We start from the raw sequence: 56,687 nt of genomic DNA, 5'->3' as shown, positions 1-56,687 counted from the left end.
TACGCGGCCACCCCCAAGGTCATCGGCGGCCTGACCCCTGCCTGCACCGAATCCGCCGCGGCCTTCTACGGCCGGTTGAGTGACAAGGTCGTACGGGCCCGCGGCCCCCGCGAGGCCGAAATGACCAAACTGCTCGAAACCAACTACCGGCACGTCAATGTTGCCCTGGTCAACGAGATGGCCGTGCTCTGCCACGAGCTCGGCGTCGACCTCTGGGACGTCATCCGCTGTGCCGAGACGAAGCCCTTCGGCTTCCAGGCCTTCAGACCGGGCCCCGGTGTCGGCGGCCACGGCGTGCCCGTCGACACCGCCGGCCCCCCGCACACCGTCCGCCCACTGCGCATGGTCGAACTCGCCCAGCAGGTCAACGACCGGATGCCGCAGTACGTCATCCAGCGCTGCGCCACCCTCCTCAACGAGCACGGCAAATCGGCGCGCGGGGCCCGCGTCCTGCTCCTCGGCGTCACCTACAAGCCCGATCTCGCCGACCGGCAGAACTCCCCGGCCGGCGAGATCGCCCGCCGGCTGATGGACCTGGGCGCGTCGGTGAGCTACCACGATCCGTACGTCCCGGACTGGCGCATCCGCGACGTCCCCGTCCCCCGCGCGGACTCGCTGTACGAGGCAGCGGCGGGCGCCGACCTGACGGTGCTGCTCCAGAACCACCGTACGTACGACCTGCAAGGCCTCGCGGTGAAGGCCCAGCTCCTCCTGGACACCAGGGGAGCCACGCCGGTGGGAGGGGCCGCACAGCGAATGTGACCGAGGGGCAGTGAACCCGCCGGTGAGCACGGGCCGCGTACCGGCCGCGGCCGTCCTCCGCGGCACGGACCGCGCTCACAGCCGTCCGCCCGATGTGAATGTCATGTGTGGATGTCGGTGCGGGCTGCTAGCGTGCGGCGTTCGTCAGTCGCACAACCGTACGCATCCGTCCCAGGGGGGACCCGCCATGACCCAGCCCGCGCCACCGCCCCAGTCACCGGACCCGTCCGCGCACCAGCCGCCGGATTTCGGCTACCCGATGGCGCCACAGGCTCCCCCGGCGAAGGTCAACATCGCGGGCGGCATCGTCGTCGCCGTGCTCACCGCCCTCGCGGTCGGGGCCGCCTACGGCGGCATCCTCGGCGCCACCAAGCACGAGTTCGCGTACGCGGCGATCGCCGTCGGCTTCATCATCGGCTTCGCCACCGGCAAGGCGGGCGGTGATCATGTGGGGCTGGCGGCCGCAGGCGCCGTCCTGTCGCTGGCGTCCGTCTACTTCGGGCAGCTGCTCGGCGAGGCGATCATCGCGGCCAAACAGCTCCCCGTCTCCGTGTCCGAGCTGTTCTTCCAGCACTTCGGCGGACTCAACGACGCCTGGCGGGCCGACGCGGACTTCCTCAGCTACGTCTTCATCGCCATCGCCGTGGCCGCGTCGTTCGCGGGCATGAAGCGAGCCCTCTGACGACACCGGCCGCACCGACCGCGGCTGCTGCTGCTGTGGCGGTGGCGGTGGCGGTACGGCTAAGCGCCGCACAGCACGAAGGCCCGGACCGCAGCAGCGGTCCGGGCCTGTGAGCCTGTGCGCAGCGGTGGCTGCTGCCGCAGCAGCACCACTGCCGTCGCCTCAGCGCTTGTGCTGGGCGTCCGCCACCGTCACCTCGACGCGCTGGAACTCCTTCAGCTCGCTGTACCCCGTGGTCGCCATCGACCGGCGCAGCGCACCGAAGAAGTTCATCGAACCGTCCGGGATGTGCGAAGGCCCGGCGAGGACCTCCTCGGTCGTACCGACGATGCCAAGATCCACGAGCTTGCCGCGCGGCACGTCCTCGTGGACCGCCTCCATGCCCCAGTGGTGACCCTTGCCGGGGGCGTCCGACGCCCGGGCCAGCGGCGAACCGATCATGACCGAGTCCGCACCGCAGGCGATGGCCTTCGGCAGGTCGCCCGACCAGCCCACGCCGCCGTCCGCGATGACGTGGACATAGCGGCCACCGGACTCGTCCATGTAGTCGCGGCGGGCCGCGGCCACATCGGCGACCGCGGTCGCCATCGGGACCTGGATGCCCAGCACGTTGCGCGTGGTGTGCGCGGCGCCGCCGCCGAAGCCGACGAGCACACCGGCCGCCCCCGTACGCATCAGGTGCAGCGCGGCGGTGTACGTCGCGCAGCCGCCGACGATGACCGGAACGTCCAGCTCGTAGATGAACTGCTTCAGGTTCAGCGGCTCGGCGGCGCCCGACACGTGCTCGGCCGAGACCGTCGTACCGCGGATCACGAAGATGTCGACACCCGCGTCCACGACCGCCTTGGAGAACTGGGCGGTGCGCTGTGGGGAGAGCGCGGCGGCGGTGACCACACCCGAGTCGCGCACCTCCTTGATCCGCAGACCGATGAGGTCCTCCTGGATCGGGGCGGCGTAGATCTCCTGGAGGCGCCGCGTCGCGGTCTCCTCGTCGAGCTCCGCGATCTCGTCGAGCAGCGGCTGCGGGTCCTCGTACCGCGTCCACAGACCTTCGAGGTTCAGGACTCCGAGGCCGCCCATCTCACCGATGCGGATGGCGGTCTGCGGGGACACGACCGAGTCCATCGGAGCGGCCAGGAACGGCAGCTCGAACCGGTAGGCATCGATCTGCCAGGCGATCGACACCTCCTTCGGGTCCCGGGTGCGCCGGCTCGGCACGATGGCGATGTCGTCGAACGCGTACGCCCTGCGGCCGCGCTTGCCGCGCCCGATCTCGATCTCAGTCACGATGTGTGGCCTTTCCCTCTACGTCTGCCGTTCCAGTATCCCCGACGCGCACGCGGAAGCCCGCGGGCCGTCCGGCCCGCGGGCTTCCGCGGTGGTGCGTACGCCTCAGCGGCGTGCGTAGTTCGGTGCTTCGACGGTCATCTGGATGTCGTGCGGGTGGCTCTCCTTGAGCCCCGCCGAAGTGATCCGGACGAACCGGCCCTTGCTCTCCATCTCGTCGACGGTCGCAGCGCCCACATAGCCCATCGTCTGGCGGAGACCGCCGACGAGCTGGTGCAGCACGTTGCCCAGCGGGCCCCGGTAGGGCACCTGCCCCTCGATGCCCTCGGGCACGAGCTTGTCGTCGGACGACACGTCGGCCTGGAAGTAGCGGTCCTTGGAGTACGAACGGGCCTGGCCACGCGTCTGCATCGCGCCGAGCGAACCCATGCCGCGGTACGACTTGAACTGCTTGCCGTTGATGAAGAGCAGCTCACCCGGCGACTCCTCGCACCCGGCGAGCAGGCTGCCCAGCATCACGCTGTCGGCGCCGGCGGCCAGCGCCTTGCCGATGTCGCCCGAGTACTGGAGGCCGCCGTCGCCGATCACCGGGACACCCGCGGCGCGCGCGGCGAGCGCGGCCTCGTAGATCGCCGTGACCTGCGGGACCCCGATACCGGCGACCACACGCGTGGTGCAGATCGAACCGGGCCCGACACCGACCTTGACGCCGTCCACACCCGCGTCGACGAGCGCCTGGGCGCCGTCGCGAGTGGCGACGTTCCCGCCGATGACGTCCACCGAGACGCTCGACTTGATCTTCGCCATCCAGTTGAGGGCGTTGCTGTTGTGGCCGTGCGAGGTGTCCACGATCAGGAAGTCGGCTCCGGCCTCGGCCAGCGCCTGGGCGCGGTCGAGCGCCTCGGGGCTCGCCCCCACGGCAGCGCCGACGAGCAGCCTGCCCTCGGCGTCCTTCGCAGCGTTCGGGTACTTCTCGGCCTTCACGAAGTCCTTGACCGTGATCAGACCCTTGAGGATGCCCGCGTCGTTGACCAGCGGAAGCTTCTCGATCTTGTGCCGGCGCAGCAGCTGCATGGCGTCGGCGCCGGAGATCCCGACCTTGCCGGTCACCAGCGGCATCGGCGTCATGACCTCGCGCACCTGGCGGTTGCGGTCGGACTCGAAGGCCATGTCGCGGTTGGTGACGATGCCGAGCAGCTTGCCCGCCGGGTCGGTCACCGGGACACCGCTGATGCGGAACTTGGCGCACAGCTCGTCGGCCTCGCGCAGCGTCGCGTCCGGGTGCACCGTGATCGGGTCGGTGACCATGCCGGACTCGGAGCGCTTGACCAGGTCGACCTGGTTGGCCTGGTCCTCGATCGAGAGATTGCGGTGCAGCACACCGACGCCGCCCTGCCGGGCCATCGCGATGGCCATCCGGGCCTCGGTGACCTTGTCCATGGCGGCGGACAGCAGCGGGATGTTCACGGTGACGTTCCGCGAGATCCTGGACGAGGTGTCGACGGCGTTCGGGAGCACTTCAGATGCGCCCGGCAGCAGCAGCACGTCGTCGTATGTCAGCCCGAGCGTCGCGAATTTCTCGGGCACTCCGTCGACGTTTGCAGTCATGACACCTTCCCCAAATGGCCTTGATCGGTGCGGATGTCCATGCTAACGGGCTGAAGAGGCCTCTCATTCCACGAACGGCCCGATCCGGAATCCTTGGAGGTTTCTACCGCCGCACCGCTCCGCGGCCCCCACCGCACGGGCACCGCGCACGTCGCCGGGGCGGTCGCCGGTGACTGTGACGAATGTCCTGGCACGGGTCCGGTGCCGGGACGGGCTGATGGCGGGGAGGGGATGGCGGCGCGACCTGACGGACGGGAGGGGCTGACGGCGGCCGGCCGGACCGGCAGAGCTGCGCCGGTACCGCTGCCGGTACCGCAGAGGCAGTGCCGGAGCCCGCCTACTGCTCGGCCAGGGCCCGCAGTCGGCTCAGGGCCCGGTGCTGGGCTACGCGTACGGCTCCCGGCGACATCCCCAGCATCTGCCCTGTCTCCTCGGCGGTGAGCCCGACGGCGACCCGCAGCACGAGTAGCTCGCGCTGGTTCTCCGGGAGGTTGGCCAGCAGTTTCCTGGCCCAGGCGGCTTCGCTGCTGAGCAGCGCCCGCTCCTCGGGGCCGAGCGAATCGTCGGGCCGCTCGGGCATCTCGTCCGACGGAACGGCGGTGGACCCGGGGTGGCGCATGGCCGCACGCTGAAGATCGGCGACCTTGTGGGTCGCGATGGCGAAAACGAAGGCCTCGAAGGGCCGGCCCGTGTCCTTGTAGCGCGGCAGCGCCATCAGTACGGCGACACAGACCTCCTGGGCGAGGTCCTCCACGAAGTGGCGTGCATCGCCGGGCAGCCTGTTCAGCCGCGTACGGCAGTAGCGCAGGGCCAGCGGATGGACGTGCGCCAGCAGGTCATGTGTGGCCTGCTGGTCTCCGTCGACAGCGAGATGGACGAGAGCGCCGATGGCCCCATGGGCGTTCGCAGCCTCGTCGTCACGCATCGGTCCATGGTGCCTGGGCACCGGACCTTCCGCTTCACCGCGCTCGTAGTTGTGCACCGAAGCGTTATGAGCAGGTGCGCCGGAACTCATCCCCTGCGCCCTCCCCTCCCGCTCGAACGACTCGTCCCCGAGGAACTCCACACCTCAAGGATGCGGCATCGCGCGGGAAACAGAGTTGGGGCGTCCGCCACCCCGTCCGCCACCGAGCGGACGGGGGTACTGCCGGTCATCCTCTAACGAACCAGGCCCCACCGGAAACCGAGTGCCACCGCATGGGCACGGTCCGAGGCGCCGAGCTTCTTGAAGAGCCGCCTGGCGTGCGTCTTCACCGTGTCCTCGGAGAGGAAGAGCTCGCGGCCGATCTCCGCGTTCGACCGTCCGTGACTCATCCCTTCGAGCACCTGGATCTCACGGGCAGTGAGCGTGGGAGCCGCGCCCATCTCGGCCGAACGGAGCCGCCGGGGGGCGAGCCGCCAGGTCGGATCGGCGAGTGCCTGCGTCACCGTGGCACGCAGTTCGGCGCGCGAGGCGTCCTTGTGCAGATAGCCGCGGGCACCGGCGGCGACCGCCAGGGCCACACCGTCCAGGTCCTCGGCGACCGTCAGCATGATGATCCGGGCACCGGGGTCGGCGGAGAGCAGCCGGCGCACCGTCTCCACACCACCCAGGCCGGGCATGCGTACGTCCATCAGAATCAGGTCCGAACGGTCAGCTCCCCAGCGGCGGAGGACTTCCTCACCGTTGGCTGCCGTCGTCACCCGCTCGACGCCGGGCACCGTCGCGACTGCGCGACGGAGCGCTTCTCGGGCAAGCGGGGAATCGTCGCAGACGAGGACGGATGTCATGACCGCCCTCCGCAGCTGATGCGCGTCACCTTGAGCCTCCAGGCTGGGTACAAATCGTCACCTGTGCGGTCGACGCCTCTCGGACATGTGCCCGAGCGCTTCTTCTTTCAACCGCCCACGCACCCTTAACGATGGTCACTCGAAAGAGTTACGGGCCGGACGGCCGCCTTCGACACTCTACGTGAGGGGTCGGTCGCGGAGCAGAGTCCCACGCCTCACTTGTCCAGTTTGAAGGGTAATGACCCGTTCAGCTGCTTTTCTTCCATTTTGCTGGTGTCTATGACTAGATTCGTAATGAGTCATATTTACATCTACTTACATCGTGGATGGACGGTCGCGGGCACGGTCGACATCACCGCCCCCGCCTCAGCAACGGCTTCAAGGGGACAAGCAATGGCAGATTTCTCCCGCCTTCCCGGACCCAATGCCGACCTATGGGACTGGCAGCTCCTCGCGGCCTGCCGCGGGGTGGACAGCTCGCTCTTCTTCCACCCGGAGGGGGAACGCGGCGCTGCACGCAGCGCGCGCGAGACTTCCGCGAAAGAGGTCTGCATGCGTTGTCCTGTCCGTGCCGAGTGCGCGGCGCACGCACTCGCCGTACGCGAGCCCTACGGGGTGTGGGGCGGCCTGACGGAGGACGAACGCGAGGAACTGATGGGCCGCGCCCGCAACCGGCTGATCACGGCAGCGTCTCCGAACGGGTCCGGGCCCGCTTAGCGCTCCAACGGCCGAACCCGACGGGGAAACGTTCCTGCACAGGCCCTAGCGTCACAGGCCCTAGCGTCACAGGCCCTTGCGTCACAGGCTCCTGCGGCACAGGCCCTTGCGTCACAGGCTTGAGCAGCCGCACAGCCTCTTACGCGGCGCAGGCTCTTCCGGCACGCCCGCGTTCAGGACACACCGACGCCCCCAGGGCGCTCGCCGCGTTCATCCGCGCGCTGTCCGCGCGCGCCGCTCACCCACGCCGCTCACCCGCGTTCCCGTTCAGCGTGCGGCAGCCCGGGCGAGGTGGTCGAGGGTGGCCGCGACAGCGGGGACCTGGGCCAGGTCGGTCAGCGTCAGAGCGACGATCTCGCGCTGGACCGCCGGCTCCACCGCCACGGTCCGGGCGCCCTTGGACCGTACGGACTCGATCGCCAGCTCCGGCAGGACCGCGACGCCCAGGCCCGCGCCGACCAGGCCGATCACCGCCGGGTAGTCGTCCGTCGCGAAGTCGATCCGGGGAGTGAAGCCCGCACTCTCGCAGACCTCGACCAGTTGGCGGCGGCACCGCGGGCAGCCCGCGATCCACGACTCCCCTGCCAGATCGCCGACGGTGATGGAGCCCGCACCGGCCAGCCGGTGCCCGTCGGGGACAAGTCCGACCATGCGATCGGTGAGCAGCGGCCGTACGACTAGGTCGTCCCACTCGTCCGTGGCGGGACCGTAGCGGAAGGCGAGCGCCACGTCGCAGTCCCCGTCGCGCACCATCTCGACGGAGCGCGGCGGCTCCCCCTCGACCAGTGAGACCCGGGTGCCCGGGTGGGCGGCCCGCAGCGCGGCCAGTGCCGTGGGGACCAGCGTCGAACTGCCACTGGGGAACGACACCAGCCGGACCCGGCCCGCTCGCAGCCCGGCGATGGCGGCGACTTCCTCCTCGGCTGCGGTGAGTCCGGCGAGGATGCCGCCCGCGTGGCGGACCAGGGCCTCCCCTGCCTGCGTGAGCCGCATCTCGCGGCCCGTACGGATCAGCAGCGTCGTGCCCGATGACGCCTCCAGAGCCTTCATCTGCTGGCTGACCGCGGGCTGGGTACAGCCCAGCTCGCGGGCGGCCGCGGAGAAGGATCCGGTGCCGGCGACGGCTCGGAGAACTCGGAGATGACGCGCCTCGATCATAGAGCGAGCATAAGCGTTTCTTGGGGCCGATGCGGATTTCCACGTACCGGCTATGAAGAAGGCTGGGTCCCGGAGCGCGGACATCCCGGTCCCGGTGAACCTCTAGCCTCACTCCATGAGACTTCTGTCAGTGAATGTGGGGCGGGCCAGAGCCGCCGCGTACACGGACGCCGAAAGCGGGCGGACCGGTGTCGACAAGCGGCCCGTCGACGGGCCCGTACGGGTCTTCTCGCCGGGCCCCAAGGGGGTGGGCGCCGGCGGGGTCGAGGGTGACTCGGTCTGTGACCTGCGCTTCCACGGCGGCGACGACCGCGCGGTGTACGCCTTCGCGCGCGAGGACCTCGACGCCTGGGAGGAGGAGCTCGGCCGTCCGCTCGCCGACGGCTCGTTCGCCGAGAACCTCACCACCAGCGGTGTCGATGTGAGCGGCGCACTCATCGGCGAGCGGTGGCGGATCGGCCCCGACGTCGTACTGGAGGTCACCGGCGGCCGCATCCCCTGCCGTACGTTCCAGGGGCACCTGGGCGAGCCGGGGTGGGTCAGACGCTTCACCCTGGCCGGGGCTCCCGGGGCGCTGCTGCGCGTGATCGAGCCTGGCGCTTTCCGCGCGGGCGACGCGGTCGAGGTCGTACGCCGCCCGGAGCACGACATCACGGTGGCGCTGCTCTTCCGTGCGGTGACCGTCGAGCGTCGGCTCCTGCCGCGGACGCTGGTGGCGGCGGAGTGGATGGAGTCGGGGCTGCTCGGCGTGGCACGTGACTACACGGAGAAGCACGGAAGTACGGGCTGACGGACGCCGAGGAGGATCGGCTGAGGCGGAACGGGGGTTCACCCGTATTCGGCCCGGTTCCGCCGTGGCACACCGGGGGGTTCGGCCGTATTCGGCCCGGTGCGGCCGGGGCACGGCAGGGGTTCAGCGGTGTTCGGCCGGGCGCGGCGGGGCACTAACGTTCCGCCCATGACGACAGCACTGATCACGGGCGCGACAGCGGGAATCGGGGCCGCCTTCGCGCGGCGGCTGGCCACGGACGGACACAACCTCGTTCTGGTGGCACGCAATACCGCACGGTTGCAGGAGCAGGCGACCGAACTGCACGACCGGCACGGTATCGAGGCCGAGGTGCTGACAGCGGATCTCGGCACCGAGGACGGCATCGCCCTCGTGGAGAAGCGCCTCGCGGACTCCCGGCACTCGATCGATCTGCTGGTCAACAACGCCGGGTTCGGGAACAAGGGCCAGTTCCTCGACGTTCCGATGGCCGACGAACTGATGATGCTCAAGGTGCACTGCGAGGCGGTGTTGCGGCTGACCTCGGCCGCGGTGCCGGGGATGCGGGAGCGGGGACGCGGTGGCGTCGTCAACGTGGCGTCAGTGGCGGCTTTCCTGCCGCGCGGTACGTACGGCGCTTCGAAGGCCTGGGTCGTGCAGTTCACCCAGGGTGCCGCCCGGGATCTGAGCGGCTCGGGGGTGCGGCTGATGGCGCTGTGCCCTGGCTTCGTGCGTACGGAGTTCCATGAGCGGGCGGGCATGGGGACGGACAACATCCCTGGGTGGATGTGGCTGGACGCCGACAAACTGGTGACGGCGGCACTCGCCGATCTCGCTCGCGGGAAGTCCCTGTCGATTCCGGACCCGCGGTACAAGGCGCTGATGGGCGCGGTGAAGCTGGCGCCGCGCGGCCTGCTCGGAGGGGTCGCCTCCAAGACAGGCCGCAAGTACGGTCCTCAGTGAGCTGATCCGGTCTGCCGGGCGATCAGCGCTGTGGCGTGCCTCGGTGACCAGCGCTGACGTGTGCCTCTGTGAGCCAGCGCTGACGTGTGCCTCTGTGAGCCAGCGCTGGCGCGTGCTTCTGTGGCGTGCTTCTGCGAGTTGCTCCACCGGCGTGCGCTTGCGAGTCGCTCCGCCGGTGTACCTCTGTGAGCCGCTCCACCGGCGTATTTCTGGTTGCTCCTCCGGCGTACCTCTGTGAGCTGACCGGGCACCTGCCCGGTGACCGTGGCAGCGGGGCGCAGGTCAGCGCCTGGTGCCCGGACCCGCGTAGGCACCGATGTCGGGGGCGCCCGGCTTCAGCTTGTTGCCGAAGTAGTCCCTGCCGCCGTTGTCGGGGACGGCTGTTCCCGCGCCGATGGCGGGTGAGCCCTTCGCCAGGCGGAAGTCGTCGCCCAGCAGCGGGTCCGCCGTGATGCCGCCCGGGTCGGGGCGGGTCATGTCGATCCCGTAGAAGGCGTTGTGGTCGAACGTGAGGCCCGCCGTCGGGTTGGAGAAGCCGTAGCCGCCGGTCCCCCCGCTCACGAAGATGTTGTTGCGGATGTGCTGCTCGTGCTGGGTGGTGGCAGGGCTGCTGTTGTCGTCCTGGACCAGATACCCGGGGATCGTCTCCTTGTTGGCGAAGGAGTTGTTGTAGATCTGGGTGTTGATGATGGGGCCCGCGCAGTTCTGGAGCAGCCGGGTGCCGTCGTCACGGCTCACGTTGTACCGGGCGACGGTGTCGACCGTCTTCGCTCCGCTGTACGGGCAGACCAGCAGGAAGCCGCCCTTGTTGTCGTGGCTGTAGTTGTACTGGAAGACCGTGTGGCGGGAGGCCCCGTCCGCGTCGAACGACATGCCGTCGTGGCTGTTGCCCCCGCCGGAGACCTCGTTGTGCTGGATCAGGGTGTCGTCGGTGTTGAACGTCCAGATTCCTGCGTTGGCCGAGGGCGAACGCAACTGGAACCCGTCGACCCTGTTGCGCTCCACGACCGCGCCGCTGGTGGTGTCCAGCTTCATCCCGTCACCGCCGATGGATTTCAGCGTGTTGTCGTGGACGCGGACACCGGTGGACGGGGTCCAGGCGCCGGGGTAGACGTTCGGGTCCTGCTGGCTGCCGACCAGATCGCGCTTGGAGAACGTCGACTTGAAGTAGATGCCCTCGCGGTCGACGTTCTCGATGCGGTTGTGGTGAATGTCCAGCCCGTCGTAACTGCTGGCCTTCGCCGTGCCCTCGACGTCGATGTGGATGGCGCTGGAACCGGTGAGGGTCTTGGCATCGCCGCCACGTACGTCGTGGATGTAGAGATGGTCGATCTCGAAGCCGTGGGCGGTGCCGTAATCGGTGAGGCGTAGCCGGACGGCGTTGCGTTCGCTGCCGGGGTTCTCGGCGTTGGTGATCTCCAGTCCGGACAGGTGGACGTACTGGGTGTTGGAGAGCAGTACGGCGTCATGGGCGCCCCCGCCGTCTATCCGGGCCCGGTCGCCGGCCGGACCGTAGCCGGCGATGGTGAAGGGCGCGCGGGACGAGCCGGATCCCTTCGGGGCGAGGGAACCGGTGCACGTCGTGCCTCGTTCGAAGAGGAGACGGTCGCCGGGGCCGTAGATGTGGTCGTTGGCCTGGTCGAGCGTGGTCCAGGGATGGCGCGCCGAGCCGTCGCTCCCGGCCGTCGCGCCGGCTGCGGCCGAGCAGTCGACGTGGAAGGTGGCTCCGGGATGGGGAGCCGGCCGGGCGTGGGCCGATCGGCTGCGGGGCGACTGGCTGTGGGCCGACTGGGCGAAGGGGGCCTGGGAGGTGGCCGGTTGTGCAGCGGTGTCATGCGCCGGGGCGGCGGCCCCGGCGGGACTGACCGTCCGGGCAGCGACGGCGGCTTGGGCCGGGGAGGCAAGTCCCGTCACCGCGAGGGCGGTGAGGGACGCGGCGGTCAGAGCGGTGTGCGCAAGGCGCGGACTCATCATTCCTCCGGGAGTTCCGGGAGTCGCAGGACGGCGGTGGTGCCGTCCCACCACGTCACGTGGATCGTGCGGGGATCGCTGACATGGATGTCCGCCAGTGCTGCGGCGGGGGCGGGATCGGGCTCGGCGGTGAGCGAGGCGAGGCTGACGAAGAGCGACTCGGGCGCGGTGGTGACACCGTCGAGCGCGAGGACCCGCGAAATCGGGCCGAACAGGGTGGGTCCCGCCGCGCGTCGGTATGGACCTGCTTCGTAGCCGTGGACAGGGTGGAGCTGGCCGGTGAGGCGGGAGCCCGTGAGAGGGAGGGCCATGGCGGGTGCGCTCGTCGACACGACGGCCCAGCCCGTCTGGCGTACGCGGGCGCCCACGCCGGCCCCGACGACCAGATGCGCACGGAGCTCCGCACGGCCGTGGGCCAGAGTGGCTGAGACGATTCGCACGCCGGGGGCCGGCACGCTCACGGACGCCACCCAGCCGGGTCCGGAGGCCAGCGGGGTGGCTGGGCCGCGAGGGGTGGACACGCCCTCGACGACCAGCGCGAAGTGGTTGTCGCACGGGGTGTCGAGAGGGGCTGGAGAAGATGCAGAAGAAGGGGCAGGAACAGCGGCAGCGGCAGTACCGGTAGAGGCAGCGGCGGGAGGTTGCGCTGGTGTGGTGGTATCGGCCGTGGCTCCGGGAGGCGTTCCGACGGCGGTCGTGAATCCGGTGCGGGTGGAGTACGCGTAGCGGGAGTACCCGGGGTCGTCGCCCTCGCCGACATGATTGCTGCCGTGGTTGTGCAGACGTACAAGTCCGTCAGCCGCGGTGGACTGGATCAGCAGGGCGGGCGGGCCCAGCACGGTCACGGCGTCCGACGTCTCGACCGGCAGTGGCTCCTCCCGCGCCGTCCAGACCGGGTGGTCGGCGGGCATCAGCAGCCCGAGGAATCCCTTGGACGCCCAGTAGGGCGATGCGGGCCCCGAGTACGGCTGGATGATCGGTTCGTACGGGCCGTGCCAGCCCAGCGTGAGCAGTCCGCGTTCATCGGTCGCGCGACGGCGCGGTGCACGGGTGCGGACGGCCGGAGCCGTACGGTCCTGCCGGTCCGCCTCGGCCACCGTGGCCACCTCGGCCACTTCGGCCGGGGAAGGCTGCGGGCCTTCGTCCCCTTCCATGAAGTACCGCAGGGTCCCCGAGGCCAGCCGGCGGGTGGCGCCGGGCGACAGCGGCGTGTGACCGGTCATGGCGCCGAGCCAGGGAGCGGCTGCGGCCGCAAAACGGTAGGTGAGCGAGCGGCCGTACGGCATGGGGGCGCCGTCCGCGCCGAACATCCGCGTGTACGCGTCGAGGTGGGCGGCCAGCCGGGGCCCGTACCGGGCCAGCAGTTCCCCGTCCCCGCCGAGGTGGGCGTGGAGGACCGGGTAGAAGTGCATCGCCCAGGCGTTGTAGTGGTCGAACGAACGGTTGGGGCCGTCGCTGTACCAGCCATCGCCGAGCCACCAGTCCTCGATGCGCGACAGCGCACGGTCGATCGTCTGTCGCGCCCGGTCCGTCTCGATCCCGGCGTCCTGCAGGAAGCCTGCGACGGTGAGGCCGAAGAGCCACCAGTTGTTGTTCACGGGCGAGGGTCGGAGCGCGGGCAGCAACCAGTCGACGGCCTGCTGCTGCGTCCGGTCATCGAGGGCGTCCCACAGCCACGGCCTGGTGAGACGCAGACCGAGCGCGACGGACGCGGACTCGACGACGGCCTGTGGGACGTCGGCCGTGCTGGGCCAGCGGTCCGGGTCCTCGGTGCCCGCCCGCTCCAGGGCCGGCACCGTGCCCGCCGCGAGGCCTTCGGCGTAACGCGGCAGGAAGCCGTGCGGATCGAGACCCTTCGCGCCCGCCACCCGGAAGGCGGCAAGAAGCCAGCTGCGGGCGTAGCCTTCGAGGCCGTCGGAGCGTCGGCCCGACCAACTGGGCCGCCGGCCGGGGAGATTGATCAGACCATGACGGGGCGAGGCATAGGGCCGCACAGCCAGCAGCAGGTCATCGGCTGCCGCTTCCCAGTCGTCGCGGGTCATGCCGGTGTACGGGCTGAGGTGATCCGGGCTGAGGTGATCCGGGCTGGGCCGGTACGGCCGGCCGGGGCGCTGGGGCGGGCCGGGCCGATCCGACGGGCTGGGCCGGCCAGACGGGCTGGACGGGCTCGGCGGGTTCGGGCTCGGCATGATGCTCCCTGGAAGGCGGACTTCGGCGTCGCCCGGAATCTTCAACCCGCGGATGATCGAACGTCAATGCACGAGTGACGAATGATCGAAACTCCCATCGTTCGATCAATGTGCACTAAAGTCTGGCCGTGACGTCCGGGCCCGCCCCTGAGCCGCCCCGTAGCCCCTCGTCACAGTCGACAGCCATGGAGCCGAGCCACGGATCCGACGACCCGCACCGCCCGCCGCCGGGCCACCGGCACCCGAGCGGGAGACAACCGCACAGCAGGCCGGCCGTTCAGTCCGGCAAGCACGCATACCCACCCACCACACCGCGAGGGGGACCGCCGCCGTGCGCGAGAGTGCCGACGAACGCCATGACCGACTGCTCGAACTCGTACGTGAGCAGGGATCGGCCCGGGTCTCCGAGCTCGCGGCACGGCTCGGCGTCTCCCCCGTCACGGTCCGCCGGGACGTCGAGACGCTCGCGGAGCGCGGACTGCTCGACCGGGTGCACGGCTCGGTCTCCTGGCCCCGGTCCGCGGCTGCCGCAGGCGGAGCGCTGCCGGCCCCCGGCGGCGGCGGTCCCGTGCTCGGGCTGCTGGCCCCTTCCGCGACCTACTACTTCGCCGAAGTGATCAGGGGGGCACACGAAGCGGCAGCGCAGGCCGGCGCCCGGCTCATCCTGCGGATCTCCGACTACCGCCCCGAGGAGGACAAGGCCCGCGCGGAAGGCCTGCTGGCGGCAGGCGCCGACGGACTGCTGATCGCGCCGGGCTGGCAGGCCGCCGGCGACCAGGCCGCTTACGGCGACTGGATGTCGGAGCTGCCGGTACCCGCCGTACTCCTGGAGCGGCAGCCGGCACCCGGCAGCCCGCTCGACGACATGGACCGGGTCTGCTCCGATCACCGGCACGGGGTGCTGCTCGCCCTGCGGCATCTGATCCGTCTCGGCCACGGCGTGCCCTTGCTGGTGGCGCGCGCCGACAGCCCCACCGCACTCGCGGTACGAGCCGGTTACGACGAGGCGCTGGGCGCGCTGGGGCTGGAGCAGCCACGCCCCGTGATCGATTCGGTGCCGGCCGAGCTGGACCGCGTCCATTTCGAGGAGGCCGTACGGGCCGTGCAGGCCGCCGTGACCACGGGGGGCGTGACGGCGGCCCTGGTCCACAACGACGTGGACGCCATCCATCTGGTGCAGCGCCTGGCCGAGCTGGGTGTACGCGTACCGCAGGATCTGGCTCTGGTCGCCTACGACGACGAGGTGGCCGCCCTGGCGGACACCCCGCTCACCGCGGTGGCTCCGCCGAAACGCCAGGTCGGGCTGTACGGGACCCGGATGCTGGTCGAGCGGCTCACCGCGGGGCCGCGCAGCCGGACGGCGGAGCAGCAGGAGCAGGAGCCGGGACAGCATCTGGCGCTGCTTCCCAGGCTGCACGTACGGGTTTCCTGCGGGGCCGAAGCGGTCCGGTAGGCCCCGTCCGGGGGCAGCCCGGGGGCCGGGCATGGCAGGACGCCGGGAAGGGGGCTGCGGCGCGGGCGCACCCTGCGCCGATGGGGCACCACGGCCTCCCGGCCTCTCCGGCTTTTCGATAACGCTCTGATCTTTTTTCGATCATTCAATCTTTCGCTCTTGACTTCGGTCATTGTGAGGCCAAGGATCACGGCCAACGTCAATGTCGCCGCTAGCTCAGGAGTCTCGCTGTGAGCCGCAGTTGGAGCAGAACGACCCTTTCCATAGCCGGCGCCGCCACTGCCCTGGCCGTCCTCACGGCCTGCGGCAGCAGCGGCGACGACTCCGCGAAGGGCACCGACGGCAAGCCCGTGACCATCACGTTCTGGGGCTGGGCCAAGGGATCCAAGGAGACCGTGGACGCGTTCAACGCCTCGCACAAGAACATCCACGTGAAGTACGAGGAGATCCCGTCCGGCAACGCCGGCGGCTACGCCAAGATCTCCAACGCGGTCAAGGCGGGCAACGCCCCCGACCTGGTCTCCATCGAGTACCCCCAGCTGCCGGAGTACGTCAGCCAGGGCGCGCTCCAGGACATCAGCAAGTACATGACCGACGACGTGAAGAAGAAGTTCCTTCCGCAGGCCGTCGAGCAGACCACCCTGGGCGGCAAGAACTGGGCGGTCCCCTTCGACGCGTCGCCCCAGGCCTTCTACTACCGCAAGGACCTGTTCAGCAAGTACGGCGTCGCGGTCCCCAAGACCTGGGACGACTTCCGCAAGGCCGCGGAGAAGGTCAAGAAGGCCGACAAGAAGGCACGGATCGGGACCTTCTTCCCGGACGACCCGACGACCTTCGAGGCGATGACCTGGCAGGCCGGTGCCCAGTGGTTCAAGGCTGACGGTGACACGTGGAAGGTCAACACCACGGACGCCGCCACCAACAAGGTCGCCGACTACTGGCAGGGTCTGATCAAGGACGATCTGATCCGCTCGCAGGCCTCCTTCAGCCCGGAGTGGACCAACTCCCTGAAGAACGGCGGCACCATCGGCTACGTCGGCGCCGCCTGGGGCGCCGGGGTCCTGAAGTCCACGCTGCCCGAGCAGACCGGCAAGTGGGCCATCGCCCCCATGCCGACCTGGGACGGCAAGGCCGCGAGCGGCATGCTCGGCGGCTCCACCTGGGCCGTGACCAAGGACAGCAAGCACGCCGACGCGGCAGTCGAGTTCGCCAAGTGGATGTCGACCACACAGGACGGCATCAAGGCCCGCATCGCCTCGGGCACTTCGAGCGCCTACCCGGCGGCGACCGGACTGTTGCCCGCAGCCAAGAAGGCCTTCGACGCCTCCTACTACGGCGGTCAGGACATCTACCAGCTGTTCGGTACCGCAGCTGCCTCGATCAAGCCCGGCTGGACCTGGGGCCCGGCGACCGGCACGACGAACACCGCCATCAAGGACCAGTTCGGCAAGGTCGCCAGCGGTGACACCACGATCACCGGGGCGGTCAAGGCCGGCCATGACGCGACCGTCCAGGAACTGAAGAAGCGCGGACTGAAGGTCGAGGGCTAGACCGACATGAAGGCCCGCACCCGCGCCGCCGCGATTCTGCTGACCCCCTTCTACGTCCTGTTCACCGCTGTGATGCTGGTGCCGATCGGATACGCGGTCTGGCTCAGCCTCTTCACCGAGAAGCAGTCGGGGCTGGGGTTCGGCGGCTCCGAGTCCGTCTTCTCGGGTCTCGACAACTACGCGGCGGCGCTGGGTGACCGGGCCTTCCGCGACGGCTTCGGCGTACTCCTCGGATACTGCGTCATCTACATCCCCCTGATGGTCTGCGGAGCCCTCGCACTCGCGCTGCTGCTGGACTCCGCGCTGGCCAGGGCCAAGCGCTTCTTCCAACTGGCGCTCTTCCTGCCGCACGCCGTTCCCGGCATCATCGCGGCGCTGATCTGGGTCTACCTCTACACACCCGGCCTGAGCCCGGTCGTCTCTGCGATGCACTCGGGCGGTATCGGCTTCAACTTCTTCTCCTCCTCGGGCGCTCTCCCCTCCATCGTCAACATCGCGCTGTGGGAGTGGCTCGGCTACAACATGGTGATCTTCTACGCCGCCCTGCAGGCAATCGACCGCTCGGTTCTCGAAGCGGCCACGGTGGACGGCGCCGGAGGCTGGCGCACCGCCGTCAGCATCAAACTCCCCCTGATCCGGGCCTCCGTGGTGATGGTCGCCCTGTTCACCATCATCGGCTCGCTCCAGCTGTTCACCGAGCCGCTGATCCTCAACAGCGGCTCGGGGTCCGCCGTCTCCTCCACCTGGACACCGAACATGTACGCGTACACCGCTGCCTTCTCCCGCAACGACTACGGGCTCGCGGCGTCCGCATCCGTGCTCCTGGCTCTCACCGCCGCGCTGCTGTCGTTCCTCGTCACCCGCTTCACCGGCCGCAAGGGGAAGAACGCATGAGCCCCCGCCCCGCACCGAGGAACCGCTGGCTCTCGAAGACCGCGGTCAACGGCGCACTGGTCCTCGCCGTCGTCTACATGCTCTTCCCGCTCATCTGGCTGGTCACCGCCTCCACGAAGGACACAGGCGGGCTGCTCTCCGGCAACGCCTTCTCCTTCCAGGGCTTCGACCTCGGCCAGAACCTCTCCGACCTGGCCTCCTACGGCGGCGGCGTCTACTTCCGCTGGTACGGGAACAGCCTTCTGTACGCGGGAGTGGGCGCCGTCCTGTGCTCACTGATCTGCGTCGCGGCCGGATACGCCTTCGACAAGTACGAATTCCGGGGCAAGGAGCAGCTCTTCGGGCTCGTCCTGCTCGGCGTCCTGGTACCCACCACCGCGCTCGCCCTGCCGATGTACCTGCTGGCCAGCAAGATCGGCATCGTCAACACCTACTGGTCGGTGCTGATCCCGGTCCTGGTCAACCCCTTCGGCGTCTATCTGGCCCGGGTCTTCAGCGCCGGCTACATCCCGAACGAGGCCCTGGAGGCAGCTCGTATCGACGGGGCCGGCGAACTGCGGACCTTCTGGTCCATCGGTATGCCCATGATGATGCCGGGGTTCGTGACGATCTTCCTCTTCCAGTTCACAGCGATCTGGAACAACTTCTTCCTCCCCCTGGTCATGCTCTCGGACCGCGATCTCTTCCCCTTGAGCCTCGGCCTGTACTCGTGGAACACCAACACTCATGGCGAGCCGAGCTTTTACCCCCTCGTGGTCACCGGCTCCCTCCTCGCGGTCATCCCCCTGATCGTCGCCTTCGTCTCCCTCCAGCGGCACTGGAAGGCCGGTCTGACCGCCGGAAGCGTCAAATGACCACCGCCGAACGGCCACCGGACACCCCGGGCCCGGCCGGGGCCGCCCCACCAGCCCTGCCCCGGCCGGGGCAGGACCGGTCCGAGCCGCCCAGCCAGCCGGGCCCGACACAGACCGGGCCACGCCCGGAGCAACCGAAAAGGAGCACTGGGACCACCATGCACCACGCCACTGACAATCGGCCGGGCGTCCTGCTGGCGATGGCCCCGGGCATCATGGAGCGCCTTTTCGCCGAGCGCCACCACGTACGGCTCGCCACTCTCGCGCGTACGGACAGCCGGCTGGTCGCCCACGACCTGACGAGACCCACGGCCGAGGCGGCCGCGGCTCTCGCCGAGGCCGAAGTCCTCTTCACCTGCTGGGGTGCCACCCCGCTCACCCCCCGGATCCTGGCATCCGCACCCCGGCTGCGCGCCGTCGTCCACGCGGCCGGTTCGGTCAAGCACCACATCACCGAAGCGTGCTGGGAGCGCGGCATCACCGTCGCCTCGGCAGCGGCGGCCAACGCGCTGCCCGTGGCCGAGTACACCCTCGCCGCGATCCTGCTCGCCAACAAACGCGTCCTGCAGTCCGCCCAGCGGTACCGCGCGATGCGCGGCGAACACGACTGGCGCGACGAGCTGGACGGCGCGGGCAACTACCGCCGCACGGTCGGCGTCATCGGCGCCTCCCGGATCGGCCGCCGGGTGATCGAACTGCTGCGCCCCTTCGATCTGCGGGTACTGCTCTACGACCCGTACGTCGACGCCGCCGAGGCCGCCACGCTCGGCGTGGAGCCGGTGTCGCTGGACGAACTGTGCACCCGCAGCGACATCGTCACCGTCCATGCCCCGCAGCTTCCTGCCACCCGGCACATGATCGGCGCCCGTCAACTGGCTGCGATGCAGGACGGAGCAACGCTGATCAACACGGCCCGCGGCTCGCTGATCGACGAGCACGCGCTCGTTCCGGAACTGTCCGGCGGGCGGCTGCACGCCGTGCTCGATGTCACGGATCCCGAGACCCCGGGTGCGGATTCGCCCCTCTACGACCTGCCGAACGTTCTGCTGACGCCTCATATCGCCGGGTCACTGGGCGGCGAGCTGCACCGGATGGCGGACCAGGCCCTGGACGAACTCGAACGCTACGTGTCGGGGCAGCCGTTCGCGGACCCAGTGTTCCCGTCGGACCTGACGCACTCGGCCTGACGCATTCGGCCTGACGCACTCGGCCCGACGCATTCGGCCTGACGCATTCGGCTCGATGGGAGCGGCTTGGACAGGAGCGGCCTAACGGGAACGGCCCGACGGGAGCGGCTGCCGCGGACGTTCCGGAACCACCGAGGCCCGGTACCCCTTCGAAGTGAAGGGGTACCGGGCCTCAGACGTGCGTGGTGTCAGCCTCAGTGCGAGTGGCCGTGGCCGTGGCCCGCCTCGGGCTCCTCCTCCGCCGGCTTCTCGACGACCAGGGTCTCGGTCGTGAGCAGCAGCGAAGCGATGGACGCGGCGTTCTCCAGCGCGGAGCGGGTGACCTTGACCGGGTCGATGACGCCGGCCTTCACCAGGTCGCCGTACTCGCCGGTCGCGGCGTTGAAGCCGTTGCCCTTGTCGAGCTCGGCGACCTTCGAGGTGATGACGTAACCCTCAAGGCCGGCGTTCTCGGCGATCCAGCGCAGCGGCTCGACGGCGGCGCGGCGGACGACGGCGACACCGGTCGCCTCGTCGCCGGTCTTGCCGAGGTTGCCCTCAAGCACCTTGACGGCGTGCACCAGAGCGGAGCCACCACCGGAGACGATGCCCTCCTCGACCGCGGCGCGGGTCGCGGAGATGGCGTCCTCCAGACGGTGCTTCTTCTCCTTGAGCTCCACCTCGGTGGCAGCGCCGACGCGGATCACGCACACGCCGCCGGCCAGCTTCGCAAGGCGCTCCTGGAGCTTCTCGCGGTCCCAGTCGGAGTCCGTGGACTCGATCTCGGCCTTGATCTGGTTGACGCGGCCCTGGACCTCGTCGGACTTGCCACCGCCGTCGACGATGACGGTGTCGTCCTTGGAGATGGTCACGCGGCGGGCGGTGCCCAGCACGTCGAGACCGGCCTGGTCGAGCTTGAGGCCGACCTCCTCGGCGATGACCGTGGCACCGGTGAGGGTGGCCATGTCGCCGAGCATCGCCTTGCGGCGGTCGCCGAAGCCGGGGGCCTTGACCGCGACCGCGTTGAAGGTGCCGCGGATCTTGTTCACGACCAGGGTCGACAGGGCCTCGCCCTCGACGTCCTCGGCGATGATCAGCAGCGGCTTGGAGCCACCCGCCTGGATGACCTTCTCAAGCAGCGGCAGCAGGTCCTGGATCGAACCGATCTTGCCCTGGTGGATCAGGATGTACGGGTCGTCGAGGACGGCCTCCATACGCTCCTGGTCGGTCACCATGTACGGCGAGAGGTAACCCTTGTCGAAGGCCATGCCCTCGGTGAAGTCCAGGTCGAGGCCGAAGGTGTTGGACTCCTCGACGGTGATGACACCGTCCTTGCCGACCTTGTCCATGGCCTCGGCGATGAGCTCGCCGACCTGCTTGTCCTGCGCGGAGAGACCGGCGACAGCAGCGATGTCCGACTTGTCATCGATCGGGCGGGCGGTCGCGAGGAGCTCCTCGGACACAGCCTTGACCGCGGCGTCGATGCCCTTCTTCAGGGAGGCGGGGGAAGCGCCGGCGGCAACGTTGCGCAGGCCCTCGCGGACCAGCGCCTGGGCCAGCACAGTGGCGGTGGTGGTGCCGTCACCCGCGATGTCGTTGGTCTTGGTCGCCACCTCCTTCACCAGCTGCGCGCCGAGGTTCTCGTACGGGTCGTCGAGCTCGACCTCACGGGCGATCGTGACACCGTCGTTGGTGATGGTGGGGGCACCGAACTTCTTGTCGATGACGACGTTGCGGCCCTTGGGGCCGATCGTCACCTTGACCGTGTCGGCAAGCTTGTTGACGCCGCGCTCAAGGGCGCGACGGGCGTCCTCGTCGAACTTCAGGATCTTCGCCATGGAGCTGATTCAGTCCTCTCAAAAACGAACTGCGCCCCCGGCGCCCGCCACTCGGTGTGCGAACACAGCAGATGCGGGGCCAGGGGCACAGATCAAGAAATACGTCGGTGAATTACTTCTCGACGATCGCGAGAACGTCGCGAGCCGAGAGGACGAGGTACTCCTCGCCGTTGTACTTCACCTCGGTGCCGCCGTACTTGCTGTACAGCACGACATCGCCGGCCTTGACGTCAAGCGGAAGACGCTCGCCGTTCTCGAAGCGGCCCGGGCCCACGGCCAGGACGACGCCCTCCTGGGGCTTCTCCTTGGCGGTGTCCGGAATGACCAGGCCGGAGGCCGTGGTCTGCTCGGCGTCGAGCGGCTGGACCACAATGCGGTCCTCGAGCGGCTTAATGGCAACCTTGGAGCTGGTTGTCGACACGATCCGGTCTCCCCCTTCGGAGATCTCACGGGGTGAACTGTCTGAGTGGCGACCGGATGGATCCGTCGTCGCGGGTGCCGGACCGGCCCGTCGCCATATTTGGCACTCTCCCGTGGGGAGTGCCAGAACTGAGACTAGGACGGCAGTTAGCACTCGGTCAAGCGGAGTGCCAATGTGCCACGGCCATGTCGCTCGCCCCCGGGTCTCCTTCCGATGCCGCGGGCAGCCCCGCCGCCGCCCCTCCGGCGTCCGTGAGTGGTCCCGCTCGCCCTGCGCGCCGTGCTCACATCCCAGTGGGCCTGCTGCTGCCCCGCCCCGCGGTGAACGGATCGGCGACCGCCTCCTCCCCTCAGGGCACGCATCGCAGGGCACGCGTCGCAGGGCACGCATCGCAGGGCACGCATCGGTGACAGATCGGTGGCCACCCGCCCACGGCGGACGGATCCGGCGATCACCCACAATGGACGGGTGACCGACCTCGACGCCTTCACCGCGCTGTTCACCGATGAGGGCCTCGCCCTGCTCCGATCCCTGCGGGAGTACGACCCGGCACAGGAGCTGGCGGTCGCCACCCGGTTGCGCCGGACGCACCCCACCGAGCTCGTCTCCGCCGCACTCGCCCAGGCCCGGCTGCGGCAGCGCGCCGTGCCGAAATTCGGCGCCGAGGACGCGTACCGGATGTTCTTCACCCCCAACGGCGTGGAGCAGTCGACGCGTAAGTCCGTCGCCGAGTACCGCGCCCGGCGCTTCTCCGCGCTGGGCGTGCGCAGCGTCGCCGACCTGTGCTGCGGCATCGGCGGTGACGCGCTGGCGCTGGCACGCGCCGGGATCTCCGTACTGGCTGTCGACCGCGATCCGCTGACAGCCGAAGTCGTACGGGCCAACGCCGACGCACTCGGGCTGGGCAGCCTGATCGAGGTGCGGTGCGCGGATGTGACAGACGTCGACACCGGGCCGTACGACGCGGTCTTCGCCGACCCGGCACGGCGTGGCGGGCGCGGCCGGATCTTCAACCCCGAGGCCTACTCGCCGCCGCTGTCCTGGGCCACCGGCGCGGTGGCCGGCCGCCCGGCCCCGGGGTCGCCGGCCGGGGCACCCGGAGCCATCAAGATCGCGCCGGGCATCCCGCACGAGATGATCGCGGGCGGGGCCGAGGCCGAGTGGATCTCCGACAGCGGCGACGTCAAGGAGGCGGTGCTCTGGTTCGGCACGGAACCAGGACTGCGCCGCGCCACGCTGCTCCCCTCGGGAGCCACCCTCACGGGCCGCGGCCTTCCCGACCCCGCAGTGCGCCCACTCGGCCGGTACCTGTACGAACCGGACGGCGCCGTCATCCGCGCCCATCTCGTCGCCGAGGTCGCCGGTGAACTCGGCGGCGGCCTGATCGACGAGACCATCGCCTACATCACGGCGGACGACCTGCGGCCCACGCCGTATGCGATCGCCTACGAGATCACGGACGAGCTGCCCTTCGGTCTGAAGAAGCTGAAGGCCCTGTTGCGCGAGCGGGAAGTAGGGAACCTCACGGTCAAGAAGCGCGGCTCGGCAGTCGAACCGGAGGAGGTGCGGCGCAGGGTGAAGCCACAGGGGCCGAACGCGGCGACCGTCATCCTCACCCGGGTCGCAGGCGCCCCCGCGATGCTGATCGGACAGCCCGCGAGCACCTGACGGGCCGGGCTCCCCTCTCTCCCGAGCTCGCTTCTCGCCTCTCAGATCTCGCCTCTCGCTTCTCGCCTCTCAGATCTCGCCTCTCGCCTCTCGCCTCTCAGATCTCGGCGTCGCCCTCCAACAGCTCAGGCCAGGTCGGTCAACTCGTCGGCGTACACCTGGGACAGCGGCTGTGGCCCCACGTACTGCTGGCAGTTGCAGACCCCGGGCTCGAAGCTGAGCGGCTTCTTGTTCTCGTCCCAGGCCGTCGGCACCTCGACGGTCTCGTGGCACTTGCCCTTCCGGTCGTGCTTGGCAAGGTGATGCGTGCAGCCGCAGACCGGCTCGGGCGGCTTGTGTGCCGCCTCGATCTGCCTGCGCTCACGTTCGGCCGTCTCCAGCCGTTCCATTCTGCGCTCATGGCGCGTACGGAGCGCCGTGCGGCCGGTATCTGCTATCCAGCCGAAACCGCCGACCATGAAGAAGATGAATACCCACCAGAACCAGTCCACTTGCGACCCCTTCCCCCATGGCCCATGTGTTCCGGCTCCAAGCGTACGTCCGCGGGCTGCGGGCTGCGGGCTGCGGGCTGCGGGCTGCGGGCTGCGGGCTGCGGGCTGCGGGAACCGTAGCGCCGGACGGCAATCCGGGCGTGGCCTCAGGGTGGGGTGCCCGGTGAGGGCCCGTCCCGCCGGGCCGCTGGACTGAAGCACACTGCGCCGAATGCCGGATGGACGGATGGGCCGAGCGCCGCCCTGTCCCCCGTACGGACCGTGCGCGAGGCGGGATCCGACGGGCCGTCAGAGGATGATCAACATGACGCCTCGTAAGCCGTCGCGCCCGTCGGCGCGTTTGTCGCCCCTCACGCCCCCCTCGCCCCGTCCCGCTCCGCACCGCATGCCGCCGGGTGAGTCGCCCCGTACAGGCATGGGCGGGTTGCTCCGCAAGGCCGCCCCGGCCCCGGCCTCCGTGTCCCGTAAAACCGCAGGCCGGGCCGTCGGTTGTGCTGTCGCCACTTCCCTGCTGCTCGGCGGGCCGGCTTTCGCCGTGACGCCGCCACCCCCTGCTGTCACACCGTCAGCAGGTGCCGACGCTCCCGCGGCGCCCACGGGTCAGGACCGACCGGCCTGGACTGCCTGTCCCGCGCCTTCCCTGGCACAGGGCGGCGGCAAGGCTCCCGGCACCGGGTGGACCTGCGCCACCCTGCACGTCCCTCTCGACTACGCCAAGCCCGGAGGGAAGACGATCCCGCTGGCGCTGATCCGGCACCGTGCCACCGGGCCCGGGAAGCGCATCGGTTCGCTGGTCTACAACTTCGGTGGCCCCGGCGGCTCGGGCGTCGACACACTGCCTGCCTTCACCCCCACGTTCGCGAAGCTCAACACCCGCTATGACCTGGTGAGCTTCGATCCGCGCGGAGTCGGTAACAGCGCACCGGTCAACTGCCTCACCGACCCGGAGACCGACGCGCTCAACGCCGTCGACTCCACCCCCGACACCCCGGCCGAGGTCCGCCGGTGGATGGACGCGACCCGGAACTTCGCGGCGCAGTGCACCAAGAAGTCCGGCTCCCTCCTGCCCTACCTGACGACCACCAACGTGGCCAGGGACCTGGACCGTATTCGCCTGGCGGTGGGGGACAAGAGACTGAACTACTACGGCTTCTCGTACGGCACGGAGCTGGGCGCGACCTACGCCCACCTCTTCCCGAAGCGAGTCGGCCGTACGGTGCTCGACGGCGTGATGCACCCCGACAAGGGCTTCGAGCAGGGCGCTCTCTACCAGCTGAAGGGCTTTCAGCTGGCCCTGGACCACTTCGCGAAGTCGTGCGTGGCTGCCACGTACCTCTGTCCACTGCACCGTTCCACGCCCGAGGGCGTCGAGAAGGTACTCATCGATCTTGTGGCCGGTCTGGAGAAGCACCCCGCAGCCGCGGCGAAGGGCCGCACGCTCACTGACTCGCTCGCGCTGACAGCGATCGAGGGTGCGCTGTACTCGCCGGACGGTGGCTGGACACGGATGGCGAGTGCGGTCGCCGCCTACCTGCGCGCCCACAACCCCGCGGCGCTCCTGGCGATGGCCGACAGCATGATGGGCCGCGACGCCGCAGGGCACTACTCGAACAGCAACAACGTCTTCGCGGCGACCAGTTGTGCCGACTTCGGTGTCCCGGTGCAGCGGGCCGGGATCGAGCAGCGGCTGCCCGCCTACCGCAAGGCGTCGCCGCTGTTCGGCCCGCAGTTCGCGTGGGCGCTGAACCAGTGCACGTACTGGCCCGTCAAGGGAGCCATGAAGCACATGGAGGTCAGCGCGAAGGGGGCCCCGCCCATCCTGGTCATCGGCAACACGGGCGACCCCGCCACCCCGTACGGCGGGGCGAAGGCGATGGCAAGGCGACTCGGTAAGGGTGTGGGGGTGCTGGTCACCTGGAAGGGCGGTGAGGGGCACTGTTCGTACGGGAACGGGAGCGCGTGCATCGACGGCACGGCGAACGCGTATCTGCTGGACGGGAAGGTCCCGGCTTACGGGACCAGCTGTTCCTGAGGGCGGCCGGCTCCTGTTCCAGAGGCCTCTGGAGGCGAGGGGAGAGGCCTCGGGGGGCCTCGGGGGGCCTCGGGGGGCCTCGGGGGGGCCGGTTGGGGAGGCGGCGATCAGGTTTCCGGGGGCGGTCGCTGGCTGGCTGGCTGGCTGGCTGGACAGTCACTCCTCGAGCAGCTCCGCTGCAAGTCGTTCGACCTGGTCGGCGAGGGGACGCTGAGCGGGTTCGTGGCACGCGGCCGCGTCAGCGAGCCGTACGACGTCCGCCCGCCACCGGCCACTCGCCGAACCGCTGGCGCCGACGCGCTGCAGTCCGCGCTCCAGCAACCCAGCCGCCACATCGGGCTGCCCGCGCAACACCGCCTTGACGACCGCCACCGCATTGGCAAGTGCGCTGGCAGCGGGGGACCAATCCGGATCCCCGCCTGCCGCCGGAGAGCGCGTGCGCTCCACTCGCCCGCCGACCTCAGGCTTGGCGGACACGGCCATGACCTCCAGATCCAGTCGCCAGAACAGCGGCAGATCGCGAAAGGCGACGAACAACAGCCGGCGCTCCGATGACCGCTGCGCCTCGGGGTCGCTGCGCAGCGACGCGACCGCCGCCAGCGCCTCCAGGCAGGGGCCGACAGCAGCCACACACGCAACGAACTCCGCCTCCGGCACGGTCCAGGCAAGATCGATGTCGCTGTACGGATCCGCAGTGCCCCGGGCGAGCGAGCCACGCAAAACTGCCACCGAGCCGGGGCACTGCTCCGTGAGCGCTTGTTGCACCTGGCGGGCGAAGGCCGCTCGACGGGCAGGATCGAGGTTCATGGAGGGCGGAGTGGAGGGCATGGCGCCACACCTTAGGTCAGGACGAGGTGAGGCGGCCGGGCGAACGCAACACTCGCCACCATGACCACCGCCGAGGCAGCCAGAAGGATCGCTTCACCCGGCACGAACCGCGGGCTGTGGCCTCTGGAACGAGAGGAGTCCAGGAACGCGAGAGGTCCAGGAACGCGAGGGTCCAGGGACGAGATGTTGAGTTCCGCGTTCCGGATCTGCCCTTCGTACGAGTGAAGGCACCTTCGACACCCTGGCATTACTACGGAGAGCGAGCAACGATGAGGGTGTGACTCGCCATGGGGATGGCGAGGAACGAGGCCAATTCACGGGGGTGTGGGCCATGACCATGCAGATCAAGCAGATCAATCAGACGAACCACCTGACAGGAGTCGGCCAGGCGCCGCAGTCGATCCAGGCAGCCTGGATCGAGGCCGGCCGGTCGGGGCGCGTCACCCGAACCGCTGTGCTGGACAGACCAGAGCCACCTGCGTCGTCCTGCCCGCCCGATCCATTTGCCACGCCGGACGGACCGATCACGCCGGCCGAGACGAACCGCCCGGCTGAGCCGGCTGGAGTGAACCGGGCGTCTGGGGCGAACGGGACATCTGGACCGGCCGGGCAGTCCGGACCGACCGGGCAGTCCGAGAGTTCTCGACTCCCACCGCCTGGCGCACCTGCCCTGCCCGACCCGCCGGCTCCCTCAGGTCCCTCAGGTCCCTCAGGCGCCGCAGATCCCTCAGGTCCCTCAGATCACTCGGGCCCTCCATCTCCTCCGCCTGCCTCCGGTCTTTCGGCGCCGGCTGCTCTGCCGACTCCAACTACCCGTCGGACACCGGACGAGTGGGCCGCCCATCTACGCGAGTCAGTCCCCTCCGCTCAGACTGCTGCGCTCCTCGGAACCCTGGAGCCGAAACAGCTGTCGCCGCGCGGGCGAATCGACGCTCTGGCCGTCCTGGAGCGTCACGCTGCATGGTTCGCCGGCCGGCAGGTCCACCTGCTGGCAGACATCGCAGCGCACGCCGAGACGACCCTGCCGACCGGCGAACGCAACGTTGACGCCCACCTCCTGAACCACCCGGACTACGCAGCCGAAGAGGTGGCCTGCGCCCTGCGGATCAGTAATGCGACTGCGACCGAGCGACTCCAGATCGCGAGGGAACTGGCCGGTCGGCACACCAAGACACTCGACCTGCTCGAAGGCGGAGAGATCTGCTACATGCAGGCCAGAAACTTGGCCAACGCCTGCCGAGTCCTGGAACCGCAGGCCGCCGCACGCGTCGAGGCGGCCATGGCCACGAGGATGCCCACCCAGGCCACAGGCCAGAGCTCCCGCGCGTTGCGCCGTCAGGTGATCAAGGCAGATCCCGAGGGCTACCAGCGTCGGCTGGAGCTGCGGACGAAGGAGCGGGAGATCGTCCGCTATCCGCAGGACGACGGCATGATCACCTGGGGTGCCACGGTTCCGGCAGAGCTCGGTGCCCGCTTCGACCAGGCAGTCGACGCCCATGCCACCACCCTCGTCGTGGACGGCCGGACTCTGAGCCAGCGACGCGTAGACGCTCTTGCTGATCTCATCCTCAACCGGCCTGCCCTACAGGACGGTACGAGTGCACCCGACACTCCTGGCGGACAGAAAGCTCGCCGGAACCTCTCCGGTCGTCCCGCTGCCGCAAGCGCGCTCGTCCACGTGACGGTGCCCCTCGACGTGCTGATCGGAGCGAGCGAGTATCCGGCAGAGCTGAAGGGCTACGGTCCCATCACTGCCACTCAGGCCCGCACCATCGCCTTCGCCGAGGGGACGATCTGGCGTCGCTTGATCATCCATCCCGAAACGGGCCTGCTCATCAAAACCGACCCCACCACCTACCGCCCTACGGCAGAAGCCGAGCGGCACGTGATCGCCCGGGACCAGCAGTGCGCCTTCCCCTCCTGTCGGATGCCGGCACAGCGATGCGACCTCGACCACATCAAGGAGTTCGACCACGCCCATCCGGACTCAGGAGGGAAGACCATCCCGGAGAACCTGATCCCGATCTGCCGTCGCCATCACCTGATGAAGCACCGCGCGAACTGGACTGTCACCCGGGACTCGGTCACCGGCATCACCACCTGGGTCAGCCCGACCGGCCACGTCTACCTCAATACGCCCAGCAATTACGCTGAGTAGCAAGGGAGATGGAGCGGCAGGGCCAACAACCGCTCCCAGGGTGGTTCTACTCCACCCCAACCGATTCAAAGCGCCACCGGTGCACCGGCCGGGTGATCAACCCAGCGTCGGGTTCAGGAAGTTCGGGCAAGTCAGCGCCGTACGAAGCGTCCCACCAGGTGAGCACCAGCACTCGGTCCTGAGGGGCACGCAGAAACTCGCGGCGCAGGGGGCCCGGGCCGCCTGCGCCATCCGCAGGCTCCCTGAGAGCCTCCGTCTGCATCTGCGCCTGCCTCCGAGCCCACTCCAGCAACTGAGCGCCCTGGCCCTCGACCGCCCGTGCCTCCCACATCAGCGCGACGGTCATGAGTAGAGGTTGTCCTTGCTGACTTCGTGGACGTGGTCATGATCGTGTCCGTGAGCACCGCCACCACCGTGCCCGGCCCCCGCCTCCTGGACCCGTGCGGCCCCGGGCACATGCGGGTCCGTCACCGGCAACGACGAGTCCGCAGACAGGTCCCAATCCGATGGTGTCCTGTTCCGTGCGACCATTTCCGCACCGAGTGCCGCCACCATCGCGCCGTTGTCGGTGCACAGCCCGGGGCGCGGCACGCGCAGCCGGATACCGGCCCGTTCGCAACGCTCCTGGGCGAGTGCGCGCAGCCTGGAGTTGGCGGCGACACCACCGCCGATCATCAGGTGGTCGACGCCCTCGTCCTTGCACGCCCGGACCGCCTTGCGCGTGAGCACGTCGACGACCGCCTCCTGGAACGACGCAGCCACGTCGCGCAGCGGAAGCTCCTCGCCTGCCGCCCTCTTCGCCTCGACCCAGCGCGCCACGGATGTCTTGAGCCCCGAGAAGGAGAAGTCGTATGCCGCGTCACGCGACCCCGTCAGCCCGCGCGGGAACGCGATCGCCTTCGGATCTCCCTCCCTTGCCAGCCGGTCGATGACCGGACCGCCCGGGAAGCCGAGGTTCAACACCCGCGCGATCTTGTCGAAGGCCTCGCCGGCCGCGTCATCGATCGTCGCGCCCAGGGGCCGGACGTCCGAGGTGATGTCAGGTGCCAGCAGCAGCGACGAATGCCCGCCCGATACGAGCAGCGCCATGGTCGGCTCGGGCAGCGGCCCATGCTCCAGCTGATCCACACAGATGTGCGAGGCCAGATGGTTGACCCCGTACAAGGGCTTGCCCAGGGCGTAGGCGTACGCCTTCGCCGCCGATACGCCGACCAGCAACGCCCCCGCAAGACCGGGTCCCGCCGTCACGGCGATGCCATCGAGGTCCCGTGCGGCAATCCCGGCATCACGCAGCGCACGCTCAATGGTCGGAACCATCGCCTCCAGGTGCGCCCGCGAAGCGATCTCAGGGACGACTCCGCCGAAGCGGGCGTGCGTATCGACGCTCGATGCGACCGCGTCGGCGAGCAGCGTCGTCCCGCGCACGATGCCGACTCCTGTCTCGTCGCAGGAGGTCTCGATGCCGAGTACGAGAGGTTCGTCAGCCATGGATCTCTGTTCCTTGTGCGAGGCCCATTTCCGGGCGCAGTTCGAGGCGCATGACAAGCGCGTCCACATTGCCCGGCTGGTAGTAGCCCCGGCGGAAACCGATGGGCTCGAAGCCGAAGCGTTCGTAGAGTTTCTGGGCACGGATGTTGTCGACGCGTACTTCGAGGAGGAGCTCGGCGCACTCGAAGGCGGTGGCGTGCTTGAGGAGATCGCTCAGGAGCTCTGCGCCGAGCCCGGTGCCCCACTGGTCCCGGGCCGAGGCGATGGTCTGGACGTCGCCCATGCCGCCGACGGCCGCGAGGCCCGCGTAGCCGACGATCCGGTCGGCGGTCTCCGCGACCACATAACGGCGGGTCGCAGCCGGCCCGCGCGCGTGGGCCAGCTCGGACCAGAACATGCCCTCGGACCAGGCATCGTCAGGGAAGAGCTCATGTTCGAGCTCCAGCACGGGCGGGATGTCCCACCAGCGCATCTCGCGCAGTACGGCCGTCACTGTGGGGTGACCACCTTGTAGTTCTTGGGTACCTGGGCGTCAGGGCGTCGCAGATAGAGCGGTGTGACCGGAAGAAAGCCCTCGGCGCTGACCGTGCCCGAGCCGGGCCCGTCCGAACCGACTCCCTCCGCGCTCGACCGATCGGCGCTGTGCCCGTCCGCGCCGGTTCGGTCAGCACCGCTACGGCCCGCGCCGAGTCCCCCGGCGCTGCCTGCCCGCGCCAGCTTCTCGGCAGCCAGCGAAGCGAGAGCCCCGGCCGATACGTGCTCCGGAGCTCGCGCGTCGCGGAAGGTGTCCGGGTAGAGCAGCGCACCGGCCCCGACCGCGGGCACTCCCGCGACCTGTGCGGCAATATCCGCCGGCCGGTCCACGGCAGGCTCTCCGAGCCGGGTACGGGGCCCGTCGTACCGAGCCCAGTAGACCTCCTTGCGCCGCGCGTCCGTCGCGACGACGAAGGGCCCTTCGAGCCCGGAGGCGTAAGCCAGGCCGTCCAGCGTGCACAGCCCGTACACGGGCACGCCCAGCACCGAACCGAACGTGGCGGCCGTCACCAGCCCGACGCGCAGCCCGGTGTAAGGTCCCGGGCCGACGCCCACGACGATGCCCGTGACGGCGTCAAGTTTCAGCCCCGCTTCGGCGAGGACATGGTCGACGGCGGGCAGCAGCAGTTCCCCATGGCGGCGGGCGTCGGTCCGACTGGACTCGGCGACCACGGATGTTCCGTCGTGGAGGGCGGCTGTGACGGCGGGCGTGGCGGTATCAACGGCGAGCAGGAGCACACAAACAGCCTACGGCTCCTGCGACGGGGGCACGGCGCCCCGTCCCGTCAGTCCGCTGCTGCTAACGTCACCGAGAATTCGTAAGTACGAGAAATAGGGAGCCTCAGGTGTCAAGGAGCAGCTCGGGAATCGTGGCCGGGCTCACCGGGGCGGCCCTTGCCGTGGTCGGCTTCCTCGCCTACCAGGCGTCGGCGAACGCTCCTGCCGACCTCGCGGCCCCCAAGCCCTCGTCGTCCGCGTCCTCCCCGGCCGGCCCGTCGGGCAGCCCGACGAAGCCGTCGAAGCAGGACGGCCGCACGCTGCCACCGCACTCCGGGACGGGCTCGCGGGTCGTGTACTCGCTCAAATTGAAGCGGGTGTGGCTGGTGAGCGCAGCGGGAGCCAGCGCGCGGACCTTCGAGGTGATGCCGAGCGTGGTGAACCCGCGGCCGGGCTCCTACCAGGTGACTTCGCGCACAGGCAGCACGGTCGGCTCGGACGGTGTGCCGGTCGAGCACGTGGTGCGGTTCGCGAGCATCAACGGTGTGACGGTCGGGTTCAGCGCCGCGACGGACAACTCGATGCCCAGCCCCGACCCGCAGCAGAAGACCGGCGGGATCCGGATGAAGCGCGCGGACGGCAACGCCATGTGGCCGCTCGCGACCTACGGCACGAAGATCGTCGTCGTGCCGTAGGCGCTCCGGCTCCCCGACTCTCCGGCTCCCCGACTCCCGGTGCGACTGCCGCACGGTCCCGGATCGCCCCGGACTGTCTCGGGTTCCTGCAGCGCGGCGGTGCGTGCCTCCGCACCCGTCAACAGCGCCCGACCGAATCCCCCCGGTCCCGGACCCCGCTGTCGTGAACCCGCCCTCACCCGAAGCTGCTGTCACGAACACCCGCATGCGCACCACCGTCATGCACACCACCGTCATGCACACCATCGCCGTGCAGCCATCTGCGCATCTGCGCATCTGCGTCGCACAACGCGGGCCCACCGCACCCGGCCACCCCGACAGGCGCGTCTCACGACCACGATCATCCGCGGTCCGGCAGCCGTCGGCCAACGTGTAGCCGTACGGATCCGGCCGCCGCGTAACCCGTACGGATTACGCGGCGTCGCGCTCTTCCTCAGGCTCCCCGGTGACAGCGGCGGGCTCCGGCTCGGGCGCGCGCGGTGGTGTGGATACGGCGTTCGCCGCCTCGCAAGAGGCGAGCAGGTCGCGCATCGACATGGGGGACGGCGACTGCGCTTCGGTCTCCGATGCGGACAAAGTTGCCTCCTCGGTCAGGCATGGTTAGGTAGACCTAACCAGGTCTTGGTATCCATGTGACCACGCCCGGTGGGATCTGTGCAACACCTTGCCGACGGCTTGTCGGAAAGTACGGGGGTGAATTGCGGAAGCGCACCCTGAGCCCGAGCCGGCGCGCGCACCTCTCACCCCGCTGAGGCCTCCCCACAATCCCTTCAGCTCTCCCCAGCGCCCCTGCTCTCCCCGCTGTCTCCGCTGTCCCCGCTGCTCCGGCTGTCCCCGGCCTCCCCGGCCGAACGCAATCCGCCGAGCCCCGGAGAATCGTCGAGCCCCCCGGTCCCAAGCCCTTCGGGCCTCCCAGCCCCTTCAAAACCTTCATCCGCTTCAAAACCATCGAGCCCGCGCCCCGGCCGCAGCCCCTCCCCCGCCCAGCGCGCCCCGACTCCGCTGACCGTCACCACCCGGCGGTCGTCGTCCGTGTCGCCGACACCTCGCTCGATGACCACCCTGAGCCGGTCGTCCGACAGGTCCTCGACCTTCCCGTCCCCCCACTCGACCACGATCACCGAGTCGGGCAGTGAGACGTCCAGATCGAGGTCCTCCATCTCGTCCAGCCCGCCGCCCAGGCGGTACGCGTCCACATGCACCAGCGCAGGACCGGCGCCGAGCGGCGGATGGACACGGGCGATGACGAAGGTCGGGGACGTGACCGCCCCGCGGACACCGAGACCCTCGCCCAGGCCGCGGGTGAGGGTGGTCTTGCCCGCGCCCAGTTCACCGGTGAGCATCACCAGGTCGCCGGGGCGCAGCAGCGCGGCGAGGCTGCGGCCCAACTCCTTCATGCGGTCGGGGGAGTCGATGGTCAGTCGGGTGGCGAATGCGGCGGACGTGTCAGCTGCCGGGCTGTGCGGGGCTTCCATACAGCCCAACGTTAGCGGCTGCCCGTAGCGCACCCACCCTCACCAGCAGCTCCGCCAGCCGCCCGGTCACGGCCTCCGGGTGTTCGAGCATGACCAGGTGCCCGGCGTCGGGAACGATGACCAGTTCGGCCGCGGGCAGCAGATCGGCGATGATCTGGCTGTGGGCGCTCGGTGTCACCAGGTCGTTCTCCCCGGCCAGGACGAGCGCGGGCACCTCGGCGAAGACCGTGGCCAGTGCGTCGGCCTTGTCGTGGTCGGTGAAAGCCGGGTAGAACTCCGCGACCACGTCGATGGGTGTCCCCTCGATCAGTCGCTCCGCGAACCGGGCCACCCCCGGGTCGACGTCCTTCGAGCCGAACGAGTACCGCTTGACGAGCCCGGCGAAGAGGTCGGCCGTGGCGCGCCGGCCGCGCTCCACCAGCTCCGTCTGGGACCCGAGGGCCTTCAGTACGCCGGGCAGCACCCGTCGCACCGCGTTCACACCCGCCACCGGCAGCCCGAAACTGACCTCGCCGAGCTTCCCGCAGGAGGTGCCGACGAACGCCGCGCCGACCACACGGTCTCTGACCAGATCGGGGAACTGGTCGCCCAGCGCCATCATCGTCATCCCGCCCATCGAGTGCCCCACCAGCACCAGCGGCCCCTCCGGCGCCGCGGCGTCGATGACCGCCTTCAGGTCGCGGCCCAGCTGGTCGATGGTGAGCGGCGCGCCCTCGGCCTGGGCTCTGCCGCGCTCGGACCGGCCGTGGCTGCGCTGGTCCCAGTGGACGGTACGGACGACGCCGCGCAGGGCCGCGCGCTGGAAGTGCCATGAATCCTGGCTGAGGCAGTAGCCGTGCGAGAAGACGGCCGTGACCGGCTGGACCGCCCCGCGCCCCCGCCCGGAGTCCCGTCCGGAGTCCCCTCCAGGCCTCCTGCCGCCGCCCCGTGCCCCCTTGGACCGCGGTGTACCGGAGCCGGCCTCGTGGGACTCGTCTGCTTCGGCCCCGTCGACCCCGTAAGCGCCGGCCGCCTCGCCGCCCTCGCCGCCCTCATCGATCTCGTAGTGGATCCCGGTGCCGTCGTCGGCGGTCGCCCGGCCCGGCGTGCCGCGCAGTGAGCCGTACGGCCCCGATGCGTCGAGGGCGAGCCGCGCCTTCTTGCGCATGCCGCGGCCGACCGTGAGCCGCTCGACCGCCACACCCGCCGCCGCACCGGCAGCGAGCACACCGATCGCGGCGCCGGCGAAGCCACTGGCCCTGCGCCAGTTGGCGCCCGCCGCGGCGGCCTGGGCCACATTCGCGCTGGTGCTCTCGCTCACCGTGCCGCTCTCCTACTGCTCGTCCGGTCCCTCGTTCACGTACACACGGTCCACTCGCGCCCCGATGCGGGTGACGATCTCGTACGCGATCGTGTCCGCGGCCCGGGCCCAGTCCTCCGCTGTCGGCTCGCCCCGGTCACCAGGACCGAACAGCACCGCCTCCGCACCCGGAGGGAGTTCGTCCCCTTCCAGGTCCACGACGAACTGGTCCATGGCGATCCGTCCTGCGACCCGCCGCCATCTGCCGCCGACCAGCACAGGACCCTTACCCGAGGCGTGGCGCGGGACACCGTCCGCGTACCCGAGGGGGACCAGGCCGAGAGTGGTCTCGGACGGGGTGACGTAGTGGTGGCCGTAGCTGACGCCGTGACCCGCCGGTACGTGCTTGACCAGGCCCAGGCGGGCGCTGAGCGTCATGACGGGGCGCAGGCCGAAGTCGGCGGCGCTGCCGAGCTGCGGTACGGGCGAGATGCCGTAGATCGCCACGCCGGGGCGGACGAGGTCGTACTGCGCTTCGGGCAGCGTGAGCACGGCGGGCGAGTTGGCGATGTGCCGGACCTCGGGGCTGAGTCCTGCCTTCTCCGCGTACGCGATGGCCTCGTCGAACCGGTCCTTCTGGGCGGCGATGGACGGATGGCCGGGTTCGTCGGCGCACGCGAAGTGCGACCAGACGCCGGTGACGACGGCCAGGCCCTCGGCCTCCGCGGCGACCGCGGCGCCGACGAGTCCGGGCCAGTCGGCGGGCTGGCATCCGCCGCGGCCGAGTCCGGTGTCGGCCTTGAGCTGGATACGGGCCGTGCGGCCGCTCGCCCGCGCCGCGGCCCGTACCTCATCCAGCGCCCACAGGGCACCCACGGACACGTCGATGTCGGCCTCGATGGCTTCCCGCCACGGCCCGCCGGGCGTCCACAGCCAGCAGAGCAGCCGGCCCCGGACGCCCGCTGCGCGCAGCGTCAGAGCCTCCTGCGGAGTCGCGGTACCCAGCCAGTCGGCTCCGGCCGCGAGTGCCGCCCTGGCGCAGGGCAGCAGACCGTGCCCGTACGCGTCCGCCTTGACCACAGCCATGAGCTGGGCACGGGGCGCGCGGGCGCGCAGCGCGCGCACATTGGCGCGCAGCGCGCCGAGATCGATCTCGGCGCGCGCTCGCATGGATACCCCGGTCATCGTCGCTGGACCCCGGTCATCTACGTGCCTCAGTCATCTGTCCGTCCCCGTCATCGCGACCCAGTCTCTCAGAGCACGGGGGGCGGCTCCTCGCAGAGCGCGGGCTCAGCTCCTCGCAGAGCACAGGGCCGGCTACGGGCCCGGGCTCCGGACCAGCCCGTCCTGGTCCGTCCTGTCCTGCCCCTCCCCCTCCCCCTGTCCCTGTCCCTGTCCCTGTCCCTGCCCCTGCCCCTGCCCCTGCCCCTGCCCCTGCCCCTGCCCCTGCCCCAGGCGCGGGTGGCCGGACGGCCGGACGGCCGGGCACCCGGCGAGCTCACTCGCAGACATCCCGCCAGGCCCCCGCGATCGCGCCCGCCACGTCCTGGGCGACCACAGCGGCCCCGCCGGAGGCCCTGCGGGCCGCCAGGCCGTGCAGGTGCGCCGCGACGGAGCCCGCGTCGCGGGCCTCCAGCCCTGCCGCGAGCAGTGAGCCCGCCAGGCCGGACAGCACATCGCCACTGCCCGCCGTGGCCAGCCAGGGCGTGCCGGTCGGGTTCACCCGGACCGGCGTGTCACCCGAAGGGGCGGCCACGAGGGTGGTCGAGCCCTTGAGCAGGACCGTCGCCCCGTAACGCGACGCCAGCGCCCGCACCGACGCGAGCCGCGCCCCCTCGACCTCCTCGCGTGACACGTCCAGCAGCGCGGCGGCCTCGCCCGCGTGCGGGGTCAGCAGCGTGGGCGCCGACCGGCCCCGTACGGCCGACGCGTCCAGCGCCCGCAACCCGTCGGCGTCCACCAGGACCGGCACGTCGGACGCCAGGATCTCCTCGACCACCGAGGTGTCGTCCCCGAGGCCGGGCCCCACGACCCACGCCTGCACCCGGCCCGCCTTCGACGGCGGACCGGCGTGCACCAGCGTCTCCGGGAACCGTTCGATCACCGCGTCGGCCGCAGGCCCGACGTACCGCACCGCGCCGGCCCCGCCGTGCAGCGCGCCCGCCACGGCCAGCACGGCCGCGCCCGGGTACCGCGCCGACCCTGCGACGATGCCGACGACACCCCGGCGGTACTTGTCGCTCTCCGCCGACGGCACCGGCAGCAGTTCCGCCACATCCGCGTACTGGAGGGACTCCAGGTCCGGTACGACGGGCAGGTCGAGCCCGATGTCCACGAGCCGCAGGGCCCCGGCGTACTCGGCCGCCGGGTCGATGAGCAGCGCCGGCTTGTACGCACCGAACGTCACGGTCGCATCCGCCCGTACGGCCTCGCCGACGACCTCGCCCGTGTCCGCGGACACCCCGCTCGGCAGGTCCACTGCGACCACCGGCACCGCGTCGGACACCGCCCAGAGCGCGGCCACCGCGTCGGGCCGCAGCCCGCCCCGGCCGCCGATACCGGTGATCCCGTCGACGACCAGGTCGGCCCGGCCGATCACCGACACGTCGTCGACCCGGCCGCCGGCCGCCAGCAGCGCCCGCAGACCGCCCGGGTGGGCCCGGTCGGGCGCGAGCAGCACCGCCGCCACCCCTGCGCCCCGCCGGGCGAGCCGGGCGCCCGCGTACAGGGCGTCTCCCCCGTTGTCCCCGCTCCCGACGAGCAGGACGACCCGGGCGCCGTACACCTTCCCCAGCAGATCCGCGCAGGCCGCGGCGAGCCCGGCGGCGGCCCGTTGCATCAGGGCGCCCTCCGGCAGTCGCGCCATGAGTTCACGCTCGGCGGTCCGTACGGTCTCCACGCTGTAAGCAGTACGCATGCCTCAACCTTCCCCTCTCGTCCCTCCGCTGTCGCCCCGCCGCTCCCGGCCGGGCCCCAGCCCATCCCCTGCCCGAATCCCAGCCCCAGCCCCAGCCCCATCGTCCGGCTCGGAGCAGACTCACCGCCACGGCTGACACGGGGCCGCCCCGGACACCGGCCCACCTCGGACACCAGCCCCTCCCGGACACCGACCCGTCCCGGACACCAGCCCCTCCCGGACACCGACCCGTCCCGAACAAGGCCCATCCGGGCCGGCCCGGACCGCTCCGCCCCCGGCGCGGCCCCCCGGCCCCGTCCCACCCCTTGCCCCTCACCCCTCGGCGATCACGACGGCCGAAGCCACCCCCGCGTCATGGCTGAGTGAGACATGCCACGACCGCACGCCCAGCTCGGCAGCGCGCGCCGCCACCGTGCCGGTCACCCGGAGCCGGGGGCGCCCGCCGTCCTCCACGTAGACCTCGGCGTCCGTCCAGCGCAGCCCGCGGGGCGCACCGAGCGCTTTGGCCAGGGCTTCCTTGGCCGCGAACCGGGCGGCCAGCGACGCGATACCCCGCCGCCCGCCTCCCGGGAGCAGCAACTCGTCCGGTACGAAAAGCCGCTGGGCCATCTCGGGTGTCCGCTCCAGCGCGGCGGCGAACCGTTCGATCTCGGCCACGTCGATCCCGACCCCGACAATCACCCGGCCACCCCCGGCCCCACCAGCGCGCGGACACGCGTCCGTTCCGACCGCACTCCTGCTCCCCTTCCCGCCACCCCAGCCCCAGCTCCAGCCACCACAGCCCCGGACACCACAGCCACCACCTCGGTGACAGCCACAATCCCAGCGGCGGTCCCAGCGGCGGTCCCAGCCCCAGCCACGATCCCCACGGCCGGTCCGGCCGGTCCGGCCATTCCGGCCATTCCGGCCATGACTCCCGCCGTCACTCGACCGTCACCGACTTGGCGAGGTTCCGCGGCTGGTCGACGTCGTTGCCCCGCGCGGTCGCCAGCTCGCAGGCGAACACCTGGAGCGGAACCACCGCGACCAGCGGCTGCAGCAGCGTGGGCGTGGCCGGGATCCGGATCAGATGGTCGGCGTACGGCACGACCGCCTCGTCCCCCTCCTCCGCGATGACGATCGTCCGCGCACCGCGCGCCCTGATCTCCTGGATGTTCGACACCATCTTCCCGTGCAGCACCGACCGCCCACGCGGCGAGGGCACGACGACGACCACCGGCAGGTCATCCTCGATCAGCGCGATGGGGCCGTGTTTCAGCTCACCGGCGGCGAATCCCTCCGCATGCATGTAGGCGAGCTCCTTCAGCTTGAGCGCGCCCTCCAGCGCCACCGGATATCCGACATACCGGCCCAGGAACAGCACGGTGTCCTTACCGGCCAGCGACCGGGCCAGCTCCCTCACCGGCTGCATGGTCTCCAGCACCCGGTCGACCTGGCAGGAGATGTCGGACAGCTCGCGGATGACGGCCCGGATCTCGTCCGCCCACTTCGTCCCGCGCACCTGGCCGAGATAGAGCGCGACGAGATAGCAGGCCACCAGCTGCGTCAGGAAGGCCTTGGTCGACGCGACGGCCACCTCGGGCCCGGCGTGCGTGTAGAGCACCGCGTCCGATTCCCTCGGGATGGTCGACCCGTTGGTGTTGCAGATGGCCAGCACCTTGGCCCCCTGTTCGCGGGCATGGCGCAGCGCCATCAGGGTGTCCATGGTCTCGCCGGACTGCGAGATGGCGATCACCAGCGTCTGGCGGTCGAGGATCGGGTCCCGGTAGCGGAATTCGCTGGCGAGCTCGGTCTCACAGGGAATCCGCGTCCAGTGCTCGATGGCGTACTTGGCGATCATCCCCGCGTGGAAGGCGGTCCCGCAGGCGACGATGACGACCTTGTCGACCTCGCGCAGCACCGCGGCGGGAATCCGGACCTCGTCGAGCGTGAGCAGCCCTCCGGCGTCGATACGCCCCAGCAGCGTGTCGGCGACCGCCTTCGGCTGCTCGGCGATCTCCTTGAGCATGAAGTAGTCGTAGCCCCCCTTCTCCGCCGCGGACGCGTCCCAGTCGACGTGGTACGACCGGACGTCGGCCGGCGCCCCGTCGAAGTCGGTGACGAGGACGCCGTCCCGCCGGAGCTCCACCACCTGGTCCTGTCCCAGCTCGATCGCGGAGCGCGTATGGGCGATGAACGCGGCCACGTCCGACGCGAGAAAGGCCTCGCCCTCCCCGACGCCCACCACCAGCGGTGAGTTCCGCCGGGCGCCGACCACCACATCCGGCTCGTCGGCGTGCACCGCGACCAGGGTGAACGCCCCGTCCAGCCGCCGGCACACCTGCCGCATGGCCTCAGCCAGGTCACCGCACGAGGAGTAGGCCTCGGCCAGCAGATGGGCCGTCACCTCCGTGTCGGTATCGGACGTCAAGTCGTGGCCGCGCTCCGCCAGTTCGTCCCGGAGGGCGGCGAAGTTCTCGATGATCCCGTTGTGCACGACGGACACCCGGCCCGCGTTGTCCAGATGCGGGTGCGCGTTCTCGTCGTTGGGCGCCCCGTGCGTGGCCCAGCGGGTGTGGCCGATGCCCGTCGCCCCGGCAGGCAAGGGCCGCTCGATGAGTTCCTTCTCCAGGTTGGCGAGCTTCCCTGCCTTCTTCGCAGCCGCCAGTCCGCCGTCGGCAAGCACAGCCACTCCGGCCGAGTCATAGCCGCGGTACTCCAGCCGCTTGAGACCCGCGATGACAACATCCAGCGCCGACTGCCCGCCGACGTACCCCACGATTCCGCACATCCCGGCAGCCTACGGCGGAGCCGCCCGAAGAGCCCGCAACGGCCGGTCTGCCGGAACGCTGCCGGTCCCGGGTGACATACCCCACCCGCCGCCGGCGTCACACAGCCGCCACAATGAACGGGTGATCTCTCCGGTCTCCCCACCGCCGCGGAGCGCCCACCGGCCCAGGCCGGAGGCGACTCCCTACGTCGACCTCACCCGTACCGAGTGGAGCGCTCTGCGGGAGAAGACTCCCCTTCCGCTCACCGCCGGGGAGGTCGAACAGCTCCGCGGGCTCGGGGACGTCATAGACCTCGACGAGGTGCGGGACATCTACCTGCCGCTGTCGCGGCTGCTCAACCTGTATGTGCAGGCGTCGGACGGGCTGCGCGGGGCGCTCAACACCTTTCTCGGCGACGCGGGCAACGGCCACGGCACGCAGCACGGCACACCCTTCGTCATAGGCGTCGCGGGGAGTGTCGCGGTGGGCAAGTCCACTGTCGCCCGGCTCCTCCAGGCGCTGCTCGCCCGCTGGCCGGAGCACCCCCGTGTCGAGCTGGTCACCACGGACGGCTTCCTCTACCCGATGGCGGAGCTGAAGCGGCGCGGGCTCACCGGCCGCAAGGGCTTTCCCGAGTCGTACGACCGCCGTGCCCTGACCCGGTTCGTCGCCGATGTGAAGTCGGGCAGGGCCGAGGTCACCGCCCCGGTCTACTCGCACCTGATCTACGACATCGTGCCGGACGGGCGGCTGACCGTGCGCCGCCCGGACATCCTCATCGTCGAGGGTCTGAACGTCCTGCAGCCCGCACTGCCCGGCAGCGACGGCCGGACCCGGGTCGGGCTCGCCGACTACTTCGACTTCTCCGTGTACGTGGACGCGCGCGCCGAGGACATCGAGACCTGGTATCTCAACCGCTTCAGGAAGCTGCGCGCGACCGCGTTCCAGGACCCGTCCTCGTACTTCAGGAAGTACACGCAGGTCTCCGAGGAGGAGGCGCTGGAGTACGCGCGCACGATGTGGCGGACCATCAACCACCCGAACCTGGTGGAGAATGTGGCGCCCACCCGGAGCCGGGCGACGCTCGTCGTGCGCAAGGGCCCCGACCACAAGGTCCAGCGTCTCTCCCTGCGCAAGCTCTGAACCCGCGGGCGCGCCCGGGCGCCGCCGTACGCACGACGCCCGCCCGCAGGATCACGGGCGGGCGGGGGCCGTACGGCCGGGAGCTGTGCAGCGCGACCGCCGGGCGGCCGGGCCCGCGGGGCAGGCAGGCCTATCCGAGTGCGGACTTCACCACGTCGGCCAGGCGGGCCGCGACGGTCCGTGCCTGGTCGATGTCGGCGGCCTCGACCATGACCCGCACCAGCGGCTCGGTGCCCGAGGGGCGCAGCAGTACGCGGCCGGTCGAGCCGAGCTCGCTCTCGGCCTCGTTGACCGCGGCCCGCAGCTCCGCCGATGTGGCCACCCGGGACCTGTCGACGTCCGGCACGTTGACCAGGACCTGCGGCAGCCGCACCATCACTCCGGCGAGGTCGGCCAGCGTGCGGCCGGTGGCGGCGACGCGGGCGGCCAGCATCAGTCCGGTGAGGGTGCCGTCGCCGGTCGTCGCGTGGTCCAGGACGATGACGTGGCCGGACTGCTCGCCGCCCAGTGCGTAGCCGTGCTCCTTCATCGCCTCCAGGACGTAGCGGTCGCCGACCGCCGTCTGGACCAGTGCGATGCCTTCGCGCTCCATGGCCATCTTGAAGCCGAGGTTGGACATCACGGTGCCCACCACGGTGTTGCCGCGCAGTGTGCCCGCCTCCCGCATGGCGAGGGCCAGGACGGCGAGGATCTGGTCGCCGTCGACCTCGTCGCCGGACGCGTCCACGGCGAGGCAGCGGTCGGCGTCGCCGTCGTGCGCGATACCGAAGTCCGCGCCGTGTTCGACCACGGCGGCCTTGATCAGCTCCAGGTGGGTCGAGCCGCAGCCGTCGTTGATGTTCAGCCCGTCGGGCTCGGCGCCCAGGGTGATGACCTCGGCCCCGGCACGGGTGAACGCCTCGGGCGACACGCGGGATGCCGCGCCGTGCGCCTCGTCGAGGACGACCTTCAGCCCGTCGAGCCGGTTGGGCAGGACACCGATGAGATGGGCGACGTACTGGTCGAAGCCCTGGTCGTACGTGCGGACCCGGCCCACGCCCGCGCCCGTCGGACGCTCCCACGGCTCGCCGGTGCGGTGCTGGTCGTAGACCGTTTCGACGCGGTCCTCCAGCTCGTCGGCGAGTTTGTGGCCGCCGCGGGCGAAGAACTTGATGCCGTTGTCGGGCATGGCGTTGTGGCTGGCGGACAGCATGACGCCGAAGTCGGCGCCGAGCGCACCGGTGAGGTATGCCACCGCGGGGGTGGGCAGCACGCCGACGCGCAGGACGTCCACGCCCGCGCTCGCGAGGCCGGCGACGACAGCGGCCTCCAGGAACTCTCCGGACGCCCGCGGGTCGCGCCCGACCACTGCCTTCGGCCGATGGCCCTCGAATGTGCCCGCTTCCGCGAGCACGTGCGCCGCTGCGACCGAGAGGCCGAGCGCGAGCTCCGCCGTCAGGTCCACGTTGGCGACACCGCGCACACCGTCCGTGCCGAAGAGTCGTCCCACTGCTGTCCTCCGAAAGAAGCTCCGAGAAAATCCGAATACGCAGGTCTCTGAGCGCTGTGAACGTCTTTATCCGTTATACGCCGGAGGACCCGATAAACGAACGCCCCGGCAGCACAGAAGGTGCCGCCGGGGCGAAACGTACAAACAGGGTCGTGCATGCGCAGCCCTGCAAGCCGTATTTAGCGCTTGCTGTACTGCGGGGCCTTGCGGGCCTTCTTGAGACCGGCCTTCTTGCGCTCGACCGCACGGTCGTCGCGGGAGAGGAAGCCGGCCTTCTTCAGCGTGGCGCGGTTGTTGTCCACGTCCGCCTCGTTCAGCGAGCGGGCCACGCCGAGGCGCAGGGCGCCGGCCTGACCGGACACGCCGCCACCCGAGATGCGGGCGACAACGTCGTAGCGGTTGTCGAGCTCGAGCACCTTGAAGGGCTCGTTGACTTCCTGCTGGTGCACCTTGTTGGGGAAGTAGTCCTCAAGGGTGCGACCGTTGATCTTCCACTTGCCGGTGCCCGGAACGATCCGGACGCGGGCGATGGCGTTCTTGCGACGACCCAGGCCGGCGGCCGGCTGCGGGTCGCCGAAGCGGCCTGCGAGCGACTCGCTGGTGTACTCACCCTCGACGGGGACCTCGGACTCGAAGGTGGTCACCTCGGCGAAGGTCTCTTCGCCCTCGGTGCCCGCCACGTCGTCGGTGGGGGTCTCTGCAGTGGTCTCGGCCACGATTCTCCTCAGATCTTTCTGTACGTCTTAGGGGGTGGCCGGAACTACTGCGCGACCTGGGTGATCTCGAACGGGACGGGCTGCTGGGCAGCGTGCGGGTGCTGGTCTCCCGCGTAGATCTTCAGCTTCGAGAGCACCTGACGGCCCAGGGTGTTCTTGGGGATCATGCCCTTGATGGCCTTCTCGACGGCCTTCTCGGGGCTCTTCGCCAGAAGCTCGTCGTAGCGGACGGAACGCAGACCACCCGGGAAACCGGAGTGGCGGTACGCCATCTTCTGAGTCTTCTTGTTGCCGGAGAGGTGAACCTTCTCGGCGTTGATGATGATGACGAAGTCACCCATGTCCATGTGCGGGGCGTAGATCGCCTTGTGCTTGCCCCGCAGGAGGGTGGCGGCGGTCGTCGCCAGACGGCCCAGGACGATGTCCTGCGCGTCGATGATGTGCCACTGGCGAGTGACATCGCCGGGCTTGGGGCTGTACGTACGCACTTCGTAGCCTTCGCTTCTTCAGTGGATGGGGTCCAGACACACGGCACCCCTGAAGCGATCGTGCAGCTGGGGCTCACAAGGCCGGGACACCGCCCGTATGCGAGTCACTGGTAACTGCTCCAGGGAACCTACGTAAGGGCCCTTCGCGTGAGAACGACGAAGCCAATACGTATAACAATCGCCGAGAGTACCCGCGCTCCCCCACCCGGGTCAAAACGCCTCAGCACCATGCCAGGACCGCTCACCCGGCACGCCCCGGGGCAGGCGCGCGCGACGCGGAAGCCACCGTCCGGGCGGCCGCCGGCCGGCTGTTCACCACCGGACAGACCCACCCGTCCACGGAGCCCGCCGGGGCCTCCCCCGCTGCCGTCAGGCGCGCACGAGGAGCGCCCGGTCGTCGCAGGCCAGGGCCTTGACCGTCGGTACCGGCCGGGTCACCGGGCGCGCTCCACGCGCCGCTCGTCCCACACCGGCTCCGCCGTCTCCCGTACGACACCGTCCGAGCCGAAGACCAGATACCGGTCGAAGGACTTTGCGAACCAGCGGTCGTGGGTGACCGCGACCACCGTCCCCTCGTACGCCTCAAGACCCTCCTGGAGCGCCTCGGCCGACTCCAGGTCCAGGTTGTCCGTCGGCTCGTCCAGGAGCAGCGCGGTGGTGCCGGCCAGCTCCAGGAGCAGGATCTGGAAGCGCGCCTGCTGGCCGCCCGAGAGCCGCTCGAAGAGCTGGTCCCCCTGGCGCTCCATCTCGTACCGGCGCAGCACGCCCATCGCCGCCCCACGGTCCCTGGCGTGCTGCGTCCACAGGATGTCGACGAGGGTGCGGCCCAGCAGCTCGGGGTGCGCGTGGGTCTGGGCGAAGTGGCCGGCCAAGACGCGGGCGCCGAGCTTCCACTGCCCGGTGTGGGCGACGGAGCCGCCGGCCAGCAGCCGCAGGAAGTGGGACTTGCCCGACCCGTTGGAGCCGAGCACCGCGACTCGCTCGCCGTAGAAGATCTCCAGCGAGAAGGGCTTCATCAGCCCGGTCAGCTCAAGATTCTCGCAGGTCAGAGCACGCACACCGGTACGGCCGCCGCGCAGCCGCATCCGGATCTCCTGCTCGCGCGGCGGCTCCGGCGGCGGCCCCGCATCCTCGAACTTCTGGAAGCGCGTCTGCATGGCGTGGTAGCGCGACGCCATGTCGGGGCTGCTGGCCGCCTGGTTGCGCAGCCGCAGCATCAGGGCCTTCAGCCGGGCGTGCTCCTCCTCCCAGCGCCGCTTGAGCTCCTCGAACCTCGCGAAGCGCTCCCTGCGGGCCTCGTGGTACGTGCCGAACCCGCCGCCGTGCACCCAGACGTCCGAGCCCGCGGGGCCGGGCTCCACGCTCACGATCTTCTCGGCCGCCCTCGACAGCAGTTCCCTGTCGTGCGAGACGAAGAGCACCGTCTTCCGGGTCTCCTTCAGCCGCTCCTCCAGCCAGCGCTTGCCCGGCACGTCGAGGTAGTTGTCCGGCTCGTCGAGCAGCAGCACCTCGTCGGGCCCCCGCAGCAGCGCTTCCAGGACCAGCCGCTTCTGCTCGCCCCCGGAGAGCGTCCGCACCTCACGGAACTGGGCCTTGTCGTACGGGACACCGAGCGCCGCCATGGTGCACATGTCCCAGACGGTCTCGGCCTCGTACCCCTGGACCTCCGCCCAGTCGCTCAGGGCCTGCGCGTACGTCATCTGCGCGGACTCGTCGTCGACCGTCATGATCAGGTGCTCGGCGGCGTCCACGGCGCGGGCCGCTTCGCGGATCCGCGGCTGCGCGACGGAGACCAGCAGGTCCCGGACCGTTCGCTCGTCCCGGACCGAGCCGACGAACTGCCGCATCACCCCGAGACCGCCGCTCACCGAGACCGTCCCGCCGTGCGGCTGGATCTCCCCCGCGATCAGCCGCAGCAAGGTGGTCTTGCCCGCACCGTTGGCGCCGACCAGCGCCACGACCGCGCCGTCGCCCACCCGGAACGAGGCATCACCGAGCAGCACCCGCCCATCCGGCAAGTAGTACTCAAGATGACCCGCTTCAAGATGTCCCATGCAACGGATTGTCGCCCACCGCCACCCCCGCGGGGCAACCGCATTCCGGTGCCCCTGGGGCTTGCGGTCGTACGAAGCGGATTAGTATGCGCGCCATGAGCTTCGGGCAAGGGGGGCCCTCCTGGGGGCCGGGGGATTCGCAGCGGGACAACAACACCGACGGCCAGTGGCAGGCTCCGGACGGGCGGACGCCCGGCAGCGCCGGAGGGGCGCCCGACTGGGCGGCGATGGCCGAGGAGAGTGCCGCCCGCGGCCGGCGCAGGAAACTGCTGCTCATCGGCGGCGGGGTGGTGGCGACCGCCGTGGTGGGGGCGCTCGTGGCGGCCGTGGTCGTGGCGGCGGGCAACGGCTCCGGCACGTCCGGCAAGGACCTCCCCTCCCCCGAGGCGCTGCCGAGCAAGAGCGGCGAGGCTCTGCCGTCCTTCACTCCGAAGGCCCCGGCCCCGCCGCCCGACCCGAAGGACTTCGTCTCCAGCTCGAAGAAGGACACGGCGCCGCTCAGCGCCGCCACCCTCTTCCCCGGCGCGAGGATCGCGGTCGGTGACCACACGTACGCGAAGGCAGCCACCTACCGCACCACGGCCTGCGCCTCCGTGACCCAGGGCGCACTCGGCTCGGTGCTGGTCGACAACGGCTGCGGGCAGGTCATCCGGGCGACGTTCAGCACGGGGGGCATCGCGGTCACCATCGGTGTCGCGGTCTTCGACACCGAGGCGCAGGCCCGGAAGGCGATGAAGCAGTCGGCCGGCGGCATCGCCTCGCTCAACGGCGCGGGTGTCCCCACCTTCTGCCGCAACGGCTCGGTCTGCCGCAGGACCGCCAACGCCTATGGCCGGTATGCCTACTTCACGGTCGGCGGTTTCACCAGTGGCAAGAACGTCACCCAGTCCGACGCGGACGTCTTCACGGCGGGCGACGACGTGGCGGAGTTCACCTTCCGCCGGATAGTGGCACGCGGCCAGGCCCAGGCATCGGCTGCGGCCAACGCACCGGCGAGCTGACCCGCGCGCTGCCCCACATGGTCTCCCCGTGAGCCCGCCAGTACCGGGCCCGTGCGGCAGCAGGTCCGGCGGGCTCACGGGCCGGGCTCAGCGGCCGGCGCCGCCCCGGTGGCGCAGCCGCAGCCGCAGCGGCAGCAGCGCGGACTCCAGCTGTGTGGCCAGGTCCATCTTCGACACGCCGTCCGCGCGCTCCTCGAAGCGGATCGGGATCTCCACACCGTTGTAGCCGTGCCGTACGGCCAGGAACTTCAGCTCCACCTGGAAGCTGTACCCGGCGCTCCCCAGCGTCGTCAGATCGACCGCGCGGAGCGTCCCCGCCCGCCACAGGTTGAACCCCGCGGTGATGTCGCGGATCCGGGTGTCCAGGAGGGTGCGCGCGTACTGGTTGGCGAGGCGGGACAGCAGCTTGCGGTGGAGGCCCCAGTCCTCGTCCAGCGAGCCGCCGTCGACGTACCGGCTGCCGACGACGAAGCCCGCGTCGGTCGAAAGGGCCGTTCCCAGCAGCTGGGGCACCACATGCGCGGGGTGGCTGCCGTCGGCATCCATCTGGACGACGTACTCGGCCCCCTCGTCGAGCGCCGCCAGCATCCCTGCCGCGTAGGCGCGCCCCAGACCGTCCTTCTCCGTACGGTGCAGCACGGTCATCCGGGGCCGCGCTCCGCCGGCCGACGGCGCGTTGTAGCCGGCGGCCAGTTCCTCCGCCAGCCGGCCGGTGCCGTCGGGGCTCGCGTCGTCGACCACCTTCAGCTGGAGGCCGGGGAGCGGGAGCGCCATCACGGCCTCCGCGGTGCGCGGCAGGCTGACGGCCTCGTTGTACGTCGGCATCACCACGGTCAGCGGCAGCACGCCCCACTCCTGGGGGATCTGCCCGGTCGCGGAGGGCTGGGGCATGGGATCTCCGGCGGAGGGCTGGGGCATGGGATCTCCGTACGTCGGCGATGTGCGCTTACCGGCGGGCCGCGCGGCGGCGCCGCATCAGCAGCAGCCGGCCCCCGGCAGCGTCCGCATATTACGTGCCTCACGGCTCCTGGCCGCCAGCAACTCGTCGGCCGGGTAGCCCACTTCCTCCAGCGTCAGCCCATGTGGCCGCACCACGCGCACGGAGGAGTCGCGCACGGCCACGGCGAGCACCTTTCCCGGCCACTCCACCGGGCGGTGTCCGTCGCCCACCGAGAGCAGCGCGCCCACCAGCGACCGCACCATGTTGTGGCAGAAGGCGTCGGCTCGCACGGTCCCGGTGATGATTCCGTCGGGGCCGCGCTCCCAGACCAGCTGCTGGAGGGTGCGGATCGTCGTCGCCCCCTCGCGTTTCTTGCAGTACGCGGCGAAGTCGTGCTCCCCGATGAGGGCCTGCGACGCCGTGTTCATCGCCGCCAGGTCGAGCTCCCGGTCGTGCCAGAGGACGTGCCCGCGCAGCAGCGGGTCGACCCCGCCGGGCCGGTCGCTCACGCGGTACGCGTACCGGCGCCAGATCGCCGAGAACCGGGCGTTGAAGCCGGGCGGCGCCTCGGCCACCCGCAGTACCCGGACGTCCTGGGGCAGCCGCCCGGAGAGCCGCCGCAGCAGCATCTCCCTGTGCTCCTCCCATACCTCCCGGGGGAGGTCGACCTGAGCGACCTGGCCGCGCGCGTGCACCCCGGCGTCCGTGCGTCCGGCGACCGTCAGGTCGTACGTCCTGGCCGAACGGGTCACCGTACGGATGGCGGACTCCAACTCCCCCTGTACGGTGCGTCGTTCGTTCTGCTTCGCCCAGCCGGAGAAGTCCTTGCCGTCATACGCAAGGTCCAGCCGCACCCGTACCGCACCGGGCTCCACCTCGTCACTCACCAGCGCATCCTCTCAGCCTCACGCGCACCACCACACCGCACCGATCCGTACACATCACACCGCCCGCACCGCACCGCACCGCACAAGAAGAACGGGCCCGCACCGCCCCGGAGGGTGATACGAGCCCGTTCAGCTGTCTTCAGAACGCTCAGGCGTCCTTGGACTCCGCCTCGACCGGCTTGGCGTCCTCGACGACCTCGGCCGGAGCCTCGGTCTTCGGGGCAGCGTCCTTAGCGGAACGCTTGGTCGCGGCCTCGGCCTCACCGGTGGCCTCCTGGGCCACGGTCAGCGCCTCGACCAGCTCGATGACCGCCATCGGGGCGTTGTCGCCACGACGGTTGCCGATCTTGGTGATGCGGGTGTAGCCACCGGGGCGGTTCTCGTACCGGGGGGCGATCTCGGTGAAGAGCGTGTGGACGACGCCCTTGTCCGTGATCGACTGCAGCACGAGGCGACGGTTGTGGATGTCGCCCTTCTTCGCCTTGGTGATGAAACGCTCCGCGACCGGACGCAGGCGGCGAGCCTTGGCCTCGGTCGTGGTGATGCGGCCGTGCTCGAACAGCGACTTCGCGAGGTTCGCGAGAAGCAGACGCTCGTGCGCGGCGCTGCCGCCCAGACGGGCACCCTTGGCGGGCTGAGGCATGGTGTTTCTCCTTGTGATCTGCACCGGCCGTATCAGGTACCGGTGTCAGTTACCGACGAGCTGCTGCCCGCCGGAAGTCCACGGTCGTGGCCCCGGAGCCCGGGGCCACGACCGGAGGCGTGTCAGTACTGCTCGGTCTCCACGAAACCGGCGTCCGCGTCGTCGTCGGCGCCGAAGGCGTCGGCGGCGGCGGTCGGGTCGAATCCGGGCGGGCTGTCCTTGAGCGCGAGGCCCATACCGGCCAGCTTCGCCTTGACCTCGTCGATCGACTTCGCACCGAAGTTGCGGATGTCGAGCAGGTCGGCCTCGGACCGCGCCACGAGCTCACCCACGGAGTGGATGCCCTCGCGCTTGAGGCAGTTGTACGAGCGGACCGTGAGCTCAAGCTCCTCGATCGGCAGGGCGAGATCGGCGGCGAGCGCGGCGTCCGTCGGCGACGGGCCCATGTCGATGCCCTCGGCGTCGATGTTGAGCTCGCGGGCCAGACCGAACAGCTCGACCAGGGTCTTGCCGGCCGACGCCATGGCGTCACGGGGGCGCATGGCCTGCTTGGTCTCGACGTCGACGATCAGCTTGTCGAAGTCGGTGCGCTGCTCGACACGGGTCGCCTCGACCTTGTACGTGACCTTCAGCACCGGGGAGTAGATGGAGTCGACCGGGATACGGCCGATCTCCTGGCCCAGCTGCTTGTTCTGCACGGCGGAGACGTAGCCGCGGCCGCGCTCGACGGTCAGCTCCATCTCCAGCTTGCCCTTGCCGTTCAGCGTGGCGAGGACCAGGTCGGGGTTGTGCACCTCGACACCGGCCGGCGGGGCGATGTCGGCGGCGGTGACCAGGCCGGGGCCCTGCTTGCGCAGGTACATCACGACCGGCTCGTCGTGCTCCGAGGAGACGACCAGCTGCTTGATGTTGAGGATGAGGTCGGTCACGTCCTCCTTGACGCCCGGCACGGTGGTGAACTCGTGCAGGACACCGTCGACGCGGATGCTGGTGACAGCGGCGCCGGGGATGGAGGAGAGGAGGGTACGGCGGAGCGAGTTGCCGAGGGTGTAGCCGAAGCCCGGCTCCAGCGGCTCGATCACGAACCGCGAGCGGTACTCGTCGACGACCTCTTCGGTCAGCGACGGACGCTGAGCGATAAGCATGCGGTGATCCTTCAGTCGTGGGCGCCCACTATTTGACGCCCCCAAGGTCCTGCTGGTGCCACGGCCCCGCCGGTGAGCGGTACCGCGGCCACGTGAACAAACACGTGCGGCACGTACTACAAGAGTACGAGTCCTACAAGGGTACGGGCGGTACGCCGAGAAGTGGCCGTACCGCCCGCGTAACCCTGTGGAACAGTCCGACGCCGAAGCGTCAGACGCGACGCCGCTTCGGGGGGCGGCAGCCGTTGTGCGGGGTGGGGGTGACGTCCTGGATCGAACCGACCTCAAGGCCCGTGGCCTGGAGGGAGCGGATCGCGGTCTCGCGGCCGGAGCCGGGACCCTTGACGAAGACGTCAACCTTGCGCATGCCGTGCTCCTGCGCGCGACGGGCGGCCGACTCGGCGGCCATCTGCGCGGCGAAGGGGGTGGACTTGCGCGAGCCCTTGAAGCCGACGTGGCCGGCGGAGGCCCAGGAGATCACGTTGCCCGAGGGGTCCGTGATCGAGACGATCGTGTTGTTGAACGTGCTCTTGATGTGGGCATGCCCATGAGCGACGTTCTTCTTTTCCTTGCGGCGCACCTTCTTGGTAGCACCCTGACGGCCCTTAGGAGGCATGTCTTACTCCCGGTGGAGTGGAGGTGATCGGTCCTACAGCGAAGACCGCTGAACAGCGTCCCTAGCTGAGGACTACTTCTTGCCCGGCTTCTTCTTACCGGCGATCGCGCGACGCGGGCCCTTGCGGGTACGAGCGTTCGTGCTGGTGCGCTGGCCGTGGACCGGAAGCCCACGACGGTGGCGCAGACCCTGGTAGCAGCCGATCTCGACCTTGCGGCGGATGTCGGCCTGGATCTCGCGGCGGAGGTCACCCTCGGTGCGGAGGTTGGCGTCCACGTACTCGCGGATCTTGACCAGGTCCTCTTCGGCCAGGTCACGAACGCGGGTGTTGGGGTCAACACCGGTGGCGGCCAGGGCCTCCTTGGACCGGGTGCGCCCGATGCCGAAGACGTAGGTGAGGGCAACCTCCACGCGCTTTTCGCGCGGGATGTCAACACCTGAAACGCGTGCCATTCAATGGCTCCTGTTGATATCGGGGGTCTTCCGCAGAGCCTTTCCCAGACGAAAGTGCCTACCGATGCGTAGGCACTATTCCGGGTCCCCGGCCCCCGCCGGAGGTGTCGCCCGCTGTGTCAGCTGGGCGGGCCCTGCGTATGTACGTATTTACGTGCGTCGCGCGAAGAACTGCGAGGTGCAGGTCGTGCGTCAGCCCTGGCGCTGCTTGTGGCGCAGGTTGTCGCAGATGACCATGACCCGACCGTGACGGCGGATCACCTTGCACTTGTCGCAGATCTTCTTGACGCTCGGCTTGACCTTCATGGGATGTCAGGTTCTCCGGGTCGGTGCCACCACCGCGCCGTGAGGCGAGGTGCGGGCAAGATCTACTTGTAGCGGTAGACGATCCGACCACGCGTCAGGTCGTACGGAGACAGCTCCACGACGACCCGGTCATCCGGGAGGATACGGATGTAGTGCATCCGCATCTTGCCGCTGATGTGCGCTAGGACCTTGTGACCGTTCTGAAGTTCCACCTTGAACATTGCGTTCGGGAGGGACTCGATCACGGTGCCCTCGATTTCGATGGCACCTTGCTTCTTGGCCACGCTTCGCCCTTCGAATCGGCTACCTTGATCGACTCCGTACAGCACGCAGGCCGACATGCATTGCATGAAGACATACGGGTATACGCGAGCCGACGAGTCAGTCTACGTCAGGGCTTCCATAAAGACGAATCCGGCAAGGATGCCCCACTGTCAAGATCCTTAAGCCAGTCGGCCGAACACGCTGTGGCGTATCCGGCGGCCCGGCCGGCGGCCGCACTCAGCCGAGCGGGTCGGGCGCCGTGGTCACACCGAGCTCCGCCAGCTTGGCCTTGCCGCCGTCGGGCGACGTGAGCACGATCAGCCCCTCGTCGGTCAGCGCGATCGAGTGCTCCCAGTGCGAGGACCATGTCCCGTCGGTCGTGATGACCGTCCAGTCGTCCTCCAGCACCTGGGTGCGGGGGGTGCCCAGCGAGACCATCGGCTCGATGGCCAGGCAGAAACCCGGGACCAGCTTCGGATTGTGGCGCCCGATGAGCCGGCGCTTGTCGACGTAGTTCAGCAGATGCGGGTCCATGTGCATCTCGGAGCCGATGCCGTGGCCGCCGTAGTCCTCGATGATCCCGTACTTGCCGGATGACGGACGGGGCTGGCGGCGGATGTAACCCTCGATCGCCTTCGACACCTCGGCGAGCCTGCCGCCCTTCCTCATCGCGGCGATCCCGGCCCACATCGACTCCTCCGTCACCCGGGAGAGCTCGACCAGCTCGGGAGCGTGACCGGTGCCGACGAACGCGGTGTAGGCGGCGTCACCGTGCCAGCCGTCGATGATCGCGCCGCAGTCGATGGAGATGATGTCGCCGTCCTTCAGGACGGTCTTCTCGTCGGGGATGCCGTGGACCACGACCTCGTTCACCGACGTGCAGATCGTGGCGGGGAATCCGCCGTAGCCGAGGAAGTTCGGCTTCGCCTTGTGATCGGCGAGCACCTTGCGGGCCACTTGGTCCAGGTCGTGCGTGGTGGCCCCGGGTACCGCGGCCTCACGGGTCGCGGCGTGGATCGCGGCGACGACCAGCCCCGCCTCACGCATCTTCGCGATCTGCTCGGGAGTCTTGATCTCCACCATCGAAATTGCCTTCCGCATCGAACCGGGCCTGTCGGCCCAAGGGTCTCTCTGCCCAACAGTACGGCCGCGGCGCCCTGGGGACACCGCGGCCGTGCGTACACGTAGTGCTTGTCAGACCTTGTCGGCCTGCAGGGCCGCCATGGCCCTCTCGGTCACCTCGGTGACCTTGCCGAGCGCCGAGATCGTCGACACCAGGCCCTGGGCCTTGTAGTGATCGATGATCGGCTCGGTCTGCGTGTGGTAGACCTCCAGCCGGGTCCGCACCGTCTCCTCGGTGTCGTCACCGCGCTGGTAGAGCTCGCCGCCACAGATGTCGCAGACGCCCTCGTTCTCCGGCTTGCTGTACTCGACGTGGAACACGTGACTCGAATCGTTGCGGCAGATACGCCGCCCCGCGATCCGCTTCACGACCTCGTCCTCGGGGACCTCCAGGTCCAGCACCGCGTCCAGCTTCCGTCCCTCGGCGCTCAGCCACTCGTCGAGTGCCTTGGCCTGGGCGACATTGCGCGGGAAGCCGTCGAGGAGGAAACCGCCCTCGGCGTCGGGCTGGGACATCCGCTCCTGCGCCATCCCGATGGTGACCTCGTCCGGAACCAGCTCGCCGGCGTCCATCAGCGCCTTGGCCTGCTTGCCCAGGTCCGTGCCCTGACTGATATTGGCACGGAAGAGGTCGCCCGTGGAGATGTGCGGGATCACCAGGTCCTTGGCAAGGTACGCAGCCTGCGTTCCCTTGCCTGCCCCTGGCGGTCCGACGAGGACGATACGCATCAGCGGAGGAACCCTTCGTAATTACGCTGCTGGAGCTGGCTCTCGATCTGCTTCACGGTCTCCAGACCCACACCCACGATGATGAGGATGCTCGTCCCGCCGAACGGGAAGTTCTGGTTCGCGCCGAAGCCCACCAACGCCATCGTTGGGACAAGAGCGATCACACCCAGATACAGCGACCCCGGCCAGGTGATCCGGTTGAGCACGTAGCTCAAGTACTCAGCGGTCGGTCGGCCAGCCCGGATGCCCGGGATGAAGCCACCATACTTCTTCATGTTGTCGGCGACTTCCTCGGGGTTGAACGAGATCGCCACGTAGAAGAAGGCGAAGAACACGATCAACAGGAAGTACGTGATGATGTACGCCGGATGGTCGCCCTTGACCAGGTTGTCCTTGATCCAGGTCGCCCAGCCCGCGGTCGAACCGCTGAACTGCACGATGAGGCCCGGGATGTAGAGCAGCGACGAGGCGAAGATGACCGGGATCACACCGGCCTGGTTCACCTTGAGCGGGATGTACGTCGACGTACCCCCGTAGGACTTCCGGCCGATCATCCGCTTCGCGTACTGGACGGGAATGCGGCGCTGGGCCTGCTCCACGAAGACGACGAGCCCGACCATGGCCAGACCCACCAGGATCACGGCACCGAACTCGATCCAGCCGCCGGCCAGCTTGCCCTGCTGCTTGACGGCCCACAGCGCGCCCGGGAAGCCGGCCGCGATGGAGACGAACATCAGGATCGACATGCCGTTGCCGATGCCGCGGTCGGTGACGAGCTCACCGAGCCACATGACCATGCAGGTGCCGGCGACCATGCAGATCACCATGGTCACGGTCGTGAAGATCGACTGGTCGGGGACGATCTGGTTGGCCACGGGGCAGCTGCCGAAGAGCGCGCCGGTGCGGGCGGTCGCCACCAGACCGGTGCCCTGGAGGACGGCGAGTGCGACGGTCAGATAACGCGTGTACTGCGTGACCTTCGCCTGACCGGACTGCCCCTCCTTCTTCAGGGCTTCCAGCCGCGGGATCACCACGGTCAGCAGCTGCAGGATGATGCTCGCCGTGATGTACGGCATGATGCCGAGCGCGAAGATGGTGATCTGCAACAGTGCGCCACCACTGAACATGTTGACCAGACCGAAGAGACCCTGGTTGGTCTTCGTCTGGTCCAGACACTGCTGAACGTTCGAGTAACTGACACCGGGGATCGGAATGTGCGTCCCGAGCCGGTAGATCACGATGATGGCGAGTGTGAACAGCAGCTTCTTGCGCAGGTCGGGCGTCTTGAACGCTCGGGCGAACGCGGTGAGCACGGTGCCTCCTGCGACCCCCGCGCGACTGCGTAGAGGTGACGGTCTTGAGAATGCGACGATGGACGGTTTGCGTAGCGGTCAGCACCCCGCGCGGATACACCACGCCGAGTACGGACAGTGCAGCGCCACCATACCGGCGACCCTGCCCCCCTAGGAACGACCAACCGGGGATGCCCTTTCAAAAAGGCATCCCCGGTTGGGTGTTCAGGTCATCGAGTCGTCTCAGACGAGCTCGGTGACGGTGCCGCCCGCGGCGGCAATCTTCTCCTTGGCGGAGCCGGAAACGGCGTCAAC

General features: G+C 69.8%; 53 protein-coding genes and 1 pseudogene (2 of these 54 cut by a window edge). 16 read left to right on the top strand and 38 right to left on the bottom strand.

The annotated features are described in order from the left end of the window. Both OG917_RS21145 and OG917_RS21140 read left to right on the top strand, forming a co-directional pair. A protein-coding gene (locus OG917_RS21145) for a nucleotide sugar dehydrogenase (RefSeq protein WP_328319159.1) crosses the window boundary here: on the top strand, positions 1-762 show its 3' portion. 492 nt of this gene lie to the left of the window's left edge; only the last 762 of its 1,254 coding nucleotides appear in the window; the start codon falls outside the window, past its left edge; the stop codon is at positions 760-762. A gap of 187 nt (positions 763-949) precedes the next feature. Then, on the top strand, positions 950-1,444 hold the full coding sequence (locus OG917_RS21140; protein ID WP_328319158.1) for a hypothetical protein: 495 nt from the start codon (positions 950-952) through the stop codon (positions 1,442-1,444). A gap of 162 nt (positions 1,445-1,606) precedes the next feature. Here the strand turns inward: OG917_RS21140 and OG917_RS21135 are convergent, their stop codons facing one another. The 4 genes from OG917_RS21135 to OG917_RS21120 all read right to left on the bottom strand — a co-directional run bounded on the left by OG917_RS21135 (position 1,607) and on the right by OG917_RS21120 (position 6,109). Further along, positions 1,607-2,731 carry a GuaB3 family IMP dehydrogenase-related protein gene (locus OG917_RS21135; protein WP_328319157.1) on the bottom strand — a complete coding sequence of 375 codons (1,125 nt, stop codon included), beginning with the start codon at positions 2,729-2,731 and terminating at the stop codon, positions 1,607-1,609. 105 nt (positions 2,732-2,836) lie between these two features. Beyond that, complete coding sequence (guaB, locus tag OG917_RS21130; protein WP_328319156.1) at positions 2,837-4,339, bottom strand: IMP dehydrogenase; 1,503 nt, start codon at positions 4,337-4,339, stop codon at positions 2,837-2,839. Positions 4,340-4,676: 337 nt separating this feature from the next. Continuing rightward, complete coding sequence (locus OG917_RS21125; protein WP_328319155.1) at positions 4,677-5,264, bottom strand: sigma-70 family RNA polymerase sigma factor; 588 nt, start codon at positions 5,262-5,264, stop codon at positions 4,677-4,679. 233 nt (positions 5,265-5,497) lie between these two features. Continuing rightward, positions 5,498-6,109 carry a response regulator transcription factor gene (locus OG917_RS21120; protein ID WP_003948568.1) on the bottom strand — a complete coding sequence of 204 codons (612 nt, stop codon included), beginning with the start codon at positions 6,107-6,109 and terminating at the stop codon, positions 5,498-5,500. Between the two features lie 393 nt (positions 6,110-6,502). Here OG917_RS21120 and OG917_RS21115 point away from each other — a divergent pair, with 393 nt between their 5' ends. Further along, positions 6,503-6,826: a WhiB family transcriptional regulator gene (locus OG917_RS21115; RefSeq protein ID WP_328319154.1), complete on the top strand. Its 324-nt coding sequence runs from the start codon at positions 6,503-6,505 to the stop codon at positions 6,824-6,826. Positions 6,827-7,093: 267 nt separating this feature from the next. Here the strand turns inward: OG917_RS21115 and OG917_RS21110 are convergent, their stop codons facing one another. Further along, the gene (locus OG917_RS21110) at positions 7,094-7,984 is read right to left on the bottom strand and encodes a LysR family transcriptional regulator (RefSeq protein WP_328319153.1); all 891 of its coding nucleotides are present in this window, start codon (positions 7,982-7,984) and stop codon (positions 7,094-7,096) included. Between the two features lie 115 nt (positions 7,985-8,099). Here OG917_RS21110 and OG917_RS21105 point away from each other — a divergent pair, with 115 nt between their 5' ends. Beyond that, positions 8,100-8,774: an MOSC domain-containing protein gene (locus OG917_RS21105; protein ID WP_328319152.1), complete on the top strand. Its 675-nt coding sequence runs from the start codon at positions 8,100-8,102 to the stop codon at positions 8,772-8,774. 168 nt (positions 8,775-8,942) lie between these two features. Beyond that, positions 8,943-9,716 (top strand): SDR family NAD(P)-dependent oxidoreductase, encoded by a 774-nt coding sequence (locus OG917_RS21100; protein WP_328319151.1) that lies wholly within the window; start codon positions 8,943-8,945, stop codon positions 9,714-9,716. Positions 9,717-9,998: 282 nt separating this feature from the next. Here OG917_RS21100 and OG917_RS21095 read toward each other — a convergent pair whose 3' ends face one another. Both OG917_RS21095 and OG917_RS21090 read right to left on the bottom strand, forming a co-directional pair. Continuing rightward, the gene (locus OG917_RS21095; RefSeq protein WP_328319150.1) at positions 9,999-11,687 is read right to left on the bottom strand and encodes a right-handed parallel beta-helix repeat-containing protein; all 1,689 of its coding nucleotides are present in this window, start codon (positions 11,685-11,687) and stop codon (positions 9,999-10,001) included. Then, positions 11,687-13,729 carry a DUF2264 domain-containing protein gene (locus tag OG917_RS21090; RefSeq protein WP_328319149.1) on the bottom strand — a complete coding sequence of 681 codons (2,043 nt, stop codon included), beginning with the start codon at positions 13,727-13,729 and terminating at the stop codon, positions 11,687-11,689. The genes OG917_RS21095 and OG917_RS21090 overlap by 1 nt, the downstream gene beginning before the upstream one ends. Before the next feature lie 478 nt (positions 13,730-14,207). Here OG917_RS21090 and OG917_RS21085 point away from each other — a divergent pair, with 478 nt between their 5' ends. The 5 genes from OG917_RS21085 to OG917_RS21065 all read left to right on the top strand — a co-directional run bounded on the left by OG917_RS21085 (position 14,208) and on the right by OG917_RS21065 (position 19,814). Further along, positions 14,208-15,329 (top strand): substrate-binding domain-containing protein, encoded by a 1,122-nt coding sequence (locus tag OG917_RS21085; protein ID WP_328319148.1) that lies wholly within the window; start codon positions 14,208-14,210, stop codon positions 15,327-15,329. Positions 15,330-15,559: 230 nt separating this feature from the next. Beyond that, positions 15,560-16,879: an ABC transporter substrate-binding protein gene (locus tag OG917_RS21080; RefSeq protein ID WP_328319147.1), complete on the top strand. Its 1,320-nt coding sequence runs from the start codon at positions 15,560-15,562 to the stop codon at positions 16,877-16,879. Positions 16,880-16,885: 6 nt separating this feature from the next. After that, complete coding sequence (locus tag OG917_RS21075) at positions 16,886-17,773, top strand: carbohydrate ABC transporter permease (protein ID WP_328319146.1); 888 nt, start codon at positions 16,886-16,888, stop codon at positions 17,771-17,773. Beyond that, complete coding sequence (locus tag OG917_RS21070; RefSeq protein WP_328319145.1) at positions 17,770-18,627, top strand: carbohydrate ABC transporter permease; 858 nt, start codon at positions 17,770-17,772, stop codon at positions 18,625-18,627. The genes OG917_RS21075 and OG917_RS21070 overlap by 4 nt, the downstream gene beginning before the upstream one ends. Before the next feature lie 158 nt (positions 18,628-18,785). Beyond that, complete coding sequence (locus OG917_RS21065) at positions 18,786-19,814, top strand: hydroxyacid dehydrogenase (RefSeq protein ID WP_328319144.1); 1,029 nt, start codon at positions 18,786-18,788, stop codon at positions 19,812-19,814. 194 nt (positions 19,815-20,008) lie between these two features. Here the strand turns inward: OG917_RS21065 and groL are convergent, their stop codons facing one another. Further along, positions 20,009-21,631, bottom strand: coding sequence for a chaperonin GroEL (gene groL, locus OG917_RS21060; protein ID WP_328319143.1), 1,623 nt, complete (start codon positions 21,629-21,631; stop codon positions 20,009-20,011). Positions 21,632-21,743: 112 nt separating this feature from the next. Further along, entirely contained in the window at positions 21,744-22,052 is a 309-nt protein-coding gene (gene groES / locus OG917_RS21055) for a co-chaperone GroES (protein ID WP_164262571.1), read from the bottom strand. A 468-nt stretch (positions 22,053-22,520) separates the two neighbouring features. Between groES and OG917_RS21050 the strand changes: the two genes are divergently transcribed. Further along, complete coding sequence (locus OG917_RS21050) at positions 22,521-23,720, top strand: THUMP-like domain-containing protein (RefSeq protein ID WP_328319142.1); 1,200 nt, start codon at positions 22,521-22,523, stop codon at positions 23,718-23,720. A gap of 125 nt (positions 23,721-23,845) precedes the next feature. Here the strand turns inward: OG917_RS21050 and OG917_RS21045 are convergent, their stop codons facing one another. After that, positions 23,846-24,211, bottom strand: a complete 366-nt coding sequence (locus OG917_RS21045; RefSeq protein ID WP_328319141.1) for a hypothetical protein — start codon at positions 24,209-24,211, stop codon at positions 23,846-23,848. A 535-nt stretch (positions 24,212-24,746) separates the two neighbouring features. Here OG917_RS21045 and OG917_RS21040 point away from each other — a divergent pair. Beyond that, complete coding sequence (locus OG917_RS21040) at positions 24,747-26,243, top strand: alpha/beta hydrolase (RefSeq protein ID WP_328319140.1); 1,497 nt, start codon at positions 24,747-24,749, stop codon at positions 26,241-26,243. 156 nt (positions 26,244-26,399) lie between these two features. Here the strand turns inward: OG917_RS21040 and OG917_RS21035 are convergent, their stop codons facing one another. After that, a complete protein-coding gene (locus OG917_RS21035; RefSeq protein WP_328319139.1) occupies positions 26,400-27,050 on the bottom strand; it encodes a nucleotidyltransferase domain-containing protein in 651 nt (216 codons plus the stop codon). A gap of 1,108 nt (positions 27,051-28,158) precedes the next feature. Here OG917_RS21035 and OG917_RS21030 point away from each other — a divergent pair. After that, positions 28,159-29,229 (top strand): HNH endonuclease signature motif containing protein, encoded by a 1,071-nt coding sequence (locus OG917_RS21030; RefSeq protein ID WP_328319138.1) that lies wholly within the window; start codon positions 28,159-28,161, stop codon positions 29,227-29,229. A 46-nt stretch (positions 29,230-29,275) separates the two neighbouring features. Here OG917_RS21030 and OG917_RS21025 read toward each other — a convergent pair whose 3' ends face one another. Genes OG917_RS21025 through tsaB form a run of 4 tightly spaced genes read right to left on the bottom strand, consistent with a single transcriptional unit; the run spans position 29,276 to position 31,989 of the window. After that, on the bottom strand, positions 29,276-29,575 hold the full coding sequence (locus OG917_RS21025) for a hypothetical protein (protein WP_328319137.1): 300 nt from the start codon (positions 29,573-29,575) through the stop codon (positions 29,276-29,278). Continuing rightward, positions 29,572-30,717 carry a tRNA (adenosine(37)-N6)-threonylcarbamoyltransferase complex transferase subunit TsaD gene (gene tsaD, locus OG917_RS21020; RefSeq protein WP_328319136.1) on the bottom strand — a complete coding sequence of 382 codons (1,146 nt, stop codon included), beginning with the start codon at positions 30,715-30,717 and terminating at the stop codon, positions 29,572-29,574. Before tsaD ends, OG917_RS21025 begins: the two co-directional genes overlap by 4 nt. Then, entirely contained in the window at positions 30,710-31,189 is a 480-nt protein-coding gene (gene rimI, locus OG917_RS21015; protein WP_328322057.1) for a ribosomal protein S18-alanine N-acetyltransferase, read from the bottom strand. Before rimI ends, tsaD begins: the two co-directional genes overlap by 8 nt. Before the next feature lie 17 nt (positions 31,190-31,206). Beyond that, positions 31,207-31,989 (bottom strand): tRNA (adenosine(37)-N6)-threonylcarbamoyltransferase complex dimerization subunit type 1 TsaB, encoded by a 783-nt coding sequence (tsaB, locus tag OG917_RS21010; RefSeq protein ID WP_328319135.1) that lies wholly within the window; start codon positions 31,987-31,989, stop codon positions 31,207-31,209. 131 nt (positions 31,990-32,120) lie between these two features. Between tsaB and OG917_RS21005 the strand changes: the two genes are divergently transcribed. Continuing rightward, positions 32,121-32,663: a hypothetical protein gene (locus OG917_RS21005; protein ID WP_328322055.1), complete on the top strand. Its 543-nt coding sequence runs from the start codon at positions 32,121-32,123 to the stop codon at positions 32,661-32,663. Between the two features lie 411 nt (positions 32,664-33,074). Here OG917_RS21005 and OG917_RS21000 read toward each other — a convergent pair whose 3' ends face one another. The 7 genes and pseudogenes from OG917_RS21000 to glmS all read right to left on the bottom strand — a co-directional run bounded on the left by OG917_RS21000 (position 33,075) and on the right by glmS (position 41,104). After that, positions 33,075-33,239 carry a hypothetical protein gene (locus OG917_RS21000; RefSeq protein ID WP_328322313.1) on the bottom strand — a complete coding sequence of 55 codons (165 nt, stop codon included), beginning with the start codon at positions 33,237-33,239 and terminating at the stop codon, positions 33,075-33,077. A gap of 392 nt (positions 33,240-33,631) precedes the next feature. Continuing rightward, positions 33,632-34,138, bottom strand: a pseudogene (gene tsaE, locus OG917_RS20995) (tRNA (adenosine(37)-N6)-threonylcarbamoyltransferase complex ATPase subunit type 1 TsaE); the annotation flags it as partial. Then, positions 34,110-35,438, bottom strand: a complete 1,329-nt coding sequence (locus tag OG917_RS20990; protein ID WP_328319134.1) for an alpha/beta fold hydrolase — start codon at positions 35,436-35,438, stop codon at positions 34,110-34,112. The gene OG917_RS20990 and the pseudogene tsaE, both read right to left, overlap by 29 nt. Positions 35,439-35,450: 12 nt before the next feature. Beyond that, positions 35,451-36,587 (bottom strand): alanine racemase, encoded by a 1,137-nt coding sequence (alr, locus tag OG917_RS20985; protein WP_328319133.1) that lies wholly within the window; start codon positions 36,585-36,587, stop codon positions 35,451-35,453. A 328-nt stretch (positions 36,588-36,915) separates the two neighbouring features. Then, positions 36,916-38,334: an NAD(P)H-hydrate dehydratase gene (locus OG917_RS20980; protein ID WP_328319132.1), complete on the bottom strand. Its 1,419-nt coding sequence runs from the start codon at positions 38,332-38,334 to the stop codon at positions 36,916-36,918. A gap of 312 nt (positions 38,335-38,646) precedes the next feature. Next, positions 38,647-39,015: a holo-ACP synthase gene (locus OG917_RS20975; RefSeq protein ID WP_328319131.1), complete on the bottom strand. Its 369-nt coding sequence runs from the start codon at positions 39,013-39,015 to the stop codon at positions 38,647-38,649. 241 nt (positions 39,016-39,256) lie between these two features. Continuing rightward, the gene (gene glmS, locus OG917_RS20970; protein ID WP_328319130.1) at positions 39,257-41,104 is read right to left on the bottom strand and encodes a glutamine--fructose-6-phosphate transaminase (isomerizing); all 1,848 of its coding nucleotides are present in this window, start codon (positions 41,102-41,104) and stop codon (positions 39,257-39,259) included. 121 nt (positions 41,105-41,225) lie between these two features. Between glmS and coaA the strand changes: the two genes are divergently transcribed. Next, complete coding sequence (gene coaA / locus OG917_RS20965) at positions 41,226-42,227, top strand: type I pantothenate kinase (RefSeq protein ID WP_328319129.1); 1,002 nt, start codon at positions 41,226-41,228, stop codon at positions 42,225-42,227. 130 nt (positions 42,228-42,357) lie between these two features. Here coaA and glmM read toward each other — a convergent pair whose 3' ends face one another. The 4 genes from glmM to OG917_RS20945 form a co-directional block, all read right to left on the bottom strand. Continuing rightward, on the bottom strand, positions 42,358-43,716 hold the full coding sequence (gene glmM / locus OG917_RS20960; protein WP_328319128.1) for a phosphoglucosamine mutase: 1,359 nt from the start codon (positions 43,714-43,716) through the stop codon (positions 42,358-42,360). 179 nt (positions 43,717-43,895) lie between these two features. Next, positions 43,896-44,432 (bottom strand): 30S ribosomal protein S9, encoded by a 537-nt coding sequence (rpsI, locus tag OG917_RS20955; protein ID WP_443058997.1) that lies wholly within the window; start codon positions 44,430-44,432, stop codon positions 43,896-43,898. Positions 44,433-44,476: 44 nt separating this feature from the next. After that, a complete protein-coding gene (rplM, locus tag OG917_RS20950; protein WP_328319127.1) occupies positions 44,477-44,920 on the bottom strand; it encodes a 50S ribosomal protein L13 in 444 nt (147 codons plus the stop codon). 434 nt (positions 44,921-45,354) lie between these two features. Next, entirely contained in the window at positions 45,355-46,974 is a 1,620-nt protein-coding gene (locus OG917_RS20945) for an ABC-F family ATP-binding cassette domain-containing protein (RefSeq protein ID WP_328319126.1), read from the bottom strand. A 95-nt stretch (positions 46,975-47,069) separates the two neighbouring features. Between OG917_RS20945 and OG917_RS20940 the strand changes: the two genes are divergently transcribed. Beyond that, positions 47,070-47,975 carry a hypothetical protein gene (locus OG917_RS20940; protein WP_328319125.1) on the top strand — a complete coding sequence of 302 codons (906 nt, stop codon included), beginning with the start codon at positions 47,070-47,072 and terminating at the stop codon, positions 47,973-47,975. Between the two features lie 87 nt (positions 47,976-48,062). Here OG917_RS20940 and OG917_RS20935 read toward each other — a convergent pair whose 3' ends face one another. From OG917_RS20935 to rplO, 12 genes are all read right to left on the bottom strand, one after another. Continuing rightward, positions 48,063-48,866 carry a polyprenol monophosphomannose synthase gene (locus OG917_RS20935; RefSeq protein WP_328319124.1) on the bottom strand — a complete coding sequence of 268 codons (804 nt, stop codon included), beginning with the start codon at positions 48,864-48,866 and terminating at the stop codon, positions 48,063-48,065. 84 nt (positions 48,867-48,950) lie between these two features. Further along, a complete protein-coding gene (gene truA / locus OG917_RS20930) occupies positions 48,951-49,802 on the bottom strand; it encodes a tRNA pseudouridine(38-40) synthase TruA (RefSeq protein WP_328319123.1) in 852 nt (283 codons plus the stop codon). Between the two features lie 148 nt (positions 49,803-49,950). After that, positions 49,951-50,445, bottom strand: a complete 495-nt coding sequence (gene rplQ / locus OG917_RS20925) for a 50S ribosomal protein L17 (protein ID WP_328319122.1) — start codon at positions 50,443-50,445, stop codon at positions 49,951-49,953. 122 nt (positions 50,446-50,567) lie between these two features. Next, entirely contained in the window at positions 50,568-51,590 is a 1,023-nt protein-coding gene (locus OG917_RS20920; RefSeq protein WP_164264460.1) for a DNA-directed RNA polymerase subunit alpha, read from the bottom strand. 211 nt (positions 51,591-51,801) lie between these two features. Next, positions 51,802-52,206: a 30S ribosomal protein S11 gene (gene rpsK / locus OG917_RS20915; protein ID WP_125496499.1), complete on the bottom strand. Its 405-nt coding sequence runs from the start codon at positions 52,204-52,206 to the stop codon at positions 51,802-51,804. Between the two features lie 72 nt (positions 52,207-52,278). Continuing rightward, positions 52,279-52,659 carry a 30S ribosomal protein S13 gene (rpsM, locus tag OG917_RS20910; protein WP_164264459.1) on the bottom strand — a complete coding sequence of 127 codons (381 nt, stop codon included), beginning with the start codon at positions 52,657-52,659 and terminating at the stop codon, positions 52,279-52,281. Positions 52,660-52,851: 192 nt separating this feature from the next. Continuing rightward, positions 52,852-52,965: a 50S ribosomal protein L36 gene (rpmJ, locus tag OG917_RS20905; RefSeq protein WP_003956441.1), complete on the bottom strand. Its 114-nt coding sequence runs from the start codon at positions 52,963-52,965 to the stop codon at positions 52,852-52,854. Positions 52,966-53,027: 62 nt separating this feature from the next. Next, positions 53,028-53,249 (bottom strand): translation initiation factor IF-1, encoded by a 222-nt coding sequence (gene infA / locus OG917_RS20900; protein ID WP_003956442.1) that lies wholly within the window; start codon positions 53,247-53,249, stop codon positions 53,028-53,030. Between the two features lie 217 nt (positions 53,250-53,466). Further along, a complete protein-coding gene (gene map, locus OG917_RS20895; RefSeq protein WP_328322053.1) occupies positions 53,467-54,312 on the bottom strand; it encodes a type I methionyl aminopeptidase in 846 nt (281 codons plus the stop codon). Positions 54,313-54,423: 111 nt separating this feature from the next. Continuing rightward, entirely contained in the window at positions 54,424-55,080 is a 657-nt protein-coding gene (locus OG917_RS20890) for an adenylate kinase (protein WP_328319121.1), read from the bottom strand. Next, positions 55,080-56,393, bottom strand: coding sequence for a preprotein translocase subunit SecY (secY, locus tag OG917_RS20885; protein WP_328319120.1), 1,314 nt, complete (start codon positions 56,391-56,393; stop codon positions 55,080-55,082). Before secY ends, OG917_RS20890 begins: the two co-directional genes overlap by 1 nt. A 222-nt stretch (positions 56,394-56,615) precedes the next feature. After that, positions 56,616-56,687, bottom strand: partial view of a 50S ribosomal protein L15 gene (gene rplO / locus OG917_RS20880; RefSeq protein ID WP_164264456.1) — the 3' portion only. 384 nt of this gene lie beyond the right edge of the window; 72 of the gene's 456 nt are visible here — the last part of the coding sequence; the start codon falls outside the window, past its right edge — the gene reads right to left on this strand; it ends in the stop codon at positions 56,616-56,618.

Source organism: Streptomyces sp. NBC_00388, from assembly GCF_036061255.1.
Taxonomy (GTDB): domain Bacteria; phylum Actinomycetota; class Actinomycetes; order Streptomycetales; family Streptomycetaceae; genus Streptomyces.
Note: the sequence above shows the minus strand (reverse complement) of the source record. Positions and strands in the feature narration are given on the sequence as shown.

What these genes read in the sequence shown, in the direction of transcription:
- OG917_RS21140 (WP_328319158.1), top strand. Translation starts at nt 950, where the DNA reads ATGACCCAGCCCGCGCCACCGCCCCAGTCACCGGACCCGTCCGCGCAC.
- guaB (WP_328319156.1), bottom strand. Translation starts at nt 4,339, where the DNA reads ATGACTGCAAACGTCGACGGAGTGCCCGAGAAATTCGCGACGCTCGGG.
- OG917_RS21125 (WP_328319155.1), bottom strand. Translation starts at nt 5,264, where the DNA reads ATGCGTGACGACGAGGCTGCGAACGCCCATGGGGCCATCGGCGCTCTC.
- OG917_RS21120 (WP_003948568.1), bottom strand. Translation starts at nt 6,109, where the DNA reads ATGACATCCGTCCTCGTCTGCGACGATTCCCCGCTTGCCCGAGAAGCG.
- OG917_RS21115 (WP_328319154.1), top strand. Translation starts at nt 6,503, where the DNA reads ATGGCAGATTTCTCCCGCCTTCCCGGACCCAATGCCGACCTATGGGAC.
- OG917_RS21110 (WP_328319153.1), bottom strand. Translation starts at nt 7,984, where the DNA reads ATGATCGAGGCGCGTCATCTCCGAGTTCTCCGAGCCGTCGCCGGCACC.
- OG917_RS21105 (WP_328319152.1), top strand. Translation starts at nt 8,100, where the DNA reads ATGAGACTTCTGTCAGTGAATGTGGGGCGGGCCAGAGCCGCCGCGTAC.
- OG917_RS21100 (WP_328319151.1), top strand. Translation starts at nt 8,943, where the DNA reads ATGACGACAGCACTGATCACGGGCGCGACAGCGGGAATCGGGGCCGCC.
- OG917_RS21095 (WP_328319150.1), bottom strand. Translation starts at nt 11,687, where the DNA reads ATGAGTCCGCGCCTTGCGCACACCGCTCTGACCGCCGCGTCCCTCACC.
- OG917_RS21090 (WP_328319149.1), bottom strand. Translation starts at nt 13,729, where the DNA reads ATGACCCGCGACGACTGGGAAGCGGCAGCCGATGACCTGCTGCTGGCT.
- OG917_RS21075 (WP_328319146.1), top strand. Translation starts at nt 16,886, where the DNA reads ATGAAGGCCCGCACCCGCGCCGCCGCGATTCTGCTGACCCCCTTCTAC.
- OG917_RS21070 (WP_328319145.1), top strand. Translation starts at nt 17,770, where the DNA reads ATGAGCCCCCGCCCCGCACCGAGGAACCGCTGGCTCTCGAAGACCGCG.
- OG917_RS21065 (WP_328319144.1), top strand. Translation starts at nt 18,786, where the DNA reads ATGCACCACGCCACTGACAATCGGCCGGGCGTCCTGCTGGCGATGGCC.
- groL (WP_328319143.1), bottom strand. Translation starts at nt 21,631, where the DNA reads ATGGCGAAGATCCTGAAGTTCGACGAGGACGCCCGTCGCGCCCTTGAG.
- OG917_RS21035 (WP_328319139.1), bottom strand. Translation starts at nt 27,050, where the DNA reads ATGAACCTCGATCCTGCCCGTCGAGCGGCCTTCGCCCGCCAGGTGCAA.
- OG917_RS21025 (WP_328319137.1), bottom strand. Translation starts at nt 29,575, where the DNA reads ATGACCGTCGCGCTGATGTGGGAGGCACGGGCGGTCGAGGGCCAGGGC.
- tsaD (WP_328319136.1), bottom strand. Translation starts at nt 30,717, where the DNA reads ATGGCTGACGAACCTCTCGTACTCGGCATCGAGACCTCCTGCGACGAG.
- rimI (WP_328322057.1), bottom strand. Translation starts at nt 31,189, where the DNA reads ATGCGCTGGTGGGACATCCCGCCCGTGCTGGAGCTCGAACATGAGCTC.
- alr (WP_328319133.1), bottom strand. Translation starts at nt 36,587, where the DNA reads ATGCGAGCGCGCGCCGAGATCGATCTCGGCGCGCTGCGCGCCAATGTG.
- OG917_RS20980 (WP_328319132.1), bottom strand. Translation starts at nt 38,334, where the DNA reads ATGCGTACTGCTTACAGCGTGGAGACCGTACGGACCGCCGAGCGTGAA.
- glmS (WP_328319130.1), bottom strand. Translation starts at nt 41,104, where the DNA reads ATGTGCGGAATCGTGGGGTACGTCGGCGGGCAGTCGGCGCTGGATGTT.
- OG917_RS20945 (WP_328319126.1), bottom strand. Translation starts at nt 46,974, where the DNA reads ATGGGACATCTTGAAGCGGGTCATCTTGAGTACTACTTGCCGGATGGG.
- OG917_RS20940 (WP_328319125.1), top strand. Translation starts at nt 47,070, where the DNA reads ATGAGCTTCGGGCAAGGGGGGCCCTCCTGGGGGCCGGGGGATTCGCAG.
- OG917_RS20935 (WP_328319124.1), bottom strand. Translation starts at nt 48,866, where the DNA reads ATGCCCCAGCCCTCCGCGACCGGGCAGATCCCCCAGGAGTGGGGCGTG.
- rplQ (WP_328319122.1), bottom strand. Translation starts at nt 50,445, where the DNA reads ATGCCTCAGCCCGCCAAGGGTGCCCGTCTGGGCGGCAGCGCCGCGCAC.
- OG917_RS20920 (WP_164264460.1), bottom strand. Translation starts at nt 51,590, where the DNA reads ATGCTTATCGCTCAGCGTCCGTCGCTGACCGAAGAGGTCGTCGACGAG.
- rpsK (WP_125496499.1), bottom strand. Translation starts at nt 52,206, where the DNA reads ATGCCTCCTAAGGGCCGTCAGGGTGCTACCAAGAAGGTGCGCCGCAAG.
- rpsM (WP_164264459.1), bottom strand. Translation starts at nt 52,659, where the DNA reads ATGGCACGCGTTTCAGGTGTTGACATCCCGCGCGAAAAGCGCGTGGAG.
- rpmJ (WP_003956441.1), bottom strand. Translation starts at nt 52,965, where the DNA reads ATGAAGGTCAAGCCGAGCGTCAAGAAGATCTGCGACAAGTGCAAGGTG.
- map (WP_328322053.1), bottom strand. Translation starts at nt 54,312, where the DNA reads ATGGTGGAGATCAAGACTCCCGAGCAGATCGCGAAGATGCGTGAGGCG.
- OG917_RS20890 (WP_328319121.1), bottom strand. Translation starts at nt 55,080, where the DNA reads ATGCGTATCGTCCTCGTCGGACCGCCAGGGGCAGGCAAGGGAACGCAG.